Raw genomic sequence first — 54,875 nt, forward strand, 5'->3', positions numbered from 1 at the left:
TGGATAAGTTGGTTGATGATAGGCTTTTGTGAGACCTGAGCCTACAACTTTGCTAGAGTTGAATCTCTAAATGCCCGTATGGGCGCACATGAATATCATTATCATTGTCAATGAGAATATTACATTAAATTTATATTTTTAAAGATAAAAAAATAAAAAAGCCCTTTATTCAAAGGGCTTTTTTACCTATCGTATGAAGAATTTCACTTTTTTCCTTCTCATTGATGACACCGATTTTTTGCAAAATATTCGCGTACAATACAAGTTTATTATATATTCGTTCTGACATGTTCTCCCTTCTTTCCTTCGACCAACTTTTTTTGTATTGGTAAATTATATGAAAGAGGTGAGAAAATGTGTCCACTTTTTGCATAACTGCAAATCTTTTATTTTACGATTTACAGATAATAAAACTCCCACCTAAAAATTAGGCGGGAGTTTATGTGCTTTCACTGTATTTAACAAACTGTCCACTGAATATTATGCTTCTTAAGTTCTTCTTCAAAGCTATATGGCATTTTTTTATCACAAATTACGTGTTGAATACGCGAAATTGCTGCTATACGATAATTCCCTTTCACTCCTACCTTCGTATGATCACATAAAATATATGTTTTCTCAGCTAATTTCATCATCGCCTCTGACAATTTCGCTTTCTCTAATTCAAAGCTGGAAACTCCAAAACTAGGTAATAACCCATCAATCGAAACGAACGCTTTATGAAAATGAAATTGCTGTATGACTTGCTGAGAAATAGACCCTGATACACGCGAATGCTTTGGAGATACTTTTCCACCTATAAATAAAACTTCACCGTGAAACATCTTTTTATTAATAGAAGAAATTAATTGTGTTGCGACTGGAAATGAACTTGTTACAATCGTTAAGTTTTTACGATGAACAAGGTATGGAACCATTTGAAGCGGTGTACTTCCATCATCAATTGCAATGACATCACCGTCTTCTACAAATGTCGCTGCTTTATAACCAATTCTTTTCTTCTCTTCTATATGTAGCATTTCTCTTTCTAACATTGGTGCCTCTACTCCAGCGCCTGGAAGTTGAACAGCTCCACCATACACTTTTTTCAGCTTCTTTTCACGATCTAATTCTTCTAAATATCGACGAATCGTTTCTGTTGATACAGCAAATTCTCTCGCTAATTCTGAAACCTTTACTTTCCCTTTAAATTCTACCTTTTCAAGAATGGTTCGCTTTCTTTCTTCTCCTACTACAGACATAGCTTCACCTCATTTATATCTCCCTTATAAACTTCCTTACTTATACAAAGCTATAATTTTCTTTATAAGTAGAAACTTCTTCATGAATATGAATACCGCGCTTTGCTAGCTCATCAAAAATCAATTGTGGATTTTCAAAGGCTTCTTCAGGCGTAACAACACCCACCCTATTTACATTTCCATTTGCAATTAACTCTGCAGCAATCCCAAATGGAATACCGACGTTTCTCGTATACGCTCTTAATTTTTCCCATCCTACAACAGAACCATCAGATAACGGATGTGTATGATATAACACATGTCTTTGCTTCTCATTATTTTTCATACCTATTACTTCTACATGAAGTGCATAACCATAAAGCTCTGTTTCTTGCCCTTCTTTCGATTGCAATAAATACTGTGAAATACAATCCATAATGCCTATTTCTTTCCCGTTTATTTCAATCTGATCATTACGCAATATGCCGTAATCATATAAAGCACGTACAAGTTGCATATTTTGCTGTGGCCAAGTTCCTCTCGTCTCTATCAGTTTGACACCTTTATTTTCTAATGCCTTTGCTAGCGTAATCGTTTCAGAATGCGGAATGATATACTGCGTTGCCTTACCATAAGGCTCTGGCAATTCTATTTCTCTCGGACGCGCAAACGGAGGTACTTGCTTAAATTCACCATCTTCATACACTGTACGCGATGGTAAATATGGATCATATTCATATGTCGTTGTCTCTGTAATTGATGCAGAAAAAGCAATCGGACGATACGAACCGTGACTTACACGGACAGACTCTACAGTATCCAATTGATTTGCTGCATGCATTGCCATCATTTGCGTTACACCTGGCGTCATGCCAAATCCAGGTAAACATATCTTTTCATTTTCAACAAATATAGCATGCGATTCATTTTCTTCACCAAATCCATTTAAGTTCACACCGTGACAGCCTGCTTCTGCAATACAGCGGGTCGACAATCTGTTTAACTTTATCGTCGTACCGTCCATTACAATGTCATAACCAATCATTTTTGCAACCGTATCCTCGTGATTCTTTACATCTACTTTTACAAAATCAACACGAGGGTCGTTGAGCCATTCTACTACTTTACGGCCCTCTACCTCGTTAAAATCAGCTACTGTAATTGTCTCAAAAGATGAAAATTGAACTAAATCCAAAATAGCTTCGCGACAAATTTTACCTGCTCCACCTAAGCAAAATACTTTCACCCAATAACAGCTCCTTTAGCAATACTATCAACTAAGCGATTAATATCTTCTTCATGTACATCACCGATATTTCCAATGCGGAACGTATCTACTTTCGAAATTTTTCCAGGGTAAATAACAAATCCATAACGCTTTAATTCGTTATATAACTGTTGAAACTCGAATCCCTCTTTTGGATAAATGAAAGATGTAATAATAGGAGATTGATATTCCTCATCTACTAGTGGCTTAAATCCGATTTCTCCCATTCTATTTACTAGTAGTTTTTGATTGTTGTAATATCGATTGTAACGCGCTCTTACTCCTCCCTCTTTTTCTAGTTCAAGTAGTGCTTGATAAAAAGCATGTACAACATGTGTAGGTGAAGTAAAACGCCATTTCCCATTTTGTTTTTCCATCGTTTCCCATTGATCATATAAATCAAGAGATAAAGAGCGTCCTTGCCCTTTACACTTCAATAATTCATCACGTTTTGCGATTACAAATCCGAATCCAGGAACCCCTTGAATACACTTATTCGCACTACTAATTAAAAAATCAATTTGTAAATCAGCAATGTCTATTTCAATCCCGCCGAAACTACTCATCGCATCAACAATTGTAACCTTTCCATACTGTTTTCCTAATTTACATACATCTACAATTGGATTTATAATGCCTGTCGTCGTTTCGCAATGAACAACTGCAATATGCGTAATCTCTTTATCTTCTTGCAATAACTTCTCTACTTCTACAATATTAGTAGGTTCCCACTCTTCTGTTTGACTGACCACTACATCAATCTGTAACATCTCTGCCATTTGCACAATGCGCTTACCGTACGCACCATTTGTACAAACGAGAAGCTTCCCATTTGCCGGAATAACAGAACCAATTACTGCTTCAACTGAAAACGTACCGCTTCCTTGCATTAACACTGTTGTATATTTCTCTTCTTCCTTCGTCGCTAACGATACAAGTTTAGCTCTTACTTCTTGCACCATCGTATTATATTCATCATCCCACGTACACCAATCGTATAGCATAACTTCTTTTACTGATTTTGTTGTCGTTAATGGTCCTGGTGTTAATAATAAGTAGTGATTTTCAGTCATGATCCTATTCCCCTTTTATGAAATAATAAGTTCTTGTTTCTCGATATGTTCCATTACGCTTTCGAGTTCCTGCATCGTTTCTATCGTAAAGTGCGCCCCATTTTCAACGAAACGATTGCGAACTACTTCTATTTTTTCACGAAGTTCTACCGAATCCATATTCTCCACTTCCTCTTCCGTTAAACCGAGCTCGCTACTGCCAAGAATTACACCCACTGTCCACATTCCAGCATTTCTACCTTCTTTCATATCTGATACTGTGTCCCCAACTTTTATCATATGGTTCATCGGATACACACCAAGTTCCATTGCATTTTTATAGCACATCCATGGATATGGACGGCCTGCTGGAACATCATCTGGCGTAACAAGAAAATCAGGTTTATATCCTTGTAACGCTGCTTCCTTTGCTACAATATCCATCATTTCTCTCGTATAACCAGTCGTTGAACCAATTTTAATTCCTCTTTCACGTAAAGAAGCAATCACTTCTTTTACTCCATTAATCGGCGAAGCATAGCGCGGTAAAATAGCGAAGAGAAACTCTTCAAATTCTTCATACATCTCCTGAATGTCTGCTTCTGTTGGTAATTGTCGGAAAACACGATTCCACTCACTCGCAATACGAGGCATCTCAGTAAGTGCCCTTACATGATCTATTTTTAATAACCCCATTGGCTTACGAGCTTCTTCTGCTGTAATTGCTACACCCCGTTTATGAAAAATCTCCATGAATACTTCTAGTGGTGCAAAACATCCGTAATCAACTGTTGTCCCTGCCCAATCAAAAATAACTGCTTCAATTTTCATTCTGTCCATCACCTTTCTTACTTATCTTTTTTGCCATTGTGAAGTTCGGTTACGAAGTGCTTTCGTTCCCCATTCATATACAACTCTTACTACAATATTTGTAACAACAATAAGCACACTCATTGCAGCTGCTGGCGCCACATTTCCTGCATCATCCATATTTACGATTGATACGGCAGCTAGTTTAAAATCAGCTGCATATAGGAATACAACTGCCGATACAGTTACCATTGAATTTACGAAGTAGTACATTACCATTTCTAAAATTGCTGGTAAACACATTGGTACCGTTACTCTAAAGAATGTTTTATAAAACGGAATACCCATCGACTGCGAAACAAGCTCAAACTCTCGATCTAATTTCTTTAAAGCAGTCGTTGCCGTGACAAATGTTACAGAATAAAAATGAATGATATTTACTAGTACTAACACAGCGATTGTTCCGTATAAAGAATGAAACGGGTTCGTTACTGATAGTCCCAAAATTTGAATCGTTGGTTGACTAAAGAAAAAGACATATCCTAATCCGAGTACTAAACCTGGTATGGCTAAAGGAACGATAGAGAAAAAGTAACCTGTTTTTCGGAAGAATTGTAGCTGGTCTATTTTCTCAATTGCATATGCAAATACAAATGTTAAAATCGCCCCAATAACTGCTGTAACTGCTGAAACAATTACGCTATTTTTAAATGCTTCAAGTCCATCTCCTGTTAAACTCGAAAAATTAAAATGCTCAAATGTAAAACTCATATTATATGGCCATACTTTCACACTTGCAGCAATACCAACTGCCACAAATAACAAAATGATCATAAATGTAATCACACTACAGTATATGAATGAGATGACATCTCTTTTCTTATTAGCTATTATTCTGTATGGTACTGCTTTTGAAGATAAGAAATTCGCCTGCTTTCTTTGCGTAATACGATCAACTGCAAATGCGAATATAGCTGGGATTAATAAAATCATTCCAACTGTTGCACCCATCGACATATTTTGCTGTCCAATTACTTGTTTGTATACGTCAGTAGCAAGCACATTATATTGTCCACCAACAATTTTTGGTGCCCCAAAATCAGTGAAACTAAGTGTAAACACAACAAACATTGCACTAATTAATCCGTACTTTACACTAGGTAAAGTAACCGTGAAAAATTGTTTTGTTTTACTCGCCCCTAGCATATTAGAAGCTTCATATAAACGATAATCGGATCCTTGAAAGGCAATTAGTAATATGAGAAAGGCTTGCGGAAATGTATACATAACTTCAGCTATTACAATTCCTACTGGTCCATATAAAGGGATTTGTATACCTTCAAATAACCCAAACATTCCTTTCGTTACTAGCCCTTGATTACCAAATAAATATGTAAGTGCTATACCGTGCATCATCGTTGGTGCAAACAATGGTAATAACGCTACATACTGAAATACACGCTTTCCCAAAACATTCGTACGGGCAATCGCATATGCGTAAACGAATGCAATTGAAACTGAAATAATTGTTGTTGCGCCCGAAATCCATACCGTATTTTGTAAAGACTGAACTAAAGTCGGCGTTGTGAAATATTTACTGAAATTCGCTAAACCAATGAAAACTCCATCTTTATTATAAAAAGCTTGTGTAAATAGTTGTAATAGTGGTAATACAAGTATGATAAGGAAGGAAAGAATCATACCGATAATTACAAGCCTTTGGATCCATTCCTCTTTCCCTATACTTCTCTTAATCTTTTTTTTCGCACTTTCTACCTTGTAGTTTTCTAACATCTCCATCTATACAATGACCTTCTTTCCATATGACAACATATGATTTTCTGAGAAAGAGATTTGAATCGGCTTTCCTTTTCTAATATCAGCTACTTCTACTTCTGATGCTAATATATCCACTACAATTTTCTCATTATAAAGGTATGTGTTTTCTTCTACGACTCGCACTTCCGTCCGATATACAGATCCACGAAACTCCATACTTTCCACAACTGTTTTAATACCGTCCTTTTGTACAATTGTTACATGTTCAGGACGAATTGCATGCTCTTCGTTATTTTTCGAAAAGAAATTAATAGAACCAATAAAATCTGCCACAAACGGATTGGCTGGTCTTTGATAAATCTCCTCTGGTGTTCCAATCTGCATAATTTCCGCATGATTCATTACAACAATTTTATCAGCCATCGTTAATGCCTCTTCTTGATCATGCGTGACCATAATAGTTGTTACTCCTACTTTCTCTTGCAAATCACGCATTTCTCTACGTAACTTTTCACGTACTTTCGCATCTAAAGCAGATAACGGCTCATCAAGTAACAAAATATCTGGAGACAGAGCGAGCGCACGTGCAAGTGCCACTCGCTGCTGTTGTCCACCAGACATTTGAGCAGGATATTTATCTTTTACATTCAGTAAATCTACAAGTTTTAACGCCTCTAGCGCTTTCTCTTTTACTTCTGCTTTTCCATATTTTTTTGTCTTTAAGCCGTATTCAATATTTTCAAGTGCTGTTAAATTCGGAAATAATGCATACGATTGGAACACCATTCCGAAGTTTCTCTTTCCAGGAGGTAATGCTGTAATATCTTTTCCATTCACAGCTATACTACCTGTTGTTGCCTCTTCTAGACCTGCTAAAATTCGAAGCAATGTCGTTTTCCCACAACCACTTGGGCCTAATAAACATACAAACTCATTTTTGTTCACAGTAAAAGAAATATCTTTTAACGCTGTAAATGCATCAAACTGTTTTTGAATGTGTTGAATTGATAAATATTCGCTCATTTTTTCTCTCTCCCACTCACTTACTTTTTCGGTTCTGCTTTTTGGCCAAACTCTTTTTCCCATTTTTCTAAAATTTTGTCACGATTTTCTGCTGCCCACTTAAAGTCATTCTTTTTGTATAACTTTTCTGTTACATCTTTAGGGAATCCATCTGGAAGTTTATAATCATTTTTAATTGTCGCAAATCCATTTTTCTCGAAGTATAACTTCATTACATCATCAGTAATCGCCCAATCTAAAAATGCTTGCGCTAATTTTTCATTTTTTGCATTATCTTTTTTAATAAGTGCGTTCGCTTCTACTTCCCAACCTAATCCTTCTTTCGGCAATACAACTTCAACTGGTGCACCTTTTTGTTTCTCTTTCAAAGCACTATAAACCATTGATACGCCAACTGGATATTCACCCGCTCCTGCTAATTTCGCTGGTTTTGATCCTGAATGCGTATAACTTGCCATATTATCATGAAGTTTCTTCATGTAATCCCAGCCTTTATCTTCACCCATGATTTGTAGCCATGCAGAAACTGTTAAAAATCCTGTTCCAGATGATGCTGGATGTGGCATAACAAGTGTTCCTTTATACTCTGGTTTCGTTAAATCTTCATATGATTCTGGCATCGGTAAATTTTTCTTCTTTAACTCTTCTTTATTTACAGCAATCCCCGTCATAAATGCAGTATTTCCTACCCATTTTTCAGGTTGCTTATCATCTTTAAATTGTGGAAGAACACGATCTGCTCCTTTTGGAGAGTATCCTTTTAACATATCTTTTTTATCTAAAGCTAATAGACTTGATGCCGCAGTTCCCCATACAACATCTGCTTGTGTATTTTTCCCTTCAGCTAGCAATTTCGCAGTAATAACTCCTGTTGAATCACGTACAATGTTCAATTTCACATCAGGATATTTCTTTTTAAAGGAATCAAGATAAATTGGTACAAGTTCTTCTTCAATTGCTGTGTAAACAGTTAATGATCCAGATAATTTGTCATCTTTCACTTTCGCTCCAGCACTTTCTTCCTTCTTTGCACCACACCCCATTAATAACGAAAATACCATTCCAGTCGCTACAGCTTTAAAGATTGTTTTTTTCACTGTTTCTCTCTCCTTTTACAAATCTTATGTACAACTCAAATATAAACAACTAGTGTAAAAGCAGTATTAAACCAACATTAATCTTTTGTTTGTTGTTTGTTTTTGTGTAATACGTTGCTACTTCTATGTTTTTTCGCATTTTTCCGCTAATAGAAAACACTAAATTTACAAATAATTAAAAAAACCTTTATAATCCCACAAAAAAATGAGGCGTTTGTAAAAAACGCCTCATTTTTGTTTCCCTTTTTTTGAATTACGATTCGCATACTTTGCGCTATTTTCTCCTTCATACTCTAATGCAAATTCTGCATCTGGTAAGCTTTCTTTCGGAGTTTTATTATTATTGATTGCCGCATTTTGTTTCACTTTTCTTTTTACCAATACATTCACCTGCTCTCAAGAAATCACTTTCTACTCTAGTTTGAAACAACTTAAAATAATTATTACTGGCAAGTGTTAACAAGTACATAAGAGGCGTTAGATGGAAATACTACATATGAAGAAATCATTATAAAAAGGAGCGATAATTTTGAAGAAAAAAGAAAAGATTCAATCACCCATTTTAGACGAAACGCTCCCGCATCAAATGAATTTTCCATCTTTTAAAGGAACAGGAAAAACGATGCAACAACCTTTTGTGAATCAATATAATGTTGTAATTGGAGACAGTAAATATAATTCCGAGAACAGTCCGCTTAACAATTGGAGTGATGAAGTAGATCCTGCCATTATGGCTGGCGATGAGTGGATCCATCCGACAAATGATATTGGGTGGATTTCAGAAGAAAATCAAGAGTTACTAAAAAACGAAGTGGATAATAAAAATGAAGCTTTTATGCATCCACAATTTGGCATTAACGACTAAAAAACCATTCTACCTAACGTAGGTAGAATGGTTTCATACTATCCAATAATAATCCGCTCTTTCGGGTATTTATAGCGAGGTGGTTGTTCCCTTCCACCACTAGCTAAAATAAATGTTAAAATACCAACGCGTCCGATAAACATAAGCACAATAAGTACAAGTTTCCCAACAGTTGTTAAATCAGGCGTAACACCTGTTGATAGTCCCGTCGTTCCGAAAGCAGAACAAACTTCAACAATTAAGCTCATAAGCGGTACATTTTCCGTAATAGATAAAATGAATAGCGCAGTAGCACATAACAAAATCCCCATCGTCATAACGACAGATGCTTTCAGTACATCCTCTTCATGTAGCTGACGTTTGAAGACTCTAACTGTTCTACCGCCCCTTGCAAAGGTGTATAGTGACAATATACTAACAACAAATGTAGTTGTACGTATTCCGCCCCCAACCGAACTTGGAGATGCCCCTATAAACATTAATATACTCATAAATAAAAGCGTCGGTTGTGATAATTCACGTATATCCATTGTTGCAAGTCCACCACTTCGCGTCGTCACAGATTGAAATAATGTATAAAATACAGTTTCATGCCATGATTTTCCTACTAAAAAATGATTTCTCTCCAGTAAAAAAATCATAATTGTACCCACAACAACGAGTACGAAAAATGTTGTTGTCGTCAATTTTGTAAATAATGAAAAACGGAATAATTGTTGTCGCCTTTTACTAAGAAATTGCTTTACTTCCATTAGCACAGGGAAACCAATCGCTCCTAAAATAATTAGTAACATATGAATCATTTGAACAATATAATCTTTTTTATACGGAATTAATGACTGTCCTGTTAAATCAAATCCGCCGTTCGTAGTCGCACTAACAGCTGCAAAGAAACCGTGAAAATAAGCTTCTTGCCAAGTCGGAAAGTAAAGTAAAAATCTTGTACCTAATAAGATTGCTCCAATAAGTTCTATCGAAATAATTACAATTAAAATAGAACGCATCAATTCTACGAGACCCGATAAATTCCCTTGATTATGATCTGCCATAATTAATCTTCTTCTTTGCAAACCAATCTTTTTCCCCGTAATGATCCAAACAAATGTACCAAGCGCCATAATTCCTAAGCCGCCTAATTGTAAAATAAGAGCTAAAACAATAATTCCTGCAGTAGTAAACGTATCTGGAATCGTAATAACAGACAGCCCCGTAACACTTACCGCACTAACCGATGTAAAAAGAGCATCTATAAATGTCCATTTCACACCGGGCTTCGTAACAAACGGGAAACTAAGCAATATCACCGATACAACTACCGCTAATAAATAAAACAAAACGATGAGTTGTACAGGACGTAATTTTTGTAAAAACTTTTTTATATCTCTCATTCCATCACTTCGCTACCTTTTTTCTATCGATTAAATAAAGAAAAATCTTTACTTTCTTTATTTGTAAATAACTGCTCAAATAATTTGGCAAAGACCATTCCATATACAGTTCCATTACCTCCATACGGCAATGCGTAAAATAAATTATGTATCTTTTCATCTTCTTTTAAAATGGGAAGACCATCATGAGTACCACCAAATACAGCTGCCCAATAGTAGTCTGCCTGTATATTTTTATACTGCGGGAACATCTCTTTTACAATATTAATAAGGATATCACGCTTATGCAATAATTTCGTATCACCGATTGTTTGAATTTGCATCGCTTCATCTAATCCGCCTACAATAATGCGGTTTTGATACGTTCGAAAATATAAGTAGGGCCGTGCCGTTTCCCAAATTAACGATCGCTCATGCCAGTTCAAACTGATCTATTTCATTTGTTACAATTGCATAAGAGGTGTCTACTGTTGTATTTTTTTCTTTCTTTCCAAAAAGCGCTTCATAACCTGTCGCCATAATAATATTCTTTGCTACAATTTGATTCCCTGTTTTCGTGTAACAAATTAAATCATTTTTGCGTTTTTTTATATGTATTGCCTCTGTATGTTCATATATATTAGCTCCCATTTGGTTTGCTTTATGCAAAAGACTATGTGCTAATAAATACGGATTTACCTCAGCATCACCGTGTGTATATAATGCCGCTCGTTTTATAAAAGGATAACGCTCCTTAATATCAGATGCTGTAAAATACTCAACAGGAAATCCATAATTCTGTAACGTATTGTACTCCTCTTGTAAAAATGAGACATCCTCACTTTTACTTGCATAATATAAACTATTTCGCAGAATAAAATGGGGATTAATATCAAGAGTCGGTATTACCGCTTCCATTGTTCTTAACGCTTCATAACAAAGCTTATATGCTCGCACCCCTTTTTCTTTACCAAATGTATGGATAAGAGAGGTTAACGATTTATCATGAAGAAATTGTAGTAAACCTGTATTAGCAGCTGTGCTACCACATGCAATGGCTCTTTTTTCAATAAGTGTAACACTCATGCCAATTTTCGCTAACGAATGCGCTATATGAGCACCGGCTTCGCCGCTTCCGACTACGAGCACATCACATATCATATCATTTTCTAACAGTGGATAACAAGGTACAGAAACTCCTGTATTCCAAAACAACTTACCCATCATAAGTTTCATAATTATACTCCTAAAATATAAATTTCTCCTTTCTATGTTTTGTTATTTTTCATAAAAAAATCCAACTAACATAGGCTAGTTGGATTTTTTATCTTTAATTAGAACGCTCTTCAAGCCAATTTCCAATCGTCGGATATGTTTGTTTTACAGCTGTTCCACCGTAAACGATAGACATATGTCCTGTCGGTAAACATACATATTGTTTATCATTGCTAGAAATATGATCTAGCAATGCTTCTACTTGACATGGCAAAGCGATATGATCACGTTTCCCAGAAATATTTAAGACATTCGCCTTAATATTTGCAAGGTCTACCTTTTGTCCGCGAATAACGAGTTCACCCTTAACCAATTTATTATTTTGATAAAAATCACGAATCCACTGTCTGTATGATTCACCTGGGAACGGAATACCATCACCAACCCACTTTTGAACCAATCTCCAGCTTTCGACGAAGCGTTCATTCTCTGAACGATCTACTAAAGCAACATATGGACCAACAAAGTTCGTAATTGGCTTTAACATTTTGTTTCCGAAATCAATCATTTCTGGCGGAATATTTCCAAATGTATCAACCGCTTTATCTAAATTGAAGTATTTCTCATCTAATAAAGGACCATACAATCCTGTTTCAGAGAAATCAAAAGGACTTGTCATAAAGATTAGGTTACGAATTGGCATGTGCGGATGAAGCGCTGCATAAATAGAAGTTAGCGTTCCACCCATGCAATAACCAAGTAAAGAAATCTCGTCCGATTTCGCAGTTCGCATTACTTTTTTTACGGCTTTTGCAATATAATCAAACACGAAATCATCAAATTTCAAATGACTATCTTCTAAACCAAATGTGCCCCAATCAAGCATATACACATCAAAACCACGATCCACTAGATATTCCACTAAACTATTTCCAGGAGTTAAATCCATAATATATGGTTTATTAATAAGAGCATATATTAACAGAATTGGAACTCTTTGTGTTTTTTCTTGTTTTGGAATGTAGCGATAAAGCTTCGTCTTATTCTTCGTCCAAATAACCTCTTTCGGCGTTAATCCTACTTGCGGCTCTGGTTCACGTAATAAAATTTCACTCGCCCTTTTCACTCGGCGGTATGCTTTTCGGTACTCTTCTGGGTATAGCTCTAATTGCTTTTCCCATTCTGTTGCGAATGTAGTCATTTTTCTATCTCCTTTTTGGTCGATTTCCTTCTAAAAAAAAGAAGTGCATTCCTGCTATGGATATGCACTTTTTTCTTGCTTCATTACATATATAATCCGCCGTTAATGTTTAATTGTTGACCTGTGATATACGCACCGTCACGGCATAGGTATACTACACCTTTTGCAATTTCATCAGCTTGACCAAAACGTTTTTTCGGGATTTTTGCAACGATTTTTTGACGTACTTCTTCTGGTACTTCTGCTACCATTTCAGTATCAATAAATCCTGGGCAAATAGCGTTTACAGTGACATTTGTTTTTGCAAGTTCTAACGCTAACGATTTTGTAAATCCTAGCATACCTGCTTTTGCTGCTGAGTAGTTTGTTTGGCCAAATCCACCTGCTTGACCAATAATAGAAGAAATGCTAATAATTCTTCCTTCTTCCGCTTCTGTTATGTATGGAAGAACAGCGCTTGTCGTATTAAATACGCTACTTAAATTCACGTCAATTACGCGCTCCCAATCTTCACGATTTAACTTTTTGAATGTACGATCTCTTGTAATACCAGCATTATTAACAAGAATATCAACTTTACCAAAATGATTCACAGCTTCTTCTACAAGTCGGTTTGCATCTTCTACTTTAGAAACATCCGCTTGCACTGCATAAACATCATGTCCGTCTTTTCCTAATTCATTTACTAAATTTTCAGCTGCTTCTTTACTGCTATTATAGTTAATAACTACTTTCGCTCCCTCTTGTGCTAATGCTACTGTAATTGCTTTTCCAATTCCTTTTGCTCCACCTGTTACGATTGCTACTTTTCCATTTAATTGAACCATTTCTTTTCCCCCTTAAATGAATTTGTGAACGATTGTTATGAATCATTTTGGTACTCATACTATAGAGTCCATATATAATTATGTTTCGCTGTTTATACGTGAAAAGAGATTCTCCCTCTCTCTTTTATCTGTTATAAACAAGCGCTTTTATCATTTTTTATTTTCTGGCTTATTCGCAGGCTTTACCTCTTCTTTTACAGGTACTTGTAGTTTAGCTAGTACTGCATTTTGCTTTTCTAGCAATTCTAAAATTTGATCTACTTTTGTTTCAAGCGTACGAATATCTTGTTTCACTTTCGTCACATCACGCTTTAATGTAGGAGCTTGTCCTAAAGAATCGACTTTCTCCTCTAGAAACTCCTCAATGTTATCTACTTTATTTTCTAAGTTAATAACAAGCGTAGCCACTCTTGCGATATCCTCTTTCGTCGGCACATTTACTTGTTCTAACTAGGTTTTTGTCGTATCATTTAATGCTTTTTGATAAAACAAATTCAAATCTAGAACGCTGCCCATCCAAGCAGAATATTCTTCTGTTTTAATTGTTTCATTGAGCGCTTTTCCCCAAAATGTTTCGGTTTGTTCATAAGCATTTTTCCATGCTTGTAGTGGATCGAATTTTTGATCAATCACTTTACCTACACTCCTTTTTTCGTTTTTGAAACAATTCAACCTATTCGCTATTTTCTAATATTCTGAATAAAACTTCAAGTCTATATTTTATTTTTTTCTATTTTCTAACAAATGTGTTGACTTTAAAAACAGATAGGTGTAAATTGCACTTATAAGCAAAAAATTCCATCTAACTGATTCATGAGGTGATGCACAATCATGCTACAAAATGAACCAGAACAACGCGAAAGTTTGGAGAGCAACCAAGCGAAACAACCAAACTCCATGCCAAAAAACTTCTTAGTTCCCTTCTTACTTCTATGTCTAAAAGACTGGAGTCTTCATGGTTACAAACTTATTCAAATGCTAATGGATATCGGCTTTTCTTCTGTTGACCAAGGTAATGTTTATAGAACACTACGCAAATTAGAAAAAGAAAACCTTATTTCTTCTACTTGGGATACAAGCGATGGAGGGCCGGCAAAAAGAATTTATTCTTTAACTGAATATGGAGAGCAATATTTAACAACATGTGCGACTTCTTTTGAACATTATCAAAATATGTTGCGAACGTTTTTCACGTTATACACCAATGCATTCTTTCCATTTTCTACTTCTCCAGAAAAGGATGAAAAGGATTCTTCATCTTCACCTGGTGGTACAGCAGAGTAATCTGCGTTCACAATATGCAAAAAAACATTTGGGGGTCAAATAATGGAAACTAAACCATACGAATTAGTCGATGCATTTTGGAAAAACTGGTCTCAATCACTTTCCCTTTTCTCTTCAGCTGGGAAACAATTAGAGCAGCTTACTTTAGAAACATTAAAACAACAACAAGACGCTTTGCATAAATTAACATCAGGAGTAGATGAACTAGAAAAAGAACTACAACAACTCACTGCTCAGTTCAACAACCAATATACAGATTACGTGAAACAATTAACTGGAAACTCCTTAAATGATCAAATTAACGAGTGGCAGGACAAATGGAAGGAACTTTCTGCTCATATGCATCAACTTACTGTTTCTCCTACAAAAACATCTTTGTCAATTCTTACACAAACAAGCGGTCAATTTGAAGAAACAACAAAACAATTTATTGAGCAACAACAATTACAACGTGAAGAGGCTCAAAAACAGTTAGAAGGTTTTTTGGAAGAGTTCAAGTCAAAACAGTTGGAACTCGCAAAAAAGTTCGAGGAAAACTCAAAAAATCTATTTACTTCCATCAAGTAAGAAAAATGTGGGAGCTAACTGCAGCACAAACAAAACTCTTTCTTCCTCCTACTACATCAAGATGGCTGGCATTTTTCGATATGGAAAAGAAGGAGGACAAAATGAATCCATTTCAAGAAGCACAAACCGTCCCGGAGCTTCGTTATGATGAGATTCAAGTCGGTGATCAAGCATCCCTTACAAAAACAATTACAGATGAAGATGTTATCAATTTTGCAAAATTGACTGGGGATGTGAATCCTATTCACATTTTAGACTCTTTTGCAAAAACGACAATGTTTAAAGAACGCATTGCCCATGGTATGCTCGTTTCGAGTTTTATTTCTACCATCCTTGGAACGAAACTCCCAGGCAAAAATACGATTTATTTATCCCAAAATGTTTCATTCCGTGCCCCTGTCAAAATCGGTGATACACTTCGCGTTGTGGCAGAGGTTATTAAGAAGCGTGACGATAAAAAAATCATTACGTTGCAAACAAATATATATAATCAATCGGATGATATTGTCGTGGAAGGTACAGCGACAATACTAAAAAAAGAGTAGCAAATTTGCTACTCTTTTTTCTATCCAATAACTTCTAATCACACCGATTACTTCCGCGTATGAGCACGCCGGTTCCACATAAAATAACAGTACCAATTCAGATAAGTACTTATCTGGACTGGATTACTCATAAGGATGTGTATCATCATGGCAAAAACAAACAAATTACTAGTTCCAGGTGCTGAACAAGCACTTGATCAATTTAAATATGAAATTGCACAAGAATTCGGCGTAAGCTTAGGGTCTAATACAGCATCTCGTTCTAACGGATCAGTTGGCGGTGAAGTAACAAAACGTCTTGTTTCTTTAGCTCAACAACAATTACGTGGATAATAATATAACATATGGCTTAGAGGCAGATATTCTCTGCCTCTTTCTATTTTTCACATACATAATCGGACTTTTTCACATACTAGTAAGAGCAAACAGAAAGGAACGATATATAACATGAAACGGATTAACATTCGTATGAGTCCTCCCCGCGTTCTTACTTTGTCTTTTATCATGTTATCAATTATAGGTACATGCTTATTAAAGCTTCCAATCGCTACAACAACGTCTATTTCATGGCTCGATGCTTTATTTACAACAGTTTCTGCCTGTACGGTTACAGGGCTTGGTGTTGTGGACACTGGAAAAGTATTTACTTTGTTTGGACAATGTGTCATTTTAACGCTTATACAAGTTGGCGGACTTGGTATTATGAGCTTTGCTGTCTTAATTGCGATTATGCTCGGCAGAAAAATCGGTCTTCAAAACCGTATTTTATTACAACAAGCATTAAATCAAACGAATATAGGCGGCGTCATCCGTCTTGCCAAAGCATTATTTTTATTCTCTTTTACAGTCGAATGTATCGCTACTTTAATTCTTTCTTTTGAGTGGGTACCAAAATACGGGGTTACCAAAGGGATCTATTATAGTTTTTTCCATTCAATCTCAGCCTTTAACAATGCTGGTTTTTCTGTGTGGAGCGATAATTTAATGTCCCATTCTCATAGCATTATTGTCAATTTCGTCATTTCCTCTCTCATCATTTTAGGTGGAATTGGTTTTACAGTGATCGTAGACATAAAAAGAAAGAAAAACTTTAAAAACCTTACACTACATTCAAAACTTATGCTCTCTTCTACTCTAATCATCAACATTATTGCTACCCTTTTTATTTTTATATTCGAGTTCCATAACTCTCTTTCTATGAGAGGTTTTACCCCATTTGAAGAAGGAATGGCCTCTTATTTCCAAGCAATTTCAACGCGAACTGCCGGGTTTAATACAGTTGATATTTCTACATTGTCAAAACCTTCCCTGCTATTAATGATGCTACTTATGTTTATTGGTGCTGGTAGTGCTTCAACGGGTGGGGGGATTAAGTTAACAACATTTTTAATCATATTTTTTGGCGTATTTAAATTTTTACAAGAACAAGAAGATATTGTCGTATTTAAAAAATCCATTAAAGATACTCTCATTGTCAAATCATTAACCATTACTATTATTTCTATTTCATTTATCTTTTTTGCTATTTTAATTTTGAGTATTACTGAACGAGTTCCTCTATTGATGAGTGCTTTCGAAGTATTTTCAGCATTTGGGACTGTTGGCCTCAGTATGAACTTAACACCCCACTTAACTATAATTGGAAAAGCGATTATTATTTTTATGATGTTTTTTGGGAAAATGGGTCCTTTAACATTGGCATTTTCATTTGCTCGTAAAAAGAACCGAAAAATAAAATATCCGAATGAAGATATTTTAACAGGTTGACAACCGTATAAATTATCCATATAATGAGAATACAATAACATATCTCCAAAGGGGAGTAGCGTCCAAGAATATATCTTGGAAACAAAGTCGTCATTACGTAGAACTTAGTTCTTCCGGCTTTGTTGGCATTTTTATTACATATGTCTAGCAAGACCTTTGCCTATTAACGGCAGAGGTCTTTTTTGCATTCATTTCCAGATTCTTCCAAAGTTAATAGGCAGGAGTATGGGGAAACTAAATAGTGGGGAAATTCTTCACTTATTTAGAAGTTATAGAGATGAGAGGAGAATGTACATGGATGTATCATTATTATTGGAGTATGGTTGGGTATTACTCATCCTAATTGCACTTGAAGGGATTTTAGCGGCTGATAACGCTCTTGTTCTTGCAATTATGGTAAAACATTTACCAGAAGAAAAACGAAAGAAAGCACTATTTTACGGATTAGCGGGGGCATTCGTTTTCCGATTTGGATCGTTATTTATGATTTCGTTCTTAGTCGATGTATGGCAAGTGCAAGCAATCGGTGCCATCTACCTTATGTTTATCGCTGGTAATCACTTATTTAAAACATATGTTAAAAAGAATACAGATGAAGAAACAGAAGAAAAAGAAGCAAAGAAAAAACAAGAGAACTTTTGGTGGACTGTATTTAAAGTTGAGGTTGCTGATATCGCCTTCGCAGTTGATTCAATTTTAGCTGCTGTTGCACTAGCAATGACTTTACCAAAAACAGGACTAGGTACAATTGGTAGTCTGGATACTGGGCAATTCGTTGTTATCTTTGTAGGTGGACTTATCGGATTAATCATTATGCGATTTGCAGCAACTGCTTTCGTACAAATCTTAAAACGTAAACCAGGGCTTGAAACTGCAGCATTCTTAATTGTAGGTTGGGTTGGTGTGAAGCTAGCAGTTTATACGTTAGCACACCCTGCATTAAATGTAATTCCACATTCATTCCCAGAATCCACTCCGTGGAAGCTTACATTCTGGATTGTATTAGTCGGAATCGCAGTTGGTGGTTGGTTCTTCTCAAAAGAAGTAGAAGTAAAAGTGGAAAAGAATTTAGACGAAAAAGCGCTGTAATTACAGCGCTTTTTCTTTTTCCTTTCTTCCTCGCAATGTCCAGAAAAAATTCCATTATACTACCTTTTGTAAACGTTTTCTTAATGTATGTATGCCCTTTTTGTGAAACATTGCACAAACTCATTGAAAGTAGGAACAATTCCATGTACTTTATTCATATAAGGAGTATTTATAGAAGATTTACTAAAGGAGCGTATTACTCATGCTAGAACAAGGACTAGATTATGTTGTCAAACTGGCTAAAAGCAAAAAGAAAATACTAGATACAAACCCAATGCAATATTTCATTCGTGCTGCACTTGCGGGGATTTATATCGGTTTTATTATTGTACTATGTTTTAAATTAGGTAACTTTTTTCACATTGCAGATTCACCAGCAACTTATTTATCTGCCTCTATGTTTTTCGGGATTGCTCTCGTACTTATTATATATGGCGGTGCTGAATTGTTTACTGGAAACACAATGTACTTTACTGTAGCAACTTTAAGAAAAGAAACAACGATTTCTGATACACTTCGTAACTGGGTTGCTTGTTATGCAGGTAACTTAGCCGGCGCATTATTCTTTGCCTTACTATTTTACGCAACTGGAATTTTTGAAGCAATTGATCACGGTCACTTAATGAGTAAAGTCGTTGAAGGAAAGATGAATACACCTACAATGCAGTTATTCTTTAAAGCCATTTTATGTAACTGGCTCGTATGTCTTGCTTGCTTCTTACCTTCTCAGGTTAAAGGTGACACAGCAAAAATAATGGTCATGATGCTACTTGTTTTCACATTCTTCTTATCTGGTTACGAACATAGTATTGCAAACTTATCACTCTTTGCTTTATCTTTAGTTTCACCGCATCCTGAGACAATTTCTTTTTCAGGTGCTATTCATAACTTAATTCCTGTTACAATTGGTAACATTATTGGCGGATCAGTATTTGTCGGTATGGTATACCACTACTTAACAAAGAAAACGCCTGAAGTTCAACAGGAAGAAACTGAAATCGCAACAGCTCAACAAGAAGAGATTATTCCTTTACAAGCCCATATGAAGCATTAAAAACTCCAAAGTTTTACTTTGGAGTTTTTAGCTTCCCACGTATTTAACAACAAGGTGAGGAGTAATTTCTCCTTCTTCCTTTCCCTTATCCATTCTCTGTTTCATCTTGTGCATACCGATAACATCATTCGTATGAAAGTGAATTTCATTTACATATAACCCCTCTGTACAAAAAGCTTCTACAAAATCTAGTCCATTTTTCGCTCCCCATCCCATATTAAAATCAAGAGAAAGAATATTCACATCATAATCCCGAACCATTTGCAAAGCACATTCTACTGTAGTTGCGGGCACATACCCGAACGGGCAACTTCTTTGATCATCCATATATACGTTCATTTTCGATTCCCTCTCTAATTTGAATATGCGGCCAATACATAACATATTGCCCCGAGACTAATAAAAGGACCAAATGGAATTGGCTTTCGTACTTCTATACGTTTTAATCCGATACCAATCCCGAAAAAACAAAGACTAAAACAAGATGCTAAAAATAAAACGATAAAAACTCCTTTCACTCCTACTATAAATCCAAGTAACGAAAGTAGTTTTATATCTCCTCCGCCAAGCCCTTCTGGATATATCTTTTGCATGCAATATAACAAAATAAATATAACACCACTACCAGCTATACTATCTGTCCAAGTAACTAATTGTACAAAAACACTTTCGAGAATGAGTAAAAAGGCAAACGAAATTAAAATACAATCAGGAATTAACATATATAAGTAATCTGTAACTGAAATAATAAGAAGTAGCGAAAAAAGGGATAAAATAATAATAAGCTCTCGTTCTATTCCAATCATATACACTGTAAGAAGAAATATACCTCCTGTTATACATTCAAATGCTACATACATAATTGGAATTTTCCTCTTACAATTCGTACAACAGCTTCTTTGTATATAAAATGAAATGATAGGGATTAGTTCTTTTGTCCTTAGCACATATTTGCAATAACCACAATGTGAACGCGGGGTAATAATAGAAGCACCTAATGGAACCCTCATCGCAACTAGCATAAAAAAAGAACCAAACACCATCCCTGCTAACAGTGCATATAAATAAGTGAACATCCCTTCCTCTCCTTTCCCAAAAAACATAGCAAAAAAAGGAGAGAACTTCTACTTCATATTATCCTTTATTCTACTAAAAAGCAGGCCATTTCCTGGCCTGCTTTCCCCTCTTTTATACGATGAAATAAACTGCTTTTAATGGTCCATGTACTCCGACAACAAGATTCATCTCGATGTCAGCCGAGTTACTTGGCCCTGTAATAAAGTTAATACAAGATGCCGCTGTCTCCCCATTTTCTACGCGTGAGTTCATATCCTGAACTGCTTGTGTAATACGAGGCACAAGTGTTTCACGTGGAATAATAGCAAAATATACAGTCGGTAAAAAGTGTAAAGAACGCCCTTGACCTTTATGACTTTGTACAACAATTGTACCAGATTCAGCTAATGTATAATCACTAAATGCAATACCAATATTCGCTTTTTCAGCTAAACGCATATTTTCGTCTTTTCTCTCTGGATCCCATACATTTACTTCAACATCTCGCTTTGGAAGTTCTTCTTTAAATAAAGATGTTAAACCATATGCATCAAAACGCGCATCTGCTGATAATAAAATAGGTCCCCCGCCGTTTTCCATGATTACTTTTTGAAGGTCTTCACCTAAACGGTCGTTTGTCGTTTCTACTACAGTTGTATGAATGTTTGTACATTGCTCTTTAAACACTTCTAGTAATTCTTCTTGTGAATAATCTTTTAACGTTTCTATATTCACATTACTTTTCCATACTGGACGCTCTACGCCTTCTGTTTTACGCGCGCGCCCAAGTTCTTTTGCAATGTTATCTAGAAAGGCATCACGGTTTTGAATTAATCCTGCCATTATTTATCCCCGCCTTTCTTATGATCTTTATACCAATCACGGAATCGTTCTTTACTTGGAGCTGGGAATTCACGAATATCCGTCCAGTTTTTAAGTGGTCCAACACCTTTTGATACACGATTATCAGATGTAAATGGACTCATTGCCGCTGGTGCCATTTTTGAACCCATTTTATATAAAGCAGCTGAAGAAGCACCCATACTAAACATTTTCATAGCCAGTTTTTCTGCAAGTGGTGCACGACCTTCTTGCTCAACGATGACTTGACGATGTTTTAATAATAAATCATGCAATGGAATTTTTACTGGACAAGCTTCTGTACATGCTCCGCATAAACTAGATGCATAAGGAAGCTCTTTGTAATCATCATATCCACCTAGAAGCGGTGTTAATACCGCACCGATTGGTCCTGAGTAAATCGATCCATATGAATGTCCACCAACGTGACGATATACAGGACATACATTAACACAAGCAGCGCAACGAATACATTGTAATACTGAACGGAATTCAGATCCAAGAATTTGAGAGCGACCATTATCAACAACAACTAAATGAAATTCTTCAGGTCCATCAACTTCCTCTTCTTGAATTGGCCCCGCTACTGTTACATAACTTGTTAATTTTTGACCTACTGCACTACGACATAGTAAACCAACTAAAACATCTAATTCTTCCATTGTCGGAACCATACGTTCCATACCCATTACCGCTATTTGTGTTTTAGGAATTGACATAACAAGATCTGCATTACCTTCATTCGTTACTAAACAAAGAGAGCCAGTATTTGCAACAGCAAAGTTACAACCAGTTACACCAATTTCTGCATCCATAAATTTCTCACGAAGTTGTTTACGAACAAACTTTGTCATTTCATACGGGTCATCAGAATTTTCATAGCCTAGCTTTTCTTTAAATACATCGCGAATTTGCGTTCTATTTTTATGAAGTGCAGGTGCAATAATATGTGAAGGTGGATCGTTATCTACTTGCAAGATATACTCTCCTAAGTCACTCTCTAACACTTCACAGCCAATCTCTTCAAGCGCATGGTTCATACTAATTTCTTCTGTTACCATCGACTTTGATTTTACTACCTTTTTTGCCTGCTTCTTTTTTGCAACGTCTTGAATATACTTTGCTGCTTCCTCTTTCGTTTTCGCAAAGTACACGTGTCCGCCTCTTTTTGATACATTTTCACTTAACTGCATTAAGTAATAATCAAGATTTTCTAACGTATGTTGACGAATTTGTTCACCTAGTTCACGCCACTCTTCCCAGTTTCCTAGTTCATCTGCGGCTTTTAAGCGATTCGTATATAAACGCGTTTGTGCAGAAGATACTGCTCCGCGCATAAACGAATCTTGAATTCCATCACCAACGCGATCATTAAATTTTTTCTCACTGATTTTCATAGACATAGCTTATGTTCCCCCTTCATGAGCGACTATTCAGTACCTCAGCAATATGCATTACTTTTACTTCTTTTCCTAAACGCTCAATACGTCCGCCAATGTTTAACAAACACCCACAATCTGCACCGATTAAATAATCTGCACCTGTTTCCATTACACTATCTACTTTTTCGTCTACCATTTGCTCAGAAATTGGAGTCATCTTAACTGAAAACGTTCCCCCAAACCCGCAACAATTTTGCACGTTTGGCAAATCTCTCACAGTTAATCCTTTTACATTTGATAATAAAATTCCTGGTGCTTCTTTTATTCCAAGCATACGTGTCATATGACATGATTTATGAATAGTAGCGACCCCTGGTAAACTTGCACCAACATCAGTAACCTTTAAAACATCCACAATAAACTGTGTAAATTCATAAGTTTTATCAGCAACTTTTTGTGCACGTTTAGCCCACTTTGGATCATCTTTGAAAACATGTGGATACTCATGAAACATTGTCGCACAAGAACCAGATGGCGTAACAATATATTCTGCATCTTCGAAAGTTTCAATCATATGTTTCATTGCTTCTTTTGCTGCTTCTACATGGCCGCTATTATAAGCAGGCTGACCACAACAAACTTGCGCTTCTGGAAATTCAATTTCACAACCTAAACGCTCCAACACTTCAACCGTTGCTTTGCCGACATTTGTTTCAAACATATCGACTAAACAAGTAACAAATAAAGTAACTTTCATAACTATTACTCCCCCTTTTTACAACTTCACCAACAAACATATGGTCATCAGATGACTTAGCAGAGAAGAAATAGGCTCAACCATGGCCTATCCTCTCCCTCTTCTAAAGAAAACGCTTACTTAATCTTTCTCTATTTTATCAGAAAATTAAATTTTTAAAAGATTAAATTACGAATTTATATCGTTTTTACCTGTGACAATATGTTCTACATTTGTTAAGTGATCTAGCATTGCTTGCTGCGCTAATTCTACATCTTGTTTTAACACCGCATCATATATAACTTGATGCTCTTCTATAAGTCGTTCTGATGTCGTTTGTTCACCATATAAAATAATGCGTCTTGATTCACCAATCGTTTCAGCAATCATCTCTGAAACATGATTCATGAGTTCAAGCAAAATGCTATTATGCGAAGACTCTGCAATTCCCATATGAAATTGAAAATCGGCTTTTTCGCCAGCCTTTTCATCTCCAATGCTCTTTGCCATTTCATCTAACCAATGTTTCATATTTTGTAAATTATCTTCCGTACGTTTTGCCGCCGCTACTCGAACTGCCCCCACTTCAAGCACCTTTCGTACTTCTAATAAATTCAAAATATCTTCTTTCTTCATTAATAATCTATTGTTTAATGATTTCGTTAATGAAGAAGAATCGAAGTTCTTCACATATGTACCTTCTCCTTGTTTCATCTCAATTAAGCCCATCGCTCTTAGCGCACTTAGCGCTTCACGAACAGCAGATCTGCCAACTTGAAACTGCTCAGCTAATTGATGCACAGGGAGTAGTTTGTCACCAGGTTTTAACGTACCATTTTTAATCATTGTTAAAATAGCTTCAGATACTTCTTCGTAAATTTTTTTCGGTTTAATAGATTTGTACTCCAGTTAAATCACCTCAGTATCTTCCAAACAACAATTGAAACGATTTATAAGAACTTTGCATCATAACTATTTTAGACCGAATTGATAAGAAGTACAAATGTTTTGTTCATAAAATAGTCAAATTTTCGATATTTATTACATATTAATTTATATTTTTACGTATAAAGTGAAACTTTAATCAGTGAGGGTTTTGTTCATCCCCCACTGATTATTAGCCCTCACCAATCGGGCTTTTACGGGCAGCAGTGCCTCCACCTAACTTCTTTGCTTCCGCTGAATTTTGAGGTGAGGGTCTTACTGACCAGCGAATAGCGGGATAAATATTTTCTTCAATATAAAGAACATGCCCTGAAAATTAGAACATGCCCCCCTCATCCTGTACATTCAGTTTAATAATAACCGTTGTTCCCTTATCTTTTTCACTTTCAATTTTCCACTGTCCACCATGTATATGAACAATTTGTTTCACAATAGCAAGGCCTAAACCTGTTCCACCATGTTGACGACTTCTCGCTTTATCAACTCTGTAAAAGCGTTCCCCAAGATTCTCCAAATGCTCTATATCAATGCCAATTCCTGTATCTTTTGTTTTTAATTCACAGTAATCATCGATTTGCTCTAAAGTTATAACGATATTTCCTTTTTGATTTGTATATCGTATCGCATTATCTAACACATTATGAAGCACTTGTTGCATACGATCCTCATCAATCATGACAATGACCTCTGGATTTAAATTGGTTGAAATATGAATTTCTTTTTCTATAAACTTAATCTCATACGTATCTAATACGTCTTCAATCAGCTGTGAAAAAACGATAGGTTGCTTCTTTAACGGAAAGTGCTCACCTTCTAATTGTGCTAAGTCTAACAAGTCATGAACGAGACGCTGCATACGACCTGCTTCTTTATGAATTAGCTGAGTTACTTTTTCCTGCTGAGCTCCCTTTGCAACACCATCTAAAATAGCCTCGCTATACCCTTTTATATAACTAAGTGGTGTTCTAAGTTCATGCGAAACATTTGCTAAAAATTCCTTACGCTTTACATCTTCTGTTTCTAATGAATTTGCCATTTTATTAAATGCTTTTCCTAATCGTCCAATTTCATCCTCTGAAGAAACTGTAATCCGCTCCGAAAAATCTCCCGTAGCCAAATGATTTGCAACCCGCTCCATTTGCGAAAGTGACTTCGTAATTGCAATTATAATTTTTCTTCCAACCCATATCGTAATTAAAATCATAGCAATTGCTAACGGTGCTAAAATAAGACCCATATCATAGATTAAATCTTTTATACTTTTTAAAGGAATATACGAATAGACAATTCCGACTAATTTTTTATTTTCCAATACAGGAATGACAACCCCCATAATATTACGGTCAAAATGTTCTTCATATCCTATTTTTGTCACAGTTTCCCCATCTAATAGCGTTTGCCTATCTCCTTCACTTATAAGAGAATGATGATGCACATCAAAAGGCAAACATGCGCTTAAATCACGCGGATTAGATACGAAAATAACGTCCGAACTAGATATTTGATCAAACGATCTTACTTTCTCTTCAAAAGTTGATATTCCTTCACGCTTATCATATTGAGCAGCAAGACTTTTTCCTTCCATTACTAACGAAGCTTTTAAATTATCAACGTATAACTTTTCATACGAGTATAAAGATACGAAATAAAGAAAGGACACTGTTACACATACTGCACATACTACTGTAAGCCAAAGTTTTTGTACCATCGTAAACATATGTTACACCTCAAATTTATAGCCTACACCCCAAACAGTTTGAATGTAGTTTCCACTTTCTCCAAGCTTCAAGCGCATCGTTTTCACGTGCGTATCTACTGTTCTTGTACTTCCGGCATAATCATATCCCCATACCTTTTCAAGTAATTGCTCCCGGCTAAATACTTGTCCTGTATGCTGACAAAGAAAATATAGTAAATCAAACTCTTTTACAGTAAGAGAAATCAACTCACCATTCGCCTCAATTCGTCTGCTTTTTTCATTGATAAGAATTGGTCCAAATTGAATCTCTTCTTGCTGTTCTTGCTTTGTATATCTTCTTAGTACGGCTTCCATACGGGCAACCAATTCACCAGGACTAAACGGTTTTACAATATAATCATCTGCTCCCATACGTAAGCCATTCACCCTATTCCACTCTTCACCTTTTGCGGTTAAAAATATAATCGGCACATCTGACGTTTTTCTAATTTCTTTACAAACTGAAAGTCCATCCATTTCTGGCATCATTATATCTAATACAACGAAATCATAATGATCCGTTTCTAGTTTTTTAAGAGCCTCTTTTCCGTTTTCAGCTTCTCCCCACTCATATCCAAAGTTATCCAAATACATTCCAACAAGCTGTCTCATATCACTTTCATCATCTACAACTAGCACTCTATATTTATTCATTGTCCTTCCCTTCCCTCTCTATGAGTTGAAACGGTCCTTTTCCGACTTTAATTGTTTGTTTTATTTTCATACTCTTCATATCCATGACGCACACTTCATCACTATCATAACTTGCTACATATCCTTCTGCTCCGCTTTTCAAAAATGCAAATGGATTTGAGCCTATTTCAACGGAAGCTACCTCTTTATACGTACTAATATCAAATTTTCTAAGCATATTCGAACCGTGGCTTAATGCATATATGTACTTATTATCTTTCGTTATGTTCACAGGCATAAATGGAGCGTGTAAAGAACGTACCATTTCACCGCTCTGTAAAGAATACACTAATACTTTCTCATTCACTTGATTTCCATCACCATGCCCGCCAATCCATATTTCTTTCCCATCAGGACTAATCGTCGCTCCTGTTGATGCTGGCGGAATCATAAAGGATTGAACAACTTCTTTTTTCTTCGTATCAATTGTCGTTAGTTTCGTATCATAAAAGTTTAGTACAGATAACCGATTCTGATACTCTACCATCGTTATAGGCCCTTTTCCTGTTGAAACATTTCCTGTCTCTTTCCCATTTATCGTAAAGAACCTTACCTTTTGAACATTTTGATCAGCAGCAAATAATTGTTTTTTATCTGCTGATACGACCACATTTACAATGCCCTTTCCAGTTTTATATTTTTCCACTTGCCTTCCTTCCGCTAGTGAATATACATACATATATTCTAATTGCTTACCGTATACAAGTATTTCATCGCCATTTGGAAGCAGTGTGATTCCGGCCATTGGCTCATTTAGTTCCCATGTCGTAATTAACTTTTTATCTTTTTTATCAATAAAACTAATACTGCCTTCTTTTATATTCGTAGTTATAATAACATTTTTATCTTTAGCAATTGGTGTATATGAACTTCCTTGACACCCTACTAATAGAAATAAAAAACAGAGAAGAAAAACATACTTTCTCAAAAGATTCCCTCCATCTTCAGATGATTTCGTTATAATTGTAAAATAACAAATAAATGTGTGGAAAGTGTGAAATTTCCCTTTCTTACTCAATTTACATATATAATGTACAACAAATAGAATTTGAGGTGTGTCAATTATGCTATTTCCTGATTTAGCGAATAGAATTGTACGAGAAGTACGCAGACTAATTACAGAAAATATAATTATCATTAATATAGAAGGCGTTATTATCGCAAGTACAGATACAGAAAGAATTGGCCAATTTCATGAAGGTGCACTCCGCTGCGCTAAACAAAAGAAAACCGTCATCATTACAAAAGAAGATGAAAGGCGATTGCAAGGTGTAAAGGCTGGGATGAATCTTCCTCTATTATTTCATGATGAAGTAATTGGTGTCATTGGGATTACCGGAGAACCTGAAAATATTTCACGCTACGGAGAAATATTGCGTAAGATGACCGAATTATTAATTCATGAAAACTACTTTTTAGAGCAATTAGAACTTGAGCACCGTTCTTATGAAGCTTTTGTCTTTGATTGGCTTCAAAATACAGAGTGGTCCCCGAGTTTTCTTGATCGTGCCAAAACACTTGGCATTGATTTATATAAGAAAAAACAACTTGTTTTGTTTTCTATTGGCTAAAATGACACAATGCTCCAGCGTAAAATATGGCAACATGTACGAAATATTTTAACAAAAGAGCATCTATTTGTTCGCTGGGGAAATGATCGTTTTATTTTATTTACAGCGATGAGCTCCAAAGAACAAACTTATCAGTTTTTAAAACGGTTAAAACAAGACTGCGAAGCTTTATTTTCTATTCCTTTATATATCGGGATTGGGCAAACAGTTACCCCAAACAATATGAACATATGTTACGAACAAGCATTACGTGCTCTTTCTGTATCATTGGAAACGAAAAAAATTGTATTTAATGAAGATTTACGTTTAGAAATGTGTTTACAAGATATTTCTGCCGAAACGCGTGAACAATTTCTAGAGCGTACCATCGAAAGCTTACTATCATCTCCTGAGCTTATGCACACTTTACGCTTATTTATCGATTATAACCAATCTTATAAACAGACAGCTAAACAATTACATATACACATTAACACCTTACATTATAGGCTAAAAAAGATTGAAGAACATACAGGACTTGATCCAAAACAATTCAAAGACTTAAACGTTTTATACTTCGCACTCCTCCTATTAGATAATCATACAAAAAAGAACGATAAAACAGATTAATCTTTAGATGATTATACATAGAAAGAATCCCTCGACTTTTTTATCATTATAATGAAAGCACTGTTACCACGTTGTTTATTATAACTAAACACGTTAACAGTTTGAGGGGGATTTCCAATGTTAGAAAAACAAATTATTCATTCATTCGTATCTATTGTTGGCGAAGATAATGTAGATACATCCAATATGGGGCGTTTAACTTATAGTTATGATGCCACTCCAAACTTCCAAGCAATGCCTGATGCAGTCATTGCTCCTCGTAATACAAATGAAGTAGCTGAAGTGTTAAAAGTATGTAACACTCACAAAATTCCTGTGTATGTGCGCGGGTCTGGAACAAATCTTTGCGCAGGAACATGTCCACTTGAAGGCGGTATCGTCCTTATTTTCCACCATATGAACAATATTTTAGAAATTGATGAAGAAAACTTAACAATTACTGTACAAGCTGGTGTCATTACACTTGATATTATTAAAGCGGTAGAAGAAAAAGGTTTATTTTATCCACCAGATCCAAGCTCGATGAAAATTTCTACAATCGGCGGTAATATTAATGAAAACTCAGGTGGATTACGCGGTTTGAAATATGGCGTAACACGTGATTAGTAATGGGGCTTGAACTTGTCTTACCAAATGGTGATATTATTCGCACTGGTGGTAAATTAGCAAAAGATGTAGCTGGTTACGATTTAACTCGTTTATTTATCGGTTCTGAAGGAACACTTGGCGTGGTAACAGAAGCCATATTAAAACTTGTTCCTATGCCTGAAACAAAGAAAACAATGCTTGCATTATATGAAGATATTAATGAAGCTGCACGTGCTGTTTCTTCTATTATTGCAAATAAAATCATTCCAGCAACACTGGAGTTTTTTGACCAACCGACAATTGAAGTAGTAGAAGAGTTTGCACAAATCGGTTTACCTACAGATGTAAAAGCAATTTTATTAATCGAACAAGACGGTCCACCCGAAGTAGTCAATCGAGATATTGAAAAAATGGCTAACATTTGTCACTCTATGAATGCAGTTGATGTTCGCGTTGCAAAAGATGAGACGGAAGCAGATGCGCTTCGTACCGCTCGCCGTAGTGCCCTATCAGCGCTCGCACGATTAAAACCTACTACAATATTAGAAGATGCAACTGTACCACGTTCACAAATAGCTCCAATGGTTGAAGCTATTAATACCATTGCAAAAAAATATAATATTCCTATTTGTACGTTTGGACACGCTGGTGATGGTAACTTACATCCAACTTGTATGACAGACGCTCGTAATGCAGAAGAAATGCACCGAGCTGAACAAGCTTTTGCTGAAATATTTGCGAAAGCAATTGAACTTGGTGGCACAATTACTGGTGAACATGGTGTTGGTGCGATGAAAGCTCCATATTTAGAAATGAAATTAGGTAAGGAAGGTATTGCAGCTATGCAAGGAATAAAGCAAGCTTTCGATCCAAATAACATTATGAATCCTGGAAAACTGTTCGCGAAAGACACCCGAAAAAGAGTGGTGGTTGAGCGATGACGACATTGAATAAAGAAAATATTCAAAAAGAATTTAAAGAACGATTAAGTGAAGATGAATTACTAAACTGTATGCGATGCGGTTTTTGTTTACCTACTTGTCCTACCTACATTCAATCCGGATATAAAGAATCACATTCACCGCGCGGACGTATCGCATTAATGAAAGCTGTCGTTGATGGTTTAATCGAACCAGATGAAGATGTAGAGAATACATTAAACGTTTGTCTTGGTTGCCGTGCTTGTGAGCCTGTTTGTCCATCTGGTGTAAATTATGGGCATTTATTAGAAGAAGCTCGTGATATTATTAATCAAAATAAAAAATTCTCGGTGCCAGTGAAAGCTGTTCGAAAAGTCGTTTTTGAAGGATTATTCCCCCATCAAAATCGAATGAGAACATTAACTGGACTAATCGGATTTTATCAACGTTCTGGTTTACAAACGCTAACACATAAAACAGGGATTATGAAGTTATTCCCCGAAACACTTGCAACGATGGATCTCGTTTTACCAAAAGTCCCTAAAATGAAAGATCGTCCTTCATTTTTACCTGCAGAAAGTACAAAGAAAAAACAAGTTGCATTCTTCACAGGCTGCTTAATGGATACGATGTTTTTAGAAACAAATAACGCAACGATGAAACTTCTTCAATTAGCTGGTTGTGATATCGTTATTCCGAAAACACAAAGTTGCTGCGGTGCATTGCATGGACATGCTGGTGAAAAGAGTGGAGCAAAAGAATTAGCAAAGCGCAATATAAAAGCATTCGAAGACTTAAACATCGACTATATTATTACGAATGCAGGTGGTTGCGGAGCTTACCTCGTAGACTATGATTATCTTTTAAAGGATGATCCGGATTGGGCTGAACGTGCTAAGCAGTTTGTTTCTAAGATTAAAGATATTACTGCTATACTAGTAGAACTAGACTTCCATAAGCGAACTGACTTACGACTCACGCCGCAAGTTATTACGTATCAAGACTCTTGTCATTTACGCAATGTTATGCGCACATCTTCTGAACCTCGTATGTTACTAGAGGCTATCCAAGGTGCAACATATCGAGAAATGAAAGATGCCGATCGTTGCTGTGGCTCTGCTGGTATTTACAATATTGTTCATTCAGAGTTATCAATGGAATTTCTAGATTACAAAATGGACCGTGTGCATGAAACAGAAGCAGCAACCATTGTTACTGCAAATCCGGGTTGTTTATTACAAATGAAATTGGGTATTGAGCGAGAAGGGCTTTCTCATAAGATGAGAGGAATTCACATTGTGGATTTATTATTAGAAGCAATTGAAACTAACTCGTAATAACTCGTAACATACGTAATAATAGGAAAACGGCTATCTCCTTCGTCTATGTAAAGAGATAGCCGCTTTTTTGTCTGCTACAACATTAAAAATATGTTACTTTATTATAAAAAAGAACAACAGAAACATTACAGTTTTGTAAAAATCAATCCATTATATTCCTCAAAAAATCGCTCAAACCATTGATACAATAGGATTCTTCATTTTCTATTTAGGTAACTTTATCCAAAAATCCCCTCTTAAAACCAAGTATAAAAACACTATAAATTCCTTTTATACTCTATATTTCTCTTATTTTTGCTCCCTTCTTCTCTTAGGATAAATTAGGTAATTTTAAAGTCTATGAATTTTTTTCCATCTTTTTTCTCGCAAATTGTATGCTACGATGAATTTGTCAGTCAGACAGGCTGTCAAAAACAAATCGTGTGAAAACAAATTAAAACTTTATATAGGGGGACACACATCATGAAAAAGCGTGTTTTATTATCTGTAGCTGCTGCAACAGCTCTTACTTTAGGAGTATCTTCTCTAGATGCACAAGCTGCAACAGTACAACCATCTAACGTAAAGGTTCAAAATATTCAGCATTCAAAAGTGATGATGAAACAAATGAGCCAACAAGAATTACAAGCATTCTTACAATCTATGGGAGTTGAATCATTAGCACAATGGCAACAAGGAAACTTCCAACCAAACTGCTTCATTCCTGGTCAACAACCTACTGAAAATGTTGTAACTGAGCAACCAACAGCTAAGCCAGAAACTCAAAAGCCAGTTGAACAAAAACCAGCCGAGCAAAAGCCTGCTGAAGAAGTTCAAAAACCAGAAGCTCAAAAACCTGCTGAACAAAAACCAGCTGAGCAAAAGCCTGCTGAAGAAGCAAAATCTTTAAGCGAGTTCGAACAACGTGTTGTTGAATTAACAAACGCTGAGCGTGCAAAACAAGGCTTACCAGCACTAAAAATCGATACTGAATTAAGTAAAGTAGCACGTATTAAGTCTGAAGATATGCAAAAAAACAACTACTTTGATCATAACAGTCCTACATACGGATCTCCGTTTGATATGATGAAGAAATTTGGTATTTCTTATACATCTGCAGGTGAAAACATCGCTCAAGGCCAACGTACACCTGAAGAAGTAGTACAAGCTTGGATGAACAGCGCTGGACACCGTGCAAACATCTTAAATAACGGCTTCACTCACATCGGTGTTGGCTATGTAGAAAGCGGCAACTACTGGACACAACAATTTATTACGAAATAAATAGATTAAAAGAGTCTTCTCATGAGAAGACTCTTTTTTAAGTTTCATAGCTTTCTATTATGTATGAATAGAAAATATATAACATAAACAACATAGATCCACAGCTTATTACACTAAGCAATACATAAAATCCCCACTCTAAGTTCAAAAACAATGAAAACAATATGCCACATGCCATCACTTGAAAAATTCGTCTACTTACTAAACGAATTTTTTGTAATTTAATTGGATCTTTTTCTTTGCCTTTTATTTTCTTAAATTCTTTACTCAGCATAAAAAGAAACATACTAATCCCAATCGTTAATCCTGTTTGAAAGGATATCAACTCCCCAAAATTAATAAAGAGGATAAGCATATGAATAAACAACATAAATAACGTAATTTTCTTTATAAATCCGCCTATAATACCATGCTCTCTTTCATTAAACTTAAATATATTATGTGAAATAATATACAAAAATCCATATGAAAAAATAATAAAACAAGGAATAAATGCTACAACAACTTGTTTACTCATAAACTCGTTTGGCTCACCATTTACATTCCAATGTACTGCCATACGATTTGGTAAATAGGGATAGAGAAATAGAGTAAGTAAAAGACAAGCGAAAAATATTCCAAGTACATACTTATATTTGATCAAGTGATTCTCACCTCTCTTTTCTCTTAACGGCTTCGCTTCTTTTAGAGAAATCCCTGCAAAAATCTACTTTTTTCAAGTTAAAACTTATACTTTACGCATTTTCTTTTTGAAATTCTTTTATTTTATTATTTAACTTTGTAGGAAACGGCACATCAACTTCAATTGCTTCTTTCGTAATTGGATGCAAGAAATTTATCTTCATCGCATGCAATGCTTGACTGGACATATATTTTGTTTGTCCACCATATAATACATCCCCAACTAGTAGATTACCATTATGACTCATATGAACACGAATTTGATGTGTTCTACCCGTTTCTAATTGTAACGTTACGAAAGTCGTGTTTTGCTTCTTAAAATACTTTTCTACTTTATAATATGTGATAGCTTGGTCACCTTTTGGAGAAATACGACGCCTTGTAGCATGATGGCGATCCCTTCCGATAGCAGCATCAATCTTTCCTTGTTTCTTCTTTACTTTCCCTTCAACGAGCGCTGCGTACGTTCTTTTAATTTTTCTTTCCATTAATAGACGATCCATAATTGCACCAGCAATTCTATGCTTAGCAAACACGACACCACCTGTCGTATCTTTATCTAAACGATGAATATGACGCACCTTCGTCTCTAAACCTTGCATTTGAAAATGAAAAGCAACAAGATTTGCAAGCGTCCCGGTTCCACCTTTTTCAGCAGGGTGTGTGTCCATTTGCTCTGGTTTATTTACGATAAGTACGTGATCATCTTCGTATACTACATGTAATTCACCATATTCTGGATCTACACCGTACTCTTCCTCCGCAAACATATGGACTTGTAACTTATCGTTCTCTTTTAAAAGCTCATTCCATCTTCTTTGTTCCCCGTTAACTGTAACACCTTTTTCCATACGAAGCTGATGTAATAGCTTTTTCGGTATTTCCCATTCTACTTTTAATACCGATTCAATACTTATACCATTCCATTTAGCTGGAACGATAATTTCACACCATTCGCCCTTTTTCTTTGTTTCCATACTGTTTATCACCTTATTTCTATTGATTCTCTCATTGTAACGGAAAACACACTTTGATGCACTGCCAAAAATAGAGGACAGTCTTATAATAGACTGCCCCTCAAGCTCTAAGTCTTTTCATTTCTAACAATACTTCTTCAGCTTTTTGCTCATACGATAAATCTTTAAAGAAATCCGCCAACCTTTTATAATCATTGTAAGCATCTAATAAATCGTCCATCTTTTCTATTTTCATCACTTGTTGTTTTTGTTTCATTTTTACTGGATAGCGATAACCTGATACTTCTTGTATTTTGTAATACTCATCCTCTACTTGAACGACCTTTACAAGTTCTTCCTCTTCTGCATCCATCGTATACCCGTCAAATTCTCTAAGTAGTTCATAAATGATATGAGTCCATTCATCTTTTGGATAAAATCCTTTTTCTAACCGATAACCGACAATGCGATACATATGCCCATCGTTCTCGGCAAACTGTACTGTATCATTTAACTTAAACTTAAAATAACGAAACATTGCCTTCACCTACTTATTATGTAATGTTCTTATCACATACTATTTGCAAAATGTAGGCTTTGCTATTCATAAAAAATGCTCATCAATATGATGAGCATTTTTTATGATGATTTTTCTCGTTTTTTTCGAAATGGTAACCACCAGTTCCAGTCTCCAAATAACTTCATTAAGCTTGGTACGAGCATAAGACGAATAATTGTTGCATCAAGAAATATTGCTAATGCAACGCCAAGCCCCATCTGCTTTACTGGTAAAATATCAGTAAATGCGAATGCACCAGTTACAACCATCATTATTAAAGCAGCTGATGTAATGATTCTACTTGTTGAAACGAGCCCTTCTAACGTTGCTTGATCGTTATCTCCTGTTTCTTCATAGAGCTCATGAATACGTGAAATAAGAAATACTTCATAATCCATACTAAGCCCAAATACGAGGCCAAAAATGAAGATTGGTAAGACAAACAGAACCGGACTCGCTTCTAAACCGAAATGACCACCTTCAAATAACCAAACAACAATTCCAATGGTTGCACTTAAACTAAGTATATTCATAACAATTGCCTTAATTGGAATGAGTATAGATCGGAATGCAAATAATAATATAACAAAGGTCGATCCAAATATAACAGACATACCAATTACAACTTTATCTTTAATTTCATCTTCTAATTCTTGTTGAAACGTCGTCATTCCGCCTAGATAATACGTAACATCCGTTTCTTTATAGTTCTTTTTAAAGTCACGTACCCACTGTTTTGCAGTCTCTGTACGTGGTTTTGTTTTCAAAAAGATTTCTATCGTCGTCTTATTCCCTTGCGTGTATGCTTCAAATACAGGAGTTAGTTTCGCTGATTCTGGCGACTGCAATATTCCAACAACTTGATCTGCTTTCATTCCAGTTAACCCGTCGTATAAACTTCTTACTTCATGTACTTTCTTATCATCTTTTAACTTTTGAACGACTTCTTCTATCTTTTGTAGACTTTCTTTTTCTTTCATATCTTTTTTCGTCTCTACAACTAACGTAACATCAGCGTGTGTTTTGAAAGTTTCATTAAATGCTTCTTCATACTTTTCATATGCAATCCTTGTATCACTCTTTTCAGGTAAAGCTTCAACACCAGGGAACTGCAAATTCGCTGTACGTAATGGTAATAAGCAAATAACAATAAATGTTGTAACAACAATAATCATTGCAATTGGATGTTTCATCACAAATTGTGCAAATTTACGCCATGCTTTTGCCGGCGTATGTGCTACTTGATTCTTTTTTAATATTCTTTTACCTATTAACGATAATAGTGCTGGAAGAAGTGTGAGTGAGAATAAAATGCTCATAATGACAACAATCATTCCGCTAATCGCGACAGATTGAATATAATCTATCTTAAAGAAAAACAAACCGGATAACCCAACAAATACACATAATCCTGAAAATACAATCGCACGTCCTGCCGTTTGATATGTAATTGCTATCGCTTCTTTTACCGTTCGTTTAGCAACTTCCTCTCGAAAACGGTTCACAAATAATAGCGCAAAATCAATAGATAATGCAAGTCCAATCATCGGTGCAACGTTTAACACGAAAATAGATAGTTCTTTATCAACACCGATGAAATACAATATCCCCATCGTACTAATAACACTAAGCGCCCCATTCAAAATCGGTAAAATTGATGCCAAAAGACTACCAAACGAAAATAGTAATACAAGAAACGCAATTGGTAATCCAATCATTTCTGCTACTTTTAAATCATTTTGCGTTCTTTCATTAATCTCTTGATTAATTTTCGGAAATCCTGTAGGTGTTACTTTTAATGCTACATTACTTTCTTTCTCAATCTCATCAGCAAATTGTAATGTCTTTTCCATTCTTTCTTTATTTGTTTTCCCGGAAAATAAAATTGTCGCATAACCGATGTCATCTTGTAGCATTTCTTTATTTTGGATTGGGTGATGGAAAGATTCATAGCTCTCTTTCTCTTGAACATTCTTTACAATTTCATCTATTCGCTTTTTAAATTCCTCATGCGAAGCATCTTTATTTTTCTCAAAAACGAGCAGAAGCGTATCTTGAGACTTCTTAAAATCTTGATCTAAAATTTCTTTTGTTTTTTGATAGTCGCCTGCCGTTTGGAAACCGTCACCACCTAATACTCCCGGTAGCTTTGGAGCAAAAATCCCAAGTGCGATTGCGAGCAACAGTAACGCTACAATTACTGTATAACGAAACTGATACAAAAAGGCTCCTAACTTCCCCCACTTATCAACTTTATGTACGTTTGTCTTCACACATTTTCACCTACTTTAAATAATTCAATTGTCACTTATACTGTATCACATCTTGATATAAACAAAAAACGTCTGGAAAAACTATAATAATAGTTTTTCCAGACGTTTTTCTATCTCTCTTTATTAAGCCCTAATCTCTCAGTAAGTAAACGATGGTAGTAAATCGCGATAATTAACAAAATACCACCTACGCAGTAACCAGCTAAAATATCAGTTGGGTAATGTACATTTAAAATGACTCTACTTAATCCAATCGATAGAATTACTATACCCATCAAAATCGTTGTGACACATTTCCCAGCTACGCTTTTCAAATTAGCAGCAATGATATAAGTAAGAAATCCGAATGTCATAATCGATAGCATTGCATGTCCACTAGGAAAACTATATCCAAGTGCATCTAGCGCTTCATTTAATGACGGACGTTCTCTCTTTACAATCTCTTTTATCCCTTTATTCACAAGATGTGTTATTAAAATTCCCATTGGATATACAATCATCGCAGCATAATAACGCTTCTTCCAAAAAACAAGCAAGCTTATAACGAGCGTAGCGACTATCCCAATTGCTGATCCCAATTTTGTAAAGTACGAGAAAAATATAAGAGAACTTTCCGTTTGTAGCCCTCTTACTAATCCACGGACATATGTATCCATCACTGTAACGCCACCTGCATGTACGCGCCAAGCAACAATACCAAATACAGCAAATAACAAACCGATACACATTACCTCATACTGATGTAACTTCTTATTCAAACGATTTCCTCCTACTATGAAAAAATGCGATTTCTACTTTAGAAACCGCATTTCCTTACTTATTTACCTTTTGTTTTTAGCTCTGTCCAGTAACGATCATAGTCTTTTAACTTATCGTCTACATCAACAAGCCATTCTGTACGATCTAACTCTTCTTTCGTTAAGAAAATCATGTGATTATCACGGTATTCTTTACTATGAAGAGGATGAGCTTTTTCATTTGGATTACTGTAACCAATTGACTCGTAGTTTTTCACACTTACTTTTTCATCTAGTAAGTAGTTCATAAATTTCTCAGCAAGCTCTTTATGTTTTGCACCTTTTGGAATTGCTAACGTATCAGCCCAAATTGTGCCGCCTTCTTTCGGTACAACATATTCTACATCTTTATTATCTTTTGCGATAAATGCTGCATCTCCAGACCAAACTGTTCCGATCCAAGCATCTTCTGTAATGAATTTTTGTTTAATGTTATCTGTATCAAATGCTAATAAGTTTGGAAGCAGCTTCTTTAAATCATCTGCTGCTGTCTTTAATTGTGCATCGTCTTTCGTACTGTTTGAGAACCCGTGCTTCTTAAGACCCACTCCTAATACTTCACGAGAATCGTTCAGTAACGTTACATGTCCTTTATATTTCTCATTCCATAAGTCCGCCCAGCTTGTAGGTGCTTCTTTCACATACTTTTTATTGTATGCAATCCCTGTTACACCCCAAGTGTACACTAAAGAATATTTATTCTCTGGATCAAACGCAGGTGTTTTGAAATTAGAAACCATATTTTCGATATTCGGGATATTCTTTTTATCTAACGGCGCTAATAAGTCCATTTTCGCCATTGTTTTAACCATGTAATCCGACGGCTGGATTAAGTCATACTTTGCGCCACCAGCTTGTAATTTCGCAAGCATTTCTTCATTACTTGCGTACTTGTCATAGTTAATTTTCACATTATATTTCTTTTCAAAATCTTTTAGCACTTGCTCATCAAAATTGTCAGCCCAACTATAAATATTTAATTCTTCTTTCTTTTCACCACAACCAGCAAGCACACCAGCAACAAGGCTAAAACTAATTGCTGCGCCAGCTATTCTTTTCATTAATTTCATCGGTTTATTACCCCCTTGTACTTTCTATATCGTTCGTATTATAAAGGAAGGTGTCCTCCAGAGTTTTCTTCACCATCTGCACCTTTGTTCCGGAAGATTTCAGATAGAACCATTAATCCTACGATAGCAACAATTAAAATTGTAGAAAGAGCATTAATTTCTGGTGATACTCCGCGCTTAACCATACTGTAAATGTATAGTGGCAATGTTGTTGATCCTGGTCCTGATACGAAGAAACTAATTACAAAATCATCAATTGATAATGTGAATGTTAATAATGCTGCCGAAATAACTCCCGGTGCAATTGCTGGGAACGTTACATAACGAAACGTTTGCCAAGGCGTTGCTCCTAGATCATTTGCAGCTTCTTCTAAGTCACGTCCCATACTTGAAAGACGCGCAGCTAAAATAACAACAACAAACGAAATACTAAATGTAATATGTGCAATAATAATCGTTGTTTGTCCAAGTTCCATTCCTAACTGGCTGAAAAGAATTAGTAAAGATAATCCCATTAAAATATCAGGAATTAAAATTGGTAAATATACAAGGCCATTAATAGCCCCTTCGAAACGATATTTATAACGATGTAAAGCAATTGCAAAGAATACACCAAGTACCGTTGTCACAATCGTTGTTATAACTGCAATCGTAATACTATTTACAAATGCATCAATAACATCTTGTTTTTGAAATAAATCTGTATACCAATGGAATGTAAAACCTTCCCACTCCGCATTAATGCGAGAGTCGTTGAAAGAATAGACCATTAAAACCATCATTGGAAAATACAAGAATAACAAAATTAACCAAGAATAAGAAACCAAAAACTTCTTCATCTTTGCCTATTCCCCTCCGTTCTCATTATATTTATATACTTTCGTTGCACGATAATATAAGTAAATTAACAGAACAGAGAATAGAACAACGATAATCGATAACGCAGATCCAAATGGCCAGTCACGTGCACCTAAGAATTGATTTTGAATAACGTTTCCGATTAATGCTACTTTCGATCCGCCCATCACGTCTGATACAACAAACATTCCGATAGAAGAAACGAATACTAAAATAGAACCAGTCGCAATTCCTGACATCGTCATCGGCACTGTTATATTCCAAAATGCCTTTATTGGTGTTGCTCCTAAATCATAAGCCGCTTCTAGCTTACGCTTATCCAGCTGCTCAATTGCTGCATACACTGGTAAAATCATAAATGGTAATAAAGAATAGACCATTCCGAGTATTACAGAAGGAGTATTATATAATAAATTTAACGGTTCACTAATAATGCCAAGCTTTAATAACAACGTATTCACAAGACCTTGTGAACGTAAAATAACAATCCATGCATATGAACGAACAAGAAAGTTAATCCAAAACGGGATCGTTGCCAATAATAAAAGAATAGAGCGGTATTTGCGGTCAACAATTGTAATTGTATACGCAAACGGATAGCCAATTAATAAACATATTACTGTTGTAATAACTGCGATTTTAACAGTTTCCCATAACGTTCCTAAGTACAATGGATCAAACACACGGGATATATTCTCCAGCGTAAATTGCATTTCTACTGTCCCGTAAGCTCCGCGCTGCATGAAGGCGAATCCTAATACGAATACGAGCGGGGTTAGGAAGAAAATTAACAGCCACGCGACTGTAGGTAGTGCGAGTAATTTCCCTTTTTTCAATTTAAGGTCACCTCGTCCTCTTGCTCCCAGCCTACATATACATTATCTCCAATGCTCCACTGCGCTGCCTCTTCAGCAGTTTGATATGCCATTAGTAATTCTGATGTTTTCTCATCACGTACATAAAGCTTCTCCATATTTCCGACAAACTCGATATCTTCAATATGTCCAAGATGGTATTCTTTTAAAATTGACTCTTCAACCGAACGTACTTTTACATTTTCAGGGCGAATTGCTACATAGCCTTCCCCGTTTTTCACAATATTATTTTCACCGATGAATGTCGCAACGAACAATGTTTTCGGCTTATTATAAATTTCTTTCGGTGTTCCGATTTGTTCGATATGTCCTTTATTCATAACTACAATACGATCGCTCATGCTCATTGCTTCTTCTTGATCGTGCGTTACGTATATGAACGTAATTCCTAAATTACGTTGTAAGTTTTTCAATTCACGTTGCAAGTCTTTTCGTAACTTAAAGTCAAGCGCTCCAAGTGGCTCATCTAATAGTAATACACGCGGATTATTTACAATCGCTCTTGCAATTGCAACACGCTGCTGTTGTCCACCAGAAAGCTTCGCAGGTTTACGATTACGGAACTCAAGTAACTGCGTTAAACGCATTGCCTCTTCAGCACGCTCTTTCTGCTCTGCTGCTGATACTTTCTGCATTTTCATACCAAAACAAATATTCTTCTCTACTGTCATATGTGGGAATAGTGCGTAATGTTGGAACACTAGGTTCATATGACGCTTATATGGCGGCAAATCGTTAATTCTTTCATCATCTAATAAAAGATTCCCTTTAGTTGGAGTTTCAAATCCTGCGATCATACGAAGTAAAGTCGTTTTCCCGCAGCCACTCGGCCCTAAAATTGTTAAAAACTCTCCCTCTTTAATATCTAAAGAAAGAGGTGGGATAATCACTTGATTTCCAAAATGTTTTTCAACTGCTTCAACTTTAATAATCTTTTTCATTTTCCCGTCCTATCTACCTTAAATTTTTAATTTTTATATTCATGAATAAATATTTATGTTCTATAGACTATTTTTTGTTTCGATCCAAACAAAAATGGTTATTTAACAAGCGTTCGTTTCTATTCTTTATGTAGTATGTTGGATTCATTTTCGCATGATACATAACGTCGAACAGAAAAACCCCTTCCATTGCGAAGGGGCTATTATCATACGGCTACGCCTACTGATAAACACCATCATCATTTTAACAACTTTCGTATGAATTTTAAAGCACTTTTTGTAGAAGAGTAACGAATTTTCATGGCGAATGCTGTAGATTGGCCTAAAATGCTTTTATAATGTGAAAAAGTCCGAAAACTTTCTTTCCCATGATAACCCCCTAATCCACTACTTCCAACACCACCAAAAGGTAAATATGGCGTGGCAAGATGATAGACAACATCATTTATACAGCCTCCACCATATGAAATATTACACGTCACTTTCTTTTGTACTTCTTTATCTTCAGAAAATACATATAACGCTAACGGCTTCGGATGTTGCTGGATTGTGCCAATTACATCTTCTATGTTGTCGTACTCTATGATTGGTAAAATCGGACCAAAAATTTCATCTTCCATAACAGTATCTTTCCATGTAATATCCGCTAGTACTGTCGGTTCAATATGTAATGTATCTTTCTTATAGTTTCCACCAATTACGACTTGACCATCTTGTAAAAATCCACATAATCGTTCAAAATGACGCTCACTTACAATACGCACATAATTTTCATTTTGCAAAGGTTCTTTACTATACTGCTCTGTAATTTCATGTCGCAGTGCCTCAATTAGCTTTTCTTTCACGGAAGAATGCACATACATATAATCAGGCGCTACACACGTCTGCCCTGCATTTAAAAACTTACCCCAAACAATTCTTCTTGCTGTCATCTCTATCTTTGCATCTTTATGTACAATACAAGGACTTTTCCCGCCAAGTTCTAAAGTGAGCGGCGTCAACTGTTTCGCTGCTGCTTCCATTACAACTTTTCCAACTCCAACACTACCAGTAAAGAAAATATAATCAAACGGTTCCCTCAGCAAAGATGTACTCTCTTCAACGCCACCTTCTACTACCGCTACAAGCTCTTCTGGGAATAATTCATCTAACATTCTCTTAAGCACTTTTGAAACGCTTGGCGTTAACTCTGACGGCTTTAAAACGATTGTGTTTCCAGCTGCCAGTGCTCCTACAAGTGGTGCAATTGCTAATTGAAAAGGATAGTTCCACGGTGCAATAATAAGCGTCACACCATACGGTTCTGGCACTACTTTTCCTTTTGATCCAAAATGAGTGAGTGCTGTTCGAACTCGTTTCGGTTTACTCCACGATGACATATGTTTCAATTGAAAGGAAATTTCTTTTAATACATATCCAACTTCCGTTGTAAACGACTCGTGAACTGACTTATTTAAATCTAATTTCAATGCCTGAAATATTTCTTCTTCAAAACGCTGAATGCCTTCATAAAGCTTCTTCAAATTATTCTTTCTCATTTCGATGCTTCTCGTATGCCCTTTTAAAAAATATTCCTTTTGCCTACTTACAATAGAGGAAATACTCATTCACTCACCTTCTCCCACTATTTTTATCCAATTCTTTCATTATTTATATAGACTTCATATATAACAAATCTCTATTCTTAAGGTTACATTATATATGACTTTTTCAGCTATATAAAATTCATTGCTCACAAAAAAACTACCGAAAGAAAATCTCTCGGTAGTTTTACTGTATTAACGATATAAACGAACAGCACCTGCTGAATTATCATCAGCTTGTCCTACTACTTCAAATTTCAAACCAAGCTTCGGTAAAATACGTCCTGCATCTGGAATCTGTTGATTAATATACGTTTTAGAATCATCAAACTTTGGTACGCCTGCTAAACCATCATACGTAAATGTTCCACGCGTTGGAGATACGACTTTCCAAGCTGGCGTTTTGTCGAATGAGAACGCTGCATCAGCGATTTGGAATCGTGTACTACTCTTAACTGTTGGTTTACCATTTAAAGTACCAACAATTGCTTCTGGATGAGAATCAACTACACCAAGGAAACCGTGTCCTGGATGTACACCAACCCAGTTATCTGTATAAGCTGAATCTGCATACCATACAACCATACCAGTGTTAAATACTGGACCGCGAGCAAATTTCAACGCGTTATCTGCCCCAGCATAGTTTCTCCACTCAACATAGTAGTTATGTTTTTTCTTCTCTGTTCCGTTAGATACAACGAAACCATCTAATTTTAATTGTGGTGTACCTTCTGCGTCATCAGAGAATACTACTTTACCATCTACTGTTAATGAAGCATTATCAAGAGCGAATCCATTTAATGCTAAACCACCATCAGTAATGTAATCAAATGTTAATTTTACTTTCTTGCCTTTGAATTGACTTAAATCATATGATTTGTCAATCCATTTTCCATTTGTCGAATCTGCATTTCCACTATTTGCTTTCTCACCAAGTCTTTCAATTAACGTTTGTTGACCATCTTCCGTTACAGCGTGTACTTCAAGGAAATCATACTCTGCTTCAATTTCATATAATGATTTGAAGTCAAATTTTGCAGTCGTTGCATTTGTTAAATCGAACAGTGGTGTTTCCATCTTCGTATGAAGATCATCACCTTTTGTGCTGTAGTAATACTGTTTTCCAAATGCCGGCTCAATTGTTTTTATATCTTTGTCTGGTAAGTTAACACGAATCATACCCGGACGGTTAGATTTCGTAACACTTTGATCCAAATATGTCGCTAGACCGATACCTTTATTTAATTTCTCGTAATCTACTTCTACGATATTTGCCCAGTTACCACCGATTGTTTTTTGGAAAAACTCTTTATTTTGTGGTGAGAAACTCGTTGGCGTCGTTCCAGCGATTTTACCAGCCCAGCTTCCGCCACTCATAATAGACCAAGCTTCAATCGGCTCACCTTGACCACTATATTGTGTATCGTACTCATCTGGAAGACCTAAATCGTGACCATATTCATGTGCGAATACACCAACCGCTCCATCTTCTGGTTCAATTGTGTAGTCGAATGCTGCCATCTTTCCACCCCAATATGGTACTTTCGCTTGTGTACCTTCAATTGGGAATGGCTTTGGTCCAACTGTCCAACGGTGCGACCAAATTGCATCATCGCCTAATTTACCACCGCCTGCTTCTTGTCCAACACCCGCATGAATAATCATTAAGTGATCGATTAAACCGTCTGGTTGATTTTTATTTCCATCACCATTTACATCGTATTGATCAAATTGGTCGAACTCTGATAAATCAATACCACTATCTACAGCTGCTTTTAAAGCATCTTTTACTAAATCACGTGGCCCTTTTGGTCCTTTATTATCATGGCCGCCGCTAGCAGCATCTGCACCGTAATCAGCCGCCTTACCAGGAACTGTTAACCATTTTGTAACTGTTCCGTCCACTGTGTAACTACCACCAGATTGCTCTTCGTAATATTGTTTAAACGTTTCGATTTTACTTCCATCATCTAATGTGAATGGCTCGTTGCCGAATAACATTTTTTCATAATGTTCTTTATTAAAATCGTTAGAATACATATATCCAGGCTCTTTGTCGATATTATTATGTTTAAAGTCAGCGTACTCTACAAGTAAAACGAGTACTTTGTCTTTACGAACTTCACCGTTATAGTCTTTTTGTTTCGCTGGAGAAGTTGGTACTTTACCATTTAGACCGCCTTTAACTGGGCCTGTCGCTGCAGGTGTGCCTGTTGCTGGTTGATTTAATTTTTCTTTCGTGTCTGCTTTCGCATCTTTCACTTTCTTTAAAAAGTCGGATGCATCTTTCGTAAGTTGGTCCCCATTCGCTGCTTCTTTCCCAGGATTTTCACCCTTTTTGTTCTCTACATACTTTTCGACTGCTTTCTTTGTTTCTGTCTCTGAAGCCTTCGAATCAATTACCCCACGTTTTTTTAATGCATCTGCTAAACGTTCCTCCGGAATTAAATGATCATCAACTGGGCTCGTAGCTGTTTTATTCACAGGCGTTTCAGCATATGCAGATTGAGTGCCAGCTCCGAATGAAAGGCCTAATACAGCTGTCAATGCGATTGATGACAAAACTTTGAACGGTTTCTTGTTCATCCCTTATTTCCTCCCCTAATAAATAATATGTATTACAAATTGAATTTTATTAAAAATTCAATATTTTTTCAATATTTAGTCATATTATGTAATGTTTTTAATATATTTGTAAAAATTTCATAGTTAGCATACGAATATATCACAATTCAACAATGTTTTCTGAAAATATCGAAAGTTTTTATCGAACAATTTATAATTTCCATAGAGGGAGTTTAATGGGGATTTTATCTTTGTTTCATCTACACAATATTTGATAATTCACTATATAAAACACAAAAGCGGATTGCATTATCACGTATTCTGTAGCAGCAATTATGACCGATAATTAGGGAGGAATTACATTTGTACAAAGATAAGACAGACGCACTGGATCAAGAATGGATTGATTTAATACTTGAAGCTCTAGATGCTGGTATCGCCATGCAAGACATCGAGCAATTTTTCCAACGTATGAAGCCATCCAGTCAGGCTCAATAGGTTTGTTCTTTTTAACGAAGTTTATGTTATAATAATGACATCATAAGACAACTACATATTGATAGAAAGGTGCGCAAATATGATTGGAGAACGTATAAAACGCCTTCGTTTACAAAAAGGGATTTCATTAACTGAACTTGCCGAAAAAGCTGGCGTTGCTAAATCTTACATTAGTTCTATAGAACGAAATTTACAAAAAAACCCTTCCATTCAGTTTCTTGAAAAGATCGCAGCAGTTCTACAAATTCCAGTTGATACTTTACTTCATGATGAAACAACAAAGGAAACTAACCTAGACTCCGAATGGACACAACTCGTTAAAGATGCAATGAACTCTGGTGTCTCCAAAGAACAATTTCGTGAATTTCTTGAATTTACAAAGTGGAAGCAAAATCAAAAATAATAATAGAAAGAAGTGCTTACAACCAGCACTTCTTTTTCTTTATAAAAAAAAGCGGGAATACCCGCTTTTTTATTATTTTTCTTCCCCAGCTTCTTGGTTAGCATTGAATGTCCATTCTAAATTCAATGTATCACCTTGGAAGATATTTTGGTCTTTTCCATCATCTACAAATTCAAATTGTACCCATAGATAATCCTCTGTACCAGCTGCTAATCCACCCTTTTCTCCCCACTCAGGAGCAAAGATATCTTTAGCTAAAAGATCTGGATCAACTTTTTGTAAGTCTGCTAAAGTTGTTTCGTATACAGGCTCACTTTGTTTATCCCAGTTCCAAAGGAATTTTACTTTAACGTGCTTACCAAAGTCTTCACCAGCATTATCACCTTTTGCATCTTTAACAGTATACTTTGTTGCTAATTTAACGTCTTTAATAGTTAACGAACCGCTGTTTTGTAATAAGAACTCTTTCTTAACAGAATCCCCTGGTTTTAAATCTTTAATATCTACAAGCGTCTTAGGGTTTAATGTAAGGTCTAACGTCCCAGCTGCAAATGTATTGTTTGATACTTCTTTATCGCTAAAGAATGCAAATGTTCCTCCACCAATTAAAGCTAACCCCAATGCTGCTGATGCAACTCCCATACCTAATTTCTTTTTCAGACTCACAATCAATTCCCCCTAGCTTTTTTTTATATTTTTATCACTTATTTTTCAATAAGAGATGTAAAGAAAACTATATTAGCTTAGCTAATATGCGTTCTTTTTTAAAAACCTTATGTTCATTATAACGAACAACCCTATATAAACACAACACATATTTATTAATATTTTCAGTTATTTTTATTTCTCAATATCATTTAGACTTTTCAGAAAAAAACAATGATAATTTATAACTTTTTTCACACTCAAATCATTTAATACTATAAGAAAAAAGAAAAACAAAGAGGTGAGGGCTAACGTTCCCTCACACTCGTATAAATATTACTAGTCTTGCTTATTCGTTCACTCTCTCTTACACCACATTCTTGTTTTCCGGCTGTTTCACTAAAGCAGTTACTCCGCTTTCTTTTGCTCTTCTACTTTTTTCTGTTCTTCAGCTTTCTTTTGTTCCTCTGCTTTCTTCTGTTCTTCTACTTTCTTCTGTTCTTCTACTTTCTTCTGTTCTTCTATTTTCTTTTGTTCTTCGGCTTTCTTCTGTTCTTCTGCTTTCTTTTGTCCTTCCGCTTCAATTGCAACGTTTAATTGTTGCTGAAGAGCCTGAATTTGCTCATCAATAGCTTTCAAGCTAATTTCTTTCTCAATATAGTCACGCTTCTCTTTGATACTGCGGAAGCCTTCATTTACATATATGGACACTTGCTGCATCGACTCATCTTTATTTACCTTTAATTCTTCTTGTATTTGATTGTAAGGAGCTTCTATTTCAGTATATACATTTTGCAGGGCTTCCTTCTCAGCAACAATTTTCTCACGCCCTTGTTGCCATACAGAAATCGCCTGTTTTATTTCTTCAATAGAAGTTGCTTTCGATTTTCCCTTCATCGTTCCATACTCACGCTCAATAAACTGTTTATGTTTCTCAGATTGCTCTTTTAACGTATTAACTGTTTTCGGAAATATGATTGCTGTAGAAAGCGTCGCTTCTACTTTCGTTTCATGAATGAACGCCGCTTCTGTATGCGTCATAATTTGAGATCCTAAATAAAACGTAATAGAACACATACACGGCAATATAAGCATGTTTTTAAAATTACGCGGTCTTTTCAGCATCTTAATCTCTCCCATCGAACATTGCGTTCTTTATACAGAACATTATCTATATTATAGTAAAGAACTATTAAAATTGATAGACAAATACTAGAAAAATAGAAAAAGGGCTATCCATGTGATAGCCCTTTTTCTTATTATCTTTCTTCACCTGCTGTTTGTTGTGCATCAAACGTCCAATTTAATTGTAACTTATCGCCTTGGAATTGATTTTGATCTTTTCCATTATCAACGAACTCAAATTTCACTTTGAATTTATCAGATTTACCTGCTGAAATACCTTTTTCATCCCAGAACCAAGCCGATAAATCATTATCTACAGCTGTAAGTGTGTCACCTTTTAATTTATCTAAAGTAGTTTGTTTCACAATTGTCTCATGCTTATCTACATTTTTTAAGAATGTTACTTTAATATGTTTACCAAAATCATCTTTATTATCTTTCTTTACATCTTCTACATTATAATCTGTTTTCAGTAGAACCTTTTTAATATTTAAAGAGCCTTTATTTTCTAGTTTAAATTCTTTTTCAATTGTATCCCCAGGTTTTAAATTCGATACGTTAACAACTGTTGATGGATTTAATGCTAAATCCAGTGTTCCAGCCGCAAATGTATTGTTTGACACTTCTTTATCACTGAAAAATGCAAATGTTCCTCCACCAACTAACGCTGCTCCTAATACTGCTGATGTAATACCCATTCCTAATTTTTTCTTTAAAGTCATGTCCATATCCCCTTAATATATATTTGTTAACTTCCTAAAAGGAAAGTATAACCAAACGAACTAGACGGATTGTTCTACTTTTTTATCTTTCTTTTCTCCACCAATGCTACGAATAGCGCCAAAAATAGAAATCGCGGAATAACCAAGTAAAAAGACTCCTGGAATAATAAGAAGCAATGCTGCTCCCGCTTTTGAATTCGCATAATTCAGTAAATAACCAACATACGGAACTGTAATATCTGCATACTTTCCAACTACATTTTCTGCAAGTACTGGCTCTAAATCTGGTCCGTTGTTGTTATCCCCTTTTGTTTCATACATTACTTTTCCATTTGTATCTTTCACACCGATAATACGGTGAGTGATAATTTTTTGATCTTTCTCTTTAAAGGTAATAACATCACCTTTTTGATATTTAGAACCATCTTTGTTTGGTTCTATTGCAATGATTGATCCTGAAAGAACGCTCTTAAATTGATATCCCATCACTGTCGGATCACCACCGCTTGCTTTTGAAGAAATAACTACAAAAGCTAAAAAAACCATCAATGCAAATAAAACAAATGCGATCGCGTTGCTAATTATCTTCCATATTAATTTCATCGTCTCTCTCCCTCTCCGTTGTTTTATATTATTTGAAGTATGCAATATCCACTTTGTTCTTTAACGAGAACACAAGCAAATGATATAACGAACTTTAAGTTATTGCAATAAGAAAATTTACAATTATTAGTTATTTAAAATATAGAAAAAAGACTGTGCCAAAATTTTACACAGTCTTTTTATTAGTAATTTATTTACCTTCTGATTTCATTCCTTTTGTATTTCGGCGCAACACTACATATAAAATTGCTCCAAATAATATAATCGCACCTATCCCAACACTTATTACTTTCACATTTGAGTCTTTTACTTCAGGCATAGTTGTATCTTTTTTAGGCATCGTAAAAGTGACATCTTCTGTTGAAAGAACATTTACCGTCGCAATTGTTTGATTATTTTTCGTAATATCAACTGCACCAACTACCTCACCACGATGTATTCCTTTATGATATAAAGATTCTTTATCTAATGAAGCCGCCCGGAAAATAGTTTTCACATTTTTCCCTTCATCTTTCTTAAGCATAAGCTCCGCACTTTGTTCCAACTCAGAATTAACATCTTTATTTAAATATGTTGTTTTTTGATGCCAATTATGTTTATCAAGCACCATTTGCTTCGTAAATTGAACGAAAGAATATTCCGCCATCTGCTTCAAATCTTCATAAATTTCAGGTCTTTGAGAAGCCATTACTACGCTTATAATACGATTTCCATCTTTCTCATTTAATAAAACAAGTGTATTACGTGCTTCATTCGTAAACCCTGTCTTACCGCCAATGCTATATGGATTTTCAAAAAAATTAGATTTATTAAAAATAGACACCGTCTGCCTAGACGTCGTAACTGTCGTTCTTTTCGTATTCATCGCTTGTAAAATTTCAGGATACTTTTGCACACCCTTCGTAATCATAGCCATATCATACGGCGTCGTATAATGGTTCGGATCATGCAATCCATTCGGTGTTACAAAGTGGCTATCTTTCGCCCCCAATTGCTTCGCTTTCTCATTCATCATATTAGCGAAATTCTCAACACTCCCGCCAATCCGCTCCGCAATCGCATACGACACATCATTCGCACTCAGCACCATTAAAATCATAAGCGCAGTATTTCTATTAATTGTCTCTCCAGGTTGAAACTCAATTTGATAATTACTCTTCTCTTGATCTAATGCTAATTGTGAAAATGTAAATTGATCCTCTGGCTTTGTATGCTCCATGAGTAAAATCGCTGTTAACACCTTCGTCGTACTAGCAGGAAATGCGCGGTGATATGCGTTTTTGTCATACAAAACATCTCCTGTTTTTGCATCAATTGTCGTTGCAAACTGACTAAAAACATTCGGTCCTTCCGCAGGTGGTGGTGCAACTTGTTCTGGATTTACTCCAATATTCGTCTCAGCACGCAATGTTATGGGCGTCAAAAAAAACGAACAAATAACTGTAATAAAAACCAAAATTTTCTTAAAATTTACCATATGACTCTCCCTTTTCCATTTACTCCTTAACAAAATAATAAATCTACCAATCATATGTAATTTGTATTATATTGGAAGAATTTTCACTATTTTTTACTATATCATACTTTTACGATAAAGAACATAAATATACAATAAAAATAAGAAGGAATTACTCTTTCTTATCCTTCTCATCAATCAACGAATCTATTAACTTTTGACTAGCTTCCTCGGGCGTAATCTCATCTGTTATTCCCATAAACGACCAACCTTTAGAATCAACCCACTCAACAAACTCTTGTAAAAATTCATCATGTGTAACATCCACATCAAGAATCGATCCATTAATCGAAATCGTTCTATTTTTAGACACGCGCATCTTGAACGTTTTTCTTACCATTACAACTTTTCTCCCTCTACTTCTGAATATTTATAAAGTGAAACTTTCATCAATCCTCACGAATCGAACTTTTACGGGCATTCCGACCCCAACCTAACTTCTTTACTTTTGCTGAATTTCGAGGTAAGGGATCTTACTGCCCGCAAATAGCGAGATAAAATAATCATGTATCTCTGTTATACATGATTTTCAGTAAATTGTAAAAAGGATATATTGGCCAATTGGCATATTGAAACTGAAAATCTATCATTCTGCAAAATATCAAATGATATGTAATTGATCATAAATGACTAAATAGATTCACATAAAAATAAAATAACTTACATTTTACCACACTAAATACAAATGACTTTCTTACAATGGAATGGAGTATACTAGAAGAAAACTTAAAATGAGGAGGAACCTCATGACGCGTTGTACGTATTGTAAAACGAAGTGGACAATAAAAGATGTATGGGCAATACTCGTGACATTTGAAAAGGATTGTCCGTATTGTTTTATGAGACAATATCTATCAAAGAAAACGGTGAACGCTATGCCAGAACTTATAAGCTTACCTTTACATTTCTTACTCCCTTTTCTTGTTGATTTGAGTGCTGAAGGTCCTTCGGATTGGTATCGTAAATAATATAACCACTACATCCAAAGACTACTTTCTACTAAATTCGCTTCTCATCATTATTCCTTCATACATTACTAGCATAATCGCTTATACTTTCCCTTTTGAAGATTCTCTAGCTCAGCAGGAAGAGCGTCCCCTGAACAAGGTTTATCAATTATGCCTTTAATAAACGATGATATATGCATACTGTTAAGCATAAAAATTAGCATTAAGTTCCACTCAAATATTAATTGAAACCCAACACTCCATTTAATCTGTAATCTAGAATACAAGCAGTGGTTTTTATTATGCATTTTTGCATACAGTATTATTTTCTCTTGTAAATAGATAATAATGTTATATAATAAAACCAACATTTTACCAATAAAAGGTAATAAGAAGTAGTGGAATAAGTAAATAACCAAAGCCTATTAACAGATTTGTTCTATATAAATCATGATACATATATGGAATCAAAACTATGAAATTTTATGTAGTGATTAGATTACTACAAGATGAAAGATTCATAGCGAATACACTTAAGGAAAAAACGTTCGATTAGATTAATGTGATATCTATCGAACGAATTGAGAATATACTTAGGGGGAATTTCAAGTGAACGCATTTAGTAAGGTATTATTAACAGGCGCTTTAGCTTTAGGCGGTTTAACAGCTATGAACATTGATACACCGAAGGCACATGCTGACGAATGGGATCGTTGTCATTACATTTGTGGTCCTGGTGAAACGGTGAACGGTGTTACAGTTCAGGTACACTCTACACAAGTTACTTTTGGTAACAGCGTAATTGCAAGAATTACAAATGACCGAGCTGAAGAAATTCATTACAATGTCAGCCTTGAAAAGAAATATGGCGATAGATGGGGAGAATTTGAAACCAACTTCCGTTGGCAAAATCAATGGGTCCCAGCTGGAAGCAATGATGAAATTGCAACTTTCACAGGATATGGCGATGATATTTATGAGGATGGAACATATCGTTATAAAGTCGAAATAAAAGGCGCTGACGGTTCTATTGATACAATTTACACAGCAGGAATGACAGTTACAGGGCGATAGCTCATGACTGAGTTGCATTATTTATGATTGTATTTTTGATACTATCATTGATAATTGCGGTGATATTATTATTAAAATAAGCTCTTCGGGGCTTATTTTTTATATAAAAATTCGAGCATTAATATTACGAAAATTTCATCTTTACACTATTGAAGTTTGTTGCTATTATAGGAATACACCAAATGTTGCAATATTCAATAAATTATAAAAATTATCTTATTATATGAATGAAAACATATTGCTGGTCGTAATATTTATAGTTGGGATCCCGTAGCTCAGCAGGGAGAGCGCCACCTTGACAGGGTGGAGGTCGTGAGTTCGAGCCTCTCCGGGGTCATAAAAAAGAGACACCATATCAACCTTCTGGTCATCTCCCTGTCAAGTAGACAGTAATAAAAAGAGTATTATGCCACGGCCTTTTCCCGATATTCTATCGGGGAAAGGCCGTGAAGT

General features: G+C 35.6%; 51 protein-coding genes, 1 tRNA gene, 4 pseudogenes and 1 riboswitch. Of the genes and pseudogenes, 17 read left to right on the plus strand and 39 right to left on the minus strand.

Going from position 1 to position 54,875, the window contains the following annotated elements; translation table 11 throughout:
- Positions 1–458: 458 nt before the first annotated feature.
- From MR169_RS18420 to MR169_RS18455, 8 genes are all read right to left on the minus strand, one after another.
- Positions 459–1,241, minus strand: a complete 783-nt coding sequence (locus MR169_RS18420; protein WP_000117667.1) for a DeoR/GlpR family DNA-binding transcription regulator — start codon at positions 1,239–1,241, stop codon at positions 459–461.
- Positions 1,242–1,281: 40 nt separating this feature from the next.
- On the minus strand, positions 1,282–2,466 hold the full coding sequence (locus MR169_RS18425) for a saccharopine dehydrogenase family protein (protein ID WP_016117450.1): 1,185 nt from the start codon (positions 2,464–2,466) through the stop codon (positions 1,282–1,284).
- Positions 2,463–3,560 (minus strand): 2-aminoethylphosphonate--pyruvate transaminase, encoded by a 1,098-nt coding sequence (phnW, locus tag MR169_RS18430; protein ID WP_000138231.1) that lies wholly within the window; start codon positions 3,558–3,560, stop codon positions 2,463–2,465. Before phnW ends, MR169_RS18425 begins: the two co-directional genes overlap by 4 nt.
- 15 nt (positions 3,561–3,575) lie before the next feature.
- Positions 3,576–4,370 carry a phosphonoacetaldehyde hydrolase gene (gene phnX / locus MR169_RS18435; protein WP_098616842.1) on the minus strand — a complete coding sequence of 265 codons (795 nt, stop codon included), beginning with the start codon at positions 4,368–4,370 and terminating at the stop codon, positions 3,576–3,578.
- 21 nt (positions 4,371–4,391) lie between these two features.
- A complete protein-coding gene (locus tag MR169_RS18440) occupies positions 4,392–6,149 on the minus strand; it encodes a putative 2-aminoethylphosphonate ABC transporter permease subunit (RefSeq protein WP_141533197.1) in 1,758 nt (585 codons plus the stop codon).
- A complete protein-coding gene (locus MR169_RS18445; protein WP_000006191.1) occupies positions 6,150–7,151 on the minus strand; it encodes a putative 2-aminoethylphosphonate ABC transporter ATP-binding protein in 1,002 nt (333 codons plus the stop codon).
- Between the two features lie 20 nt (positions 7,152–7,171).
- Positions 7,172–8,248: a putative 2-aminoethylphosphonate ABC transporter substrate-binding protein gene (locus MR169_RS18450; RefSeq protein ID WP_000750895.1), complete on the minus strand. Its 1,077-nt coding sequence runs from the start codon at positions 8,246–8,248 to the stop codon at positions 7,172–7,174.
- Positions 8,249–8,476: 228 nt separating this feature from the next.
- The gene (locus MR169_RS18455; RefSeq protein WP_000240799.1) at positions 8,477–8,629 is read right to left on the minus strand and encodes a hypothetical protein; all 153 of its coding nucleotides are present in this window, start codon (positions 8,627–8,629) and stop codon (positions 8,477–8,479) included.
- 148 nt (positions 8,630–8,777) lie between these two features.
- On the opposite strand from MR169_RS18455, the gene MR169_RS18460 reads away from it, so the two are divergent.
- Positions 8,778–9,113: a DUF3905 domain-containing protein gene (locus MR169_RS18460; protein ID WP_000726028.1), complete on the plus strand. Its 336-nt coding sequence runs from the start codon at positions 8,778–8,780 to the stop codon at positions 9,111–9,113.
- A gap of 38 nt (positions 9,114–9,151) precedes the next feature.
- Here the strand turns inward: MR169_RS18460 and MR169_RS18465 are convergent, their stop codons facing one another.
- The 5 genes and pseudogenes from MR169_RS18465 to phaR form a co-directional block, all read right to left on the minus strand.
- Complete coding sequence (locus tag MR169_RS18465; protein WP_242319807.1) at positions 9,152–10,501, minus strand: TrkH family potassium uptake protein; 1,350 nt, start codon at positions 10,499–10,501, stop codon at positions 9,152–9,154.
- 23 nt (positions 10,502–10,524) lie between these two features.
- Positions 10,525–11,716: pseudogene (locus tag MR169_RS18470) on the minus strand (NAD(P)/FAD-dependent oxidoreductase).
- 94 nt (positions 11,717–11,810) lie between these two features.
- A complete protein-coding gene (phaC, locus tag MR169_RS18475; protein WP_000206333.1) occupies positions 11,811–12,896 on the minus strand; it encodes a class III poly(R)-hydroxyalkanoic acid synthase subunit PhaC in 1,086 nt (361 codons plus the stop codon).
- Positions 12,897–12,979: 83 nt separating this feature from the next.
- The gene (locus tag MR169_RS18480; RefSeq protein ID WP_000250407.1) at positions 12,980–13,723 is read right to left on the minus strand and encodes an acetoacetyl-CoA reductase; all 744 of its coding nucleotides are present in this window, start codon (positions 13,721–13,723) and stop codon (positions 12,980–12,982) included.
- 150 nt (positions 13,724–13,873) lie between these two features.
- A pseudogene (gene phaR / locus MR169_RS18485) lies at positions 13,874–14,356 on the minus strand (polyhydroxyalkanoic acid synthase subunit PhaR).
- 198 nt (positions 14,357–14,554) lie between these two features.
- Between phaR and phaQ the strand changes: the two are divergent.
- The 7 genes from phaQ to MR169_RS18520 all read left to right on the plus strand — a co-directional run bounded on the left by phaQ (position 14,555) and on the right by MR169_RS18520 (position 20,029).
- Positions 14,555–15,007 (plus strand): poly-beta-hydroxybutyrate-responsive repressor, encoded by a 453-nt coding sequence (phaQ, locus tag MR169_RS18490; RefSeq protein WP_000939955.1) that lies wholly within the window; start codon positions 14,555–14,557, stop codon positions 15,005–15,007.
- A 42-nt stretch (positions 15,008–15,049) separates the two neighbouring features.
- Positions 15,050–15,574, plus strand: coding sequence for a polyhydroxyalkanoic acid inclusion protein PhaP (phaP, locus tag MR169_RS18495; RefSeq protein WP_000448594.1), 525 nt, complete (start codon positions 15,050–15,052; stop codon positions 15,572–15,574).
- Positions 15,575–15,675: 101 nt separating this feature from the next.
- A complete protein-coding gene (locus tag MR169_RS18500) occupies positions 15,676–16,119 on the plus strand; it encodes a MaoC family dehydratase (RefSeq protein ID WP_001067916.1) in 444 nt (147 codons plus the stop codon).
- 147 nt (positions 16,120–16,266) lie between these two features.
- The gene (locus MR169_RS18505; RefSeq protein WP_001140707.1) at positions 16,267–16,452 is read left to right on the plus strand and encodes an alpha/beta-type small acid-soluble spore protein; all 186 of its coding nucleotides are present in this window, start codon (positions 16,267–16,269) and stop codon (positions 16,450–16,452) included.
- A 114-nt stretch (positions 16,453–16,566) separates the two neighbouring features.
- Positions 16,567–17,886, plus strand: coding sequence for a TrkH family potassium uptake protein (locus MR169_RS18510; protein ID WP_000822339.1), 1,320 nt, complete (start codon positions 16,567–16,569; stop codon positions 17,884–17,886).
- 38 nt (positions 17,887–17,924) lie between these two features.
- A riboswitch (yybP-ykoY riboswitch) is annotated at positions 17,925–18,098 on the plus strand.
- A gap of 82 nt (positions 18,099–18,180) precedes the next feature.
- Positions 18,181–18,975, plus strand: a complete 795-nt coding sequence (locus tag MR169_RS18515) for a TerC family protein (RefSeq protein ID WP_000383326.1) — start codon at positions 18,181–18,183, stop codon at positions 18,973–18,975.
- Positions 18,976–19,177: 202 nt separating this feature from the next.
- On the plus strand, positions 19,178–20,029 hold the full coding sequence (locus tag MR169_RS18520; protein WP_000893029.1) for a formate/nitrite transporter family protein: 852 nt from the start codon (positions 19,178–19,180) through the stop codon (positions 20,027–20,029).
- Between the two features lie 27 nt (positions 20,030–20,056).
- Here MR169_RS18520 and MR169_RS18525 read toward each other — a convergent pair whose 3' ends face one another.
- From MR169_RS18525 to MR169_RS18565, 9 genes are all read right to left on the minus strand, one after another.
- The gene (locus MR169_RS18525) at positions 20,057–20,368 is read right to left on the minus strand and encodes a cyclic-phosphate processing receiver domain-containing protein (protein ID WP_001103761.1); all 312 of its coding nucleotides are present in this window, start codon (positions 20,366–20,368) and stop codon (positions 20,057–20,059) included.
- A gap of 14 nt (positions 20,369–20,382) precedes the next feature.
- Positions 20,383–21,105: a prepilin peptidase gene (locus MR169_RS18530; protein WP_242319808.1), complete on the minus strand. Its 723-nt coding sequence runs from the start codon at positions 21,103–21,105 to the stop codon at positions 20,383–20,385.
- Positions 21,106–21,217: 112 nt separating this feature from the next.
- Entirely contained in the window at positions 21,218–21,928 is a 711-nt protein-coding gene (locus MR169_RS18535; protein WP_242319809.1) for a LutC/YkgG family protein, read from the minus strand.
- Complete coding sequence (locus MR169_RS18540) at positions 21,928–23,349, minus strand: LutB/LldF family L-lactate oxidation iron-sulfur protein (protein WP_242319810.1); 1,422 nt, start codon at positions 23,347–23,349, stop codon at positions 21,928–21,930. Before MR169_RS18540 ends, MR169_RS18535 begins: the two co-directional genes overlap by 1 nt.
- Positions 23,350–23,365: 16 nt before the next feature.
- Positions 23,366–24,085 (minus strand): (Fe-S)-binding protein, encoded by a 720-nt coding sequence (locus MR169_RS18545; protein ID WP_000869150.1) that lies wholly within the window; start codon positions 24,083–24,085, stop codon positions 23,366–23,368.
- A 168-nt stretch (positions 24,086–24,253) separates the two neighbouring features.
- Positions 24,254–24,943, minus strand: a complete 690-nt coding sequence (locus MR169_RS18550; protein ID WP_254904472.1) for a FadR/GntR family transcriptional regulator — start codon at positions 24,941–24,943, stop codon at positions 24,254–24,256.
- Positions 24,944–25,325: 382 nt separating this feature from the next.
- Complete coding sequence (locus MR169_RS18555) at positions 25,326–26,726, minus strand: sensor histidine kinase (protein WP_242319811.1); 1,401 nt, start codon at positions 26,724–26,726, stop codon at positions 25,326–25,328.
- A 3-nt stretch (positions 26,727–26,729) separates the two neighbouring features.
- Positions 26,730–27,401: a response regulator transcription factor gene (locus MR169_RS18560; protein ID WP_001046399.1), complete on the minus strand. Its 672-nt coding sequence runs from the start codon at positions 27,399–27,401 to the stop codon at positions 26,730–26,732.
- On the minus strand, positions 27,394–28,368 hold the full coding sequence (locus MR169_RS18565) for a YncE family protein (RefSeq protein ID WP_001234145.1): 975 nt from the start codon (positions 28,366–28,368) through the stop codon (positions 27,394–27,396). Before MR169_RS18565 ends, MR169_RS18560 begins: the two co-directional genes overlap by 8 nt.
- A 136-nt stretch (positions 28,369–28,504) precedes the next feature.
- On the opposite strand from MR169_RS18565, the pseudogene MR169_RS18570 reads away from it, so the two are divergent.
- The 4 genes and pseudogenes from MR169_RS18570 (at position 28,505) to MR169_RS18585 (ending at position 33,731) form a co-directional block, all read left to right on the plus strand.
- A pseudogene (locus MR169_RS18570) lies at positions 28,505–29,620 on the plus strand (PucR family transcriptional regulator).
- A 117-nt stretch (positions 29,621–29,737) separates the two neighbouring features.
- Positions 29,738–31,149, plus strand: a pseudogene (glcD, locus tag MR169_RS18575) (glycolate oxidase subunit GlcD).
- A complete protein-coding gene (locus tag MR169_RS18580) occupies positions 31,146–32,465 on the plus strand; it encodes a (Fe-S)-binding protein (RefSeq protein WP_242319812.1) in 1,320 nt (439 codons plus the stop codon). Before glcD ends, MR169_RS18580 begins: the two are co-directional and overlap by 4 nt.
- Positions 32,466–32,930: 465 nt before the next feature.
- Positions 32,931–33,731 carry a CAP domain-containing protein gene (locus MR169_RS18585; RefSeq protein WP_242319813.1) on the plus strand — a complete coding sequence of 267 codons (801 nt, stop codon included), beginning with the start codon at positions 32,931–32,933 and terminating at the stop codon, positions 33,729–33,731.
- Between the two features lie 37 nt (positions 33,732–33,768).
- Here the strand turns inward: MR169_RS18585 and MR169_RS18590 are convergent, their stop codons facing one another.
- The 11 genes from MR169_RS18590 to inhA1 form a co-directional block, all read right to left on the minus strand.
- On the minus strand, positions 33,769–34,374 hold the full coding sequence (locus MR169_RS18590) for a DUF1648 domain-containing protein (protein WP_000598996.1): 606 nt from the start codon (positions 34,372–34,374) through the stop codon (positions 33,769–33,771).
- 91 nt (positions 34,375–34,465) lie between these two features.
- Entirely contained in the window at positions 34,466–35,389 is a 924-nt protein-coding gene (locus MR169_RS18595) for an RluA family pseudouridine synthase (protein ID WP_242319814.1), read from the minus strand.
- Positions 35,390–35,489: 100 nt separating this feature from the next.
- A complete protein-coding gene (locus tag MR169_RS18600; protein ID WP_000490301.1) occupies positions 35,490–35,906 on the minus strand; it encodes a hypothetical protein in 417 nt (138 codons plus the stop codon).
- 101 nt (positions 35,907–36,007) lie between these two features.
- Positions 36,008–38,200, minus strand: a complete 2,193-nt coding sequence (locus MR169_RS18605; protein ID WP_242319815.1) for an MMPL family transporter — start codon at positions 38,198–38,200, stop codon at positions 36,008–36,010.
- 110 nt (positions 38,201–38,310) lie between these two features.
- Positions 38,311–38,958 (minus strand): phosphatase PAP2 family protein, encoded by a 648-nt coding sequence (locus tag MR169_RS18610; RefSeq protein ID WP_001035521.1) that lies wholly within the window; start codon positions 38,956–38,958, stop codon positions 38,311–38,313.
- 59 nt (positions 38,959–39,017) lie between these two features.
- Entirely contained in the window at positions 39,018–40,067 is a 1,050-nt protein-coding gene (potD, locus tag MR169_RS18615; RefSeq protein ID WP_000772485.1) for a spermidine/putrescine ABC transporter substrate-binding protein PotD, read from the minus strand.
- A gap of 38 nt (positions 40,068–40,105) precedes the next feature.
- Positions 40,106–40,906: a spermidine/putrescine ABC transporter permease PotC gene (potC, locus tag MR169_RS18620; RefSeq protein ID WP_000714192.1), complete on the minus strand. Its 801-nt coding sequence runs from the start codon at positions 40,904–40,906 to the stop codon at positions 40,106–40,108.
- Positions 40,907–40,912: 6 nt separating this feature from the next.
- Positions 40,913–41,761, minus strand: coding sequence for a spermidine/putrescine ABC transporter permease PotB (potB, locus tag MR169_RS18625; protein ID WP_000715501.1), 849 nt, complete (start codon positions 41,759–41,761; stop codon positions 40,913–40,915).
- The gene (potA, locus tag MR169_RS18630; RefSeq protein WP_000720336.1) at positions 41,758–42,741 is read right to left on the minus strand and encodes a spermidine/putrescine ABC transporter ATP-binding protein PotA; all 984 of its coding nucleotides are present in this window, start codon (positions 42,739–42,741) and stop codon (positions 41,758–41,760) included. Before potA ends, potB begins: the two co-directional genes overlap by 4 nt.
- A gap of 239 nt (positions 42,742–42,980) precedes the next feature.
- Positions 42,981–44,348: an aldehyde dehydrogenase gene (locus MR169_RS18635; RefSeq protein WP_242319816.1), complete on the minus strand. Its 1,368-nt coding sequence runs from the start codon at positions 44,346–44,348 to the stop codon at positions 42,981–42,983.
- A gap of 171 nt (positions 44,349–44,519) precedes the next feature.
- On the minus strand, positions 44,520–46,910 hold the full coding sequence (gene inhA1, locus MR169_RS18640) for a M6 family metalloprotease immune inhibitor InhA1 (RefSeq protein ID WP_016117439.1): 2,391 nt from the start codon (positions 46,908–46,910) through the stop codon (positions 44,520–44,522).
- A 342-nt stretch (positions 46,911–47,252) separates the two neighbouring features.
- Between inhA1 and MR169_RS18645 the strand changes: the two genes are divergently transcribed.
- Positions 47,253–47,387: an anti-repressor SinI family protein gene (locus MR169_RS18645; RefSeq protein WP_000276219.1), complete on the plus strand. Its 135-nt coding sequence runs from the start codon at positions 47,253–47,255 to the stop codon at positions 47,385–47,387.
- 79 nt (positions 47,388–47,466) lie between these two features.
- On the plus strand, positions 47,467–47,790 hold the full coding sequence (locus MR169_RS18650; protein WP_000578885.1) for a helix-turn-helix domain-containing protein: 324 nt from the start codon (positions 47,467–47,469) through the stop codon (positions 47,788–47,790).
- 72 nt (positions 47,791–47,862) lie between these two features.
- On the opposite strand, the gene calY is transcribed toward MR169_RS18650, so the two are convergent.
- The 6 genes from calY to MR169_RS18680 all read right to left on the minus strand — a co-directional run bounded on the left by calY (position 47,863) and on the right by MR169_RS18680 (position 52,741).
- A complete protein-coding gene (calY, locus tag MR169_RS18655) occupies positions 47,863–48,456 on the minus strand; it encodes a biofilm matrix protein CalY (RefSeq protein WP_000053713.1) in 594 nt (197 codons plus the stop codon).
- Positions 48,457–48,843: 387 nt separating this feature from the next.
- On the minus strand, positions 48,844–49,575 hold the full coding sequence (locus MR169_RS18660) for a DUF4047 domain-containing protein (protein WP_242319817.1): 732 nt from the start codon (positions 49,573–49,575) through the stop codon (positions 48,844–48,846).
- 119 nt (positions 49,576–49,694) lie between these two features.
- Positions 49,695–50,282 (minus strand): CalY family protein, encoded by a 588-nt coding sequence (locus tag MR169_RS18665; protein ID WP_000172854.1) that lies wholly within the window; start codon positions 50,280–50,282, stop codon positions 49,695–49,697.
- Between the two features lie 60 nt (positions 50,283–50,342).
- Positions 50,343–50,885 carry a signal peptidase I SipW gene (gene sipW, locus MR169_RS18670; protein ID WP_242319818.1) on the minus strand — a complete coding sequence of 181 codons (543 nt, stop codon included), beginning with the start codon at positions 50,883–50,885 and terminating at the stop codon, positions 50,343–50,345.
- Between the two features lie 190 nt (positions 50,886–51,075).
- A complete protein-coding gene (locus MR169_RS18675; RefSeq protein ID WP_242319819.1) occupies positions 51,076–52,362 on the minus strand; it encodes a D-alanyl-D-alanine carboxypeptidase family protein in 1,287 nt (428 codons plus the stop codon).
- Between the two features lie 151 nt (positions 52,363–52,513).
- On the minus strand, positions 52,514–52,741 hold the full coding sequence (locus MR169_RS18680; protein ID WP_000251856.1) for a hypothetical protein: 228 nt from the start codon (positions 52,739–52,741) through the stop codon (positions 52,514–52,516).
- A gap of 406 nt (positions 52,742–53,147) precedes the next feature.
- On the opposite strand from MR169_RS18680, the gene MR169_RS18685 reads away from it, so the two are divergent.
- The 3 genes from MR169_RS18685 (at position 53,148) to MR169_RS18695 (ending at position 54,759) form a co-directional block, all read left to right on the plus strand.
- Positions 53,148–53,369: a hypothetical protein gene (locus MR169_RS18685; RefSeq protein WP_000196289.1), complete on the plus strand. Its 222-nt coding sequence runs from the start codon at positions 53,148–53,150 to the stop codon at positions 53,367–53,369.
- A 588-nt stretch (positions 53,370–53,957) separates the two neighbouring features.
- Positions 53,958–54,422 carry a hypothetical protein gene (locus tag MR169_RS18690; protein ID WP_242319820.1) on the plus strand — a complete coding sequence of 155 codons (465 nt, stop codon included), beginning with the start codon at positions 53,958–53,960 and terminating at the stop codon, positions 54,420–54,422.
- A gap of 264 nt (positions 54,423–54,686) precedes the next feature.
- Positions 54,687–54,759, plus strand: a tRNA-Val gene (locus MR169_RS18695).
- Positions 54,760–54,875: the final 116 nt, after the last annotated feature.

This window comes from Bacillus cereus group sp. BfR-BA-01349, assembly GCF_022663795.1.
Classification (GTDB): domain Bacteria; phylum Bacillota; class Bacilli; order Bacillales; family Bacillaceae_G; genus Bacillus_A; species Bacillus_A cereus.

Excerpts from the sequence above, each read along its gene's own strand:
- MR169_RS18420 (WP_000117667.1), bottom strand. The coding sequence starts at position 1,241 with ATGTCTGTAGTAGGAGAAGAAAGAAAGCGAACCATTCTTGAAAAGGTA.
- phnW (WP_000138231.1), bottom strand. The coding sequence starts at position 3,560 with ATGACTGAAAATCACTACTTATTATTAACACCAGGACCATTAACGACA.
- phnX (WP_098616842.1), bottom strand. The coding sequence starts at position 4,370 with ATGAAAATTGAAGCAGTTATTTTTGATTGGGCAGGGACAACAGTTGAT.
- MR169_RS18440 (WP_141533197.1), bottom strand. The coding sequence starts at position 6,149 with ATGGAGATGTTAGAAAACTACAAGGTAGAAAGTGCGAAAAAAAAGATT.
- MR169_RS18445 (WP_000006191.1), bottom strand. The coding sequence starts at position 7,151 with ATGAGCGAATATTTATCAATTCAACACATTCAAAAACAGTTTGATGCA.
- MR169_RS18465 (WP_242319807.1), bottom strand. The coding sequence starts at position 10,501 with ATGAGAGATATAAAAAAGTTTTTACAAAAATTACGTCCTGTACAACTC.
- phaC (WP_000206333.1), bottom strand. The coding sequence starts at position 12,896 with ATGACTACATTCGCAACAGAATGGGAAAAGCAATTAGAGCTATACCCA.
- MR169_RS18480 (WP_000250407.1), bottom strand. The coding sequence starts at position 13,723 with ATGGTTCAATTAAATGGAAAAGTAGCAATCGTAACAGGTGGAGCAAAA.
- phaQ (WP_000939955.1), top strand. The coding sequence starts at position 14,555 with ATGCTACAAAATGAACCAGAACAACGCGAAAGTTTGGAGAGCAACCAA.
- phaP (WP_000448594.1), top strand. The coding sequence starts at position 15,050 with ATGGAAACTAAACCATACGAATTAGTCGATGCATTTTGGAAAAACTGG.
- MR169_RS18500 (WP_001067916.1), top strand. The coding sequence starts at position 15,676 with ATGAATCCATTTCAAGAAGCACAAACCGTCCCGGAGCTTCGTTATGAT.
- MR169_RS18505 (WP_001140707.1), top strand. The coding sequence starts at position 16,267 with ATGGCAAAAACAAACAAATTACTAGTTCCAGGTGCTGAACAAGCACTT.
- MR169_RS18510 (WP_000822339.1), top strand. The coding sequence starts at position 16,567 with ATGAAACGGATTAACATTCGTATGAGTCCTCCCCGCGTTCTTACTTTG.
- MR169_RS18515 (WP_000383326.1), top strand. The coding sequence starts at position 18,181 with ATGGATGTATCATTATTATTGGAGTATGGTTGGGTATTACTCATCCTA.
- MR169_RS18520 (WP_000893029.1), top strand. The coding sequence starts at position 19,178 with ATGCTAGAACAAGGACTAGATTATGTTGTCAAACTGGCTAAAAGCAAA.
- MR169_RS18525 (WP_001103761.1), bottom strand. The coding sequence starts at position 20,368 with ATGAACGTATATATGGATGATCAAAGAAGTTGCCCGTTCGGGTATGTG.
- MR169_RS18530 (WP_242319808.1), bottom strand. The coding sequence starts at position 21,105 with ATGTTCACTTATTTATATGCACTGTTAGCAGGGATGGTGTTTGGTTCT.
- MR169_RS18535 (WP_242319809.1), bottom strand. The coding sequence starts at position 21,928 with ATGGCAGGATTAATTCAAAACCGTGATGCCTTTCTAGATAACATTGCA.
- MR169_RS18540 (WP_242319810.1), bottom strand. The coding sequence starts at position 23,349 with ATGTCTATGAAAATCAGTGAGAAAAAATTTAATGATCGCGTTGGTGAT.
- MR169_RS18545 (WP_000869150.1), bottom strand. The coding sequence starts at position 24,085 with ATGAAAGTTACTTTATTTGTTACTTGTTTAGTCGATATGTTTGAAACA.
- MR169_RS18555 (WP_242319811.1), bottom strand. The coding sequence starts at position 26,726 with ATGTTTACGATGGTACAAAAACTTTGGCTTACAGTAGTATGTGCAGTA.
- MR169_RS18560 (WP_001046399.1), bottom strand. The coding sequence starts at position 27,401 with ATGAATAAATATAGAGTGCTAGTTGTAGATGATGAAAGTGATATGAGA.
- MR169_RS18580 (WP_242319812.1), top strand. The coding sequence starts at position 31,146 with ATGACGACATTGAATAAAGAAAATATTCAAAAAGAATTTAAAGAACGA.
- MR169_RS18585 (WP_242319813.1), top strand. The coding sequence starts at position 32,931 with ATGAAAAAGCGTGTTTTATTATCTGTAGCTGCTGCAACAGCTCTTACT.
- MR169_RS18595 (WP_242319814.1), bottom strand. The coding sequence starts at position 35,389 with ATGGAAACAAAGAAAAAGGGCGAATGGTGTGAAATTATCGTTCCAGCT.
- MR169_RS18600 (WP_000490301.1), bottom strand. The coding sequence starts at position 35,906 with ATGTTTCGTTATTTTAAGTTTAAGTTAAATGATACAGTACAGTTTGCC.
- potD (WP_000772485.1), bottom strand. The coding sequence starts at position 40,067 with ATGAAATTAATGAAAAGAATAGCTGGCGCAGCAATTAGTTTTAGCCTT.
- potC (WP_000714192.1), bottom strand. The coding sequence starts at position 40,906 with ATGAAGAAGTTTTTGGTTTCTTATTCTTGGTTAATTTTGTTATTCTTG.
- potA (WP_000720336.1), bottom strand. The coding sequence starts at position 42,741 with ATGAAAAAGATTATTAAAGTTGAAGCAGTTGAAAAACATTTTGGAAAT.
- MR169_RS18635 (WP_242319816.1), bottom strand. The coding sequence starts at position 44,348 with ATGAGTATTTCCTCTATTGTAAGTAGGCAAAAGGAATATTTTTTAAAA.
- inhA1 (WP_016117439.1), bottom strand. The coding sequence starts at position 46,910 with ATGAACAAGAAACCGTTCAAAGTTTTGTCATCAATCGCATTGACAGCT.
- MR169_RS18650 (WP_000578885.1), top strand. The coding sequence starts at position 47,467 with ATGATTGGAGAACGTATAAAACGCCTTCGTTTACAAAAAGGGATTTCA.
- MR169_RS18660 (WP_242319817.1), bottom strand. The coding sequence starts at position 49,575 with ATGGGAGAGATTAAGATGCTGAAAAGACCGCGTAATTTTAAAAACATG.
- MR169_RS18665 (WP_000172854.1), bottom strand. The coding sequence starts at position 50,282 with ATGACTTTAAAGAAAAAATTAGGAATGGGTATTACATCAGCAGTATTA.
- sipW (WP_242319818.1), bottom strand. The coding sequence starts at position 50,885 with ATGAAATTAATATGGAAGATAATTAGCAACGCGATCGCATTTGTTTTA.
- MR169_RS18675 (WP_242319819.1), bottom strand. The coding sequence starts at position 52,362 with ATGGTAAATTTTAAGAAAATTTTGGTTTTTATTACAGTTATTTGTTCG.
- MR169_RS18680 (WP_000251856.1), bottom strand. The coding sequence starts at position 52,741 with ATGGTAAGAAAAACGTTCAAGATGCGCGTGTCTAAAAATAGAACGATT.
- MR169_RS18685 (WP_000196289.1), top strand. The coding sequence starts at position 53,148 with ATGACGCGTTGTACGTATTGTAAAACGAAGTGGACAATAAAAGATGTA.